The sequence below is a fragment of the Desulfonatronospira sp. MSAO_Bac3 genome (genome assembly GCF_003838035.1).
GTDB lineage: Bacteria > Desulfobacterota > Desulfovibrionia > Desulfovibrionales > Desulfonatronovibrionaceae > Desulfonatronospira > Desulfonatronospira thiodismutans.
Genome location: NZ_QYZY01000291.1, coordinates 1 through 46286, shown reverse-complemented (window position 1 = coordinate 46286; position 46286 = coordinate 1). Strand labels below are relative to the sequence as shown.

At 52.5% G+C, this 46286-nt stretch carries 50 protein-coding genes and 1 pseudogene; 17 read left to right on the top strand and 34 right to left on the bottom strand.

The features are described 5' to 3' along the window. The first annotated feature begins 201 nt into the window (after positions 1-201). The 5 genes from ftsZ (at position 202) to D5S03_RS09865 (ending at position 5744) form a co-directional block, all read left to right on the top strand. The gene (gene ftsZ, locus D5S03_RS09885) at positions 202-1440 is read left to right on the top strand and encodes a cell division protein FtsZ (RefSeq protein ID WP_008871659.1); all 1239 of its coding nucleotides are present in this window, start codon (positions 202-204) and stop codon (positions 1438-1440) included. A gap of 37 nt (positions 1441-1477) precedes the next feature. Next, positions 1478-3133: a radical SAM protein gene (locus D5S03_RS09880; protein ID WP_050775246.1), complete on the top strand. Its 1656-nt coding sequence runs from the start codon at positions 1478-1480 to the stop codon at positions 3131-3133. A gap of 285 nt (positions 3134-3418) precedes the next feature. Continuing rightward, entirely contained in the window at positions 3419-3673 is a 255-nt protein-coding gene (locus D5S03_RS09875) for a DUF6899 family protein (RefSeq protein WP_008871661.1), read from the top strand. 31 nt (positions 3674-3704) lie between these two features. Continuing rightward, positions 3705-5192, top strand: a complete 1488-nt coding sequence (locus D5S03_RS09870) for a M23 family metallopeptidase (RefSeq protein WP_008871662.1) — start codon at positions 3705-3707, stop codon at positions 5190-5192. A gap of 6 nt (positions 5193-5198) precedes the next feature. After that, on the top strand, positions 5199-5744 hold the full coding sequence (locus D5S03_RS09865; protein ID WP_008871663.1) for a methyltransferase domain-containing protein: 546 nt from the start codon (positions 5199-5201) through the stop codon (positions 5742-5744). Positions 5745-5787: 43 nt separating this feature from the next. Here D5S03_RS09865 and D5S03_RS09860 read toward each other — a convergent pair whose 3' ends face one another. Together D5S03_RS09860 and D5S03_RS09855 are read right to left on the bottom strand one after the other, a co-directional pair. Next, the gene (locus tag D5S03_RS09860) at positions 5788-6903 is read right to left on the bottom strand and encodes an oxidoreductase (protein WP_008871664.1); all 1116 of its coding nucleotides are present in this window, start codon (positions 6901-6903) and stop codon (positions 5788-5790) included. Positions 6904-6966: 63 nt separating this feature from the next. Next, positions 6967-7839 (bottom strand): DUF6268 family outer membrane beta-barrel protein, encoded by an 873-nt coding sequence (locus D5S03_RS09855; RefSeq protein WP_008871665.1) that lies wholly within the window; start codon positions 7837-7839, stop codon positions 6967-6969. Positions 7840-8201: 362 nt separating this feature from the next. Here D5S03_RS09855 and D5S03_RS09850 point away from each other — a divergent pair, with 362 nt between their 5' ends. The 12 genes from D5S03_RS09850 to D5S03_RS09795 all read left to right on the top strand — a co-directional run bounded on the left by D5S03_RS09850 (position 8202) and on the right by D5S03_RS09795 (position 29292). Further along, positions 8202-10340: a methyl-accepting chemotaxis protein gene (locus D5S03_RS09850; protein ID WP_008871666.1), complete on the top strand. Its 2139-nt coding sequence runs from the start codon at positions 8202-8204 to the stop codon at positions 10338-10340. A gap of 225 nt (positions 10341-10565) precedes the next feature. Continuing rightward, positions 10566-10973, top strand: coding sequence for a hypothetical protein (locus tag D5S03_RS09845; protein WP_008871667.1), 408 nt, complete (start codon positions 10566-10568; stop codon positions 10971-10973). An 18-nt stretch (positions 10974-10991) separates the two neighbouring features. Beyond that, a complete protein-coding gene (locus D5S03_RS09840) occupies positions 10992-11645 on the top strand; it encodes a lactate utilization protein (protein ID WP_008871668.1) in 654 nt (217 codons plus the stop codon). Between the two features lie 136 nt (positions 11646-11781). Continuing rightward, complete coding sequence (gene dnaE, locus D5S03_RS09835) at positions 11782-15252, top strand: DNA polymerase III subunit alpha (protein ID WP_287043750.1); 3471 nt, start codon at positions 11782-11784, stop codon at positions 15250-15252. 30 nt (positions 15253-15282) lie between these two features. Next, positions 15283-18522: a PAS domain-containing hybrid sensor histidine kinase/response regulator gene (locus tag D5S03_RS09830; protein ID WP_287043748.1), complete on the top strand. Its 3240-nt coding sequence runs from the start codon at positions 15283-15285 to the stop codon at positions 18520-18522. Between the two features lie 35 nt (positions 18523-18557). Further along, positions 18558-20543 (top strand): ABC-F family ATP-binding cassette domain-containing protein, encoded by a 1986-nt coding sequence (locus tag D5S03_RS09825; protein ID WP_287043746.1) that lies wholly within the window; start codon positions 18558-18560, stop codon positions 20541-20543. Positions 20544-21197: 654 nt separating this feature from the next. Then, a complete protein-coding gene (locus D5S03_RS09820; protein ID WP_287043744.1) occupies positions 21198-24584 on the top strand; it encodes a chemotaxis protein CheB in 3387 nt (1128 codons plus the stop codon). Further along, positions 24581-25894, top strand: a complete 1314-nt coding sequence (locus D5S03_RS09815) for a PAS domain-containing sensor histidine kinase (protein ID WP_287043742.1) — start codon at positions 24581-24583, stop codon at positions 25892-25894. Before D5S03_RS09820 ends, D5S03_RS09815 begins: the two co-directional genes overlap by 4 nt. A gap of 547 nt (positions 25895-26441) precedes the next feature. After that, positions 26442-27512, top strand: coding sequence for a sulfate respiration complex iron-sulfur protein HmcB (hmcB, locus tag D5S03_RS09810; protein ID WP_008871674.1), 1071 nt, complete (start codon positions 26442-26444; stop codon positions 27510-27512). 2 nt (positions 27513-27514) lie between these two features. Then, entirely contained in the window at positions 27515-28693 is a 1179-nt protein-coding gene (gene hmcC, locus D5S03_RS09805) for a sulfate respiration complex protein HmcC (RefSeq protein WP_008871675.1), read from the top strand. A 42-nt stretch (positions 28694-28735) separates the two neighbouring features. Next, positions 28736-28861, top strand: coding sequence for a sulfate respiration complex protein HmcD (gene hmcD / locus D5S03_RS09800; RefSeq protein ID WP_008871676.1), 126 nt, complete (start codon positions 28736-28738; stop codon positions 28859-28861). Positions 28862-28935: 74 nt separating this feature from the next. Beyond that, on the top strand, positions 28936-29292 hold the full coding sequence (locus D5S03_RS09795; protein WP_008871677.1) for a superinfection immunity protein: 357 nt from the start codon (positions 28936-28938) through the stop codon (positions 29290-29292). Between the two features lie 88 nt (positions 29293-29380). Here D5S03_RS09795 and D5S03_RS09790 read toward each other — a convergent pair whose 3' ends face one another. The 32 genes and pseudogenes from D5S03_RS09790 to D5S03_RS09635 all read right to left on the bottom strand — a co-directional run. Beyond that, positions 29381-30448, bottom strand: a complete 1068-nt coding sequence (locus D5S03_RS09790; RefSeq protein ID WP_008871678.1) for a lipid II:glycine glycyltransferase FemX — start codon at positions 30446-30448, stop codon at positions 29381-29383. A gap of 25 nt (positions 30449-30473) precedes the next feature. After that, positions 30474-31382 (bottom strand): selenium metabolism-associated LysR family transcriptional regulator, encoded by a 909-nt coding sequence (locus tag D5S03_RS09785; RefSeq protein ID WP_008871679.1) that lies wholly within the window; start codon positions 31380-31382, stop codon positions 30474-30476. Positions 31383-31780: 398 nt separating this feature from the next. Next, positions 31781-32131 (bottom strand): annotated as a pseudogene (gene rplQ, locus D5S03_RS09780) (50S ribosomal protein L17); the annotation flags it as partial. Continuing rightward, complete coding sequence (locus D5S03_RS09775; RefSeq protein WP_008871681.1) at positions 32121-33164, bottom strand: DNA-directed RNA polymerase subunit alpha; 1044 nt, start codon at positions 33162-33164, stop codon at positions 32121-32123. The gene D5S03_RS09775 and the pseudogene rplQ, both read right to left, overlap by 11 nt. Positions 33165-33231: 67 nt before the next feature. Then, positions 33232-33858 (bottom strand): 30S ribosomal protein S4, encoded by a 627-nt coding sequence (gene rpsD, locus D5S03_RS09770; protein ID WP_008871682.1) that lies wholly within the window; start codon positions 33856-33858, stop codon positions 33232-33234. Between the two features lie 17 nt (positions 33859-33875). Next, positions 33876-34265, bottom strand: a complete 390-nt coding sequence (rpsK, locus tag D5S03_RS09765; RefSeq protein ID WP_008871683.1) for a 30S ribosomal protein S11 — start codon at positions 34263-34265, stop codon at positions 33876-33878. A 14-nt stretch (positions 34266-34279) separates the two neighbouring features. Further along, positions 34280-34648, bottom strand: coding sequence for a 30S ribosomal protein S13 (gene rpsM / locus D5S03_RS09760; RefSeq protein WP_008871684.1), 369 nt, complete (start codon positions 34646-34648; stop codon positions 34280-34282). A 13-nt stretch (positions 34649-34661) separates the two neighbouring features. Beyond that, a complete protein-coding gene (rpmJ, locus tag D5S03_RS09755) occupies positions 34662-34775 on the bottom strand; it encodes a 50S ribosomal protein L36 (protein ID WP_083804051.1) in 114 nt (37 codons plus the stop codon). Positions 34776-34790: 15 nt separating this feature from the next. Then, positions 34791-35561 (bottom strand): type I methionyl aminopeptidase, encoded by a 771-nt coding sequence (map, locus tag D5S03_RS09750; RefSeq protein ID WP_287043736.1) that lies wholly within the window; start codon positions 35559-35561, stop codon positions 34791-34793. A 2-nt stretch (positions 35562-35563) separates the two neighbouring features. After that, a complete protein-coding gene (secY, locus tag D5S03_RS09745; protein ID WP_008871686.1) occupies positions 35564-36877 on the bottom strand; it encodes a preprotein translocase subunit SecY in 1314 nt (437 codons plus the stop codon). 4 nt (positions 36878-36881) lie between these two features. After that, positions 36882-37328 (bottom strand): 50S ribosomal protein L15, encoded by a 447-nt coding sequence (gene rplO, locus D5S03_RS09740; RefSeq protein ID WP_008871687.1) that lies wholly within the window; start codon positions 37326-37328, stop codon positions 36882-36884. Then, positions 37328-37495 carry a 50S ribosomal protein L30 gene (gene rpmD, locus D5S03_RS09735; protein ID WP_008871688.1) on the bottom strand — a complete coding sequence of 56 codons (168 nt, stop codon included), beginning with the start codon at positions 37493-37495 and terminating at the stop codon, positions 37328-37330. The genes rplO and rpmD overlap by 1 nt, the downstream gene beginning before the upstream one ends. A 31-nt stretch (positions 37496-37526) precedes the next feature. After that, positions 37527-38021 carry a 30S ribosomal protein S5 gene (gene rpsE, locus D5S03_RS09730; RefSeq protein WP_008871689.1) on the bottom strand — a complete coding sequence of 165 codons (495 nt, stop codon included), beginning with the start codon at positions 38019-38021 and terminating at the stop codon, positions 37527-37529. 13 nt (positions 38022-38034) lie between these two features. Then, the gene (rplR, locus tag D5S03_RS09725; protein WP_008871690.1) at positions 38035-38385 is read right to left on the bottom strand and encodes a 50S ribosomal protein L18; all 351 of its coding nucleotides are present in this window, start codon (positions 38383-38385) and stop codon (positions 38035-38037) included. 11 nt (positions 38386-38396) lie between these two features. After that, entirely contained in the window at positions 38397-38933 is a 537-nt protein-coding gene (gene rplF / locus D5S03_RS09720) for a 50S ribosomal protein L6 (protein WP_008871691.1), read from the bottom strand. Positions 38934-39137: 204 nt separating this feature from the next. After that, on the bottom strand, positions 39138-39518 hold the full coding sequence (gene rpsH, locus D5S03_RS09715) for a 30S ribosomal protein S8 (protein WP_008871692.1): 381 nt from the start codon (positions 39516-39518) through the stop codon (positions 39138-39140). Between the two features lie 18 nt (positions 39519-39536). After that, positions 39537-39722, bottom strand: a complete 186-nt coding sequence (locus tag D5S03_RS09710) for a type Z 30S ribosomal protein S14 (protein WP_008871693.1) — start codon at positions 39720-39722, stop codon at positions 39537-39539. Positions 39723-39734: 12 nt separating this feature from the next. Next, a complete protein-coding gene (gene rplE, locus D5S03_RS09705) occupies positions 39735-40274 on the bottom strand; it encodes a 50S ribosomal protein L5 (protein ID WP_008871694.1) in 540 nt (179 codons plus the stop codon). Positions 40275-40282: 8 nt separating this feature from the next. Next, positions 40283-40603, bottom strand: coding sequence for a 50S ribosomal protein L24 (gene rplX / locus D5S03_RS09700; protein WP_008871695.1), 321 nt, complete (start codon positions 40601-40603; stop codon positions 40283-40285). A gap of 1 nt (position 40604) precedes the next feature. Next, positions 40605-40973 carry a 50S ribosomal protein L14 gene (rplN, locus tag D5S03_RS09695; RefSeq protein ID WP_008871696.1) on the bottom strand — a complete coding sequence of 123 codons (369 nt, stop codon included), beginning with the start codon at positions 40971-40973 and terminating at the stop codon, positions 40605-40607. A 130-nt stretch (positions 40974-41103) separates the two neighbouring features. Next, the gene (gene rpsQ, locus D5S03_RS09690; RefSeq protein ID WP_008871697.1) at positions 41104-41373 is read right to left on the bottom strand and encodes a 30S ribosomal protein S17; all 270 of its coding nucleotides are present in this window, start codon (positions 41371-41373) and stop codon (positions 41104-41106) included. Further along, positions 41363-41569, bottom strand: a complete 207-nt coding sequence (rpmC, locus tag D5S03_RS09685) for a 50S ribosomal protein L29 (protein ID WP_008871698.1) — start codon at positions 41567-41569, stop codon at positions 41363-41365. The genes rpsQ and rpmC overlap by 11 nt, the downstream gene beginning before the upstream one ends. Positions 41570-41574: 5 nt before the next feature. Further along, the gene (gene rplP, locus D5S03_RS09680; RefSeq protein WP_008871699.1) at positions 41575-41988 is read right to left on the bottom strand and encodes a 50S ribosomal protein L16; all 414 of its coding nucleotides are present in this window, start codon (positions 41986-41988) and stop codon (positions 41575-41577) included. Between the two features lie 2 nt (positions 41989-41990). Then, a complete protein-coding gene (rpsC, locus tag D5S03_RS09675; RefSeq protein WP_008871700.1) occupies positions 41991-42626 on the bottom strand; it encodes a 30S ribosomal protein S3 in 636 nt (211 codons plus the stop codon). 12 nt (positions 42627-42638) lie between these two features. Then, on the bottom strand, positions 42639-42971 hold the full coding sequence (gene rplV, locus D5S03_RS09670) for a 50S ribosomal protein L22 (protein WP_008871701.1): 333 nt from the start codon (positions 42969-42971) through the stop codon (positions 42639-42641). Between the two features lie 17 nt (positions 42972-42988). Beyond that, entirely contained in the window at positions 42989-43273 is a 285-nt protein-coding gene (rpsS, locus tag D5S03_RS09665; protein ID WP_008871702.1) for a 30S ribosomal protein S19, read from the bottom strand. A gap of 11 nt (positions 43274-43284) precedes the next feature. Further along, entirely contained in the window at positions 43285-44112 is an 828-nt protein-coding gene (gene rplB / locus D5S03_RS09660) for a 50S ribosomal protein L2 (protein ID WP_008871703.1), read from the bottom strand. Between the two features lie 4 nt (positions 44113-44116). Then, positions 44117-44407 (bottom strand): 50S ribosomal protein L23, encoded by a 291-nt coding sequence (gene rplW / locus D5S03_RS09655; protein WP_008871704.1) that lies wholly within the window; start codon positions 44405-44407, stop codon positions 44117-44119. Positions 44408-44409: 2 nt separating this feature from the next. Then, positions 44410-45030 (bottom strand): 50S ribosomal protein L4, encoded by a 621-nt coding sequence (gene rplD / locus D5S03_RS09650; RefSeq protein WP_008871705.1) that lies wholly within the window; start codon positions 45028-45030, stop codon positions 44410-44412. 9 nt (positions 45031-45039) lie between these two features. Beyond that, positions 45040-45672, bottom strand: a complete 633-nt coding sequence (gene rplC, locus D5S03_RS09645; protein WP_008871706.1) for a 50S ribosomal protein L3 — start codon at positions 45670-45672, stop codon at positions 45040-45042. Positions 45673-45680: 8 nt separating this feature from the next. Then, the gene (rpsJ, locus tag D5S03_RS09640) at positions 45681-45998 is read right to left on the bottom strand and encodes a 30S ribosomal protein S10 (protein ID WP_008871707.1); all 318 of its coding nucleotides are present in this window, start codon (positions 45996-45998) and stop codon (positions 45681-45683) included. A 4-nt stretch (positions 45999-46002) separates the two neighbouring features. Continuing rightward, positions 46003-46286 (bottom strand): EF-Tu C-terminal domain-related protein (locus D5S03_RS09635; protein WP_502697119.1); only part of this gene is annotated, 284 nt, incomplete at its 5' end.

Genomic DNA, 46286 nt, shown 5'->3' with positions numbered 1-46286 from the left:
GGACAGGCACTCCGGGACCCACTTGAGCATCATTTTGTGCTTAAAATATCTCATTTTTTGGGACAAGTGGGTCCCGGAAGAGCCAGTCCCCATGCCACATGCAAAGCGCTAAACAGATACGTAACAACAATTACAAACTACAAAACAACTAACTAGATGCAGGCAAAATATTTTCTCAGCTAAACGGGTAAGGAGGAAGCTATGGAATACCAGGAAATCCAGATGGACGGCAACGCCAGGATAAAGGTGGTCGGCGTCGGCGGCGGCGGAAGCAACGCCGTCAACAACATGATCTGCTCGGCCATGAAGGGGGTTACCTTCATTGTGGCCAACACAGACCTGCAGGCCCTGAAGCACTCCCAGGCGGAATATAAGGTCCAGCTGGGGGAAAACCTGACCAAGGGCCTCGGCGCCGGCGCAGACCCACAGGTGGGCAAAGAGGCGGCTGAAGAAAGTATCGATCACATCCGGGAGGTCCTGGACGGCTGCGACATGGTCTTTGTAACCGCCGGAATGGGAGGTGGAACCGGAACCGGAGCCGCCCCGGTCATCGCCAGGGTGGCCAAGGAAATGGGCGCTTTGACCGTCGCAGTAGTGACCAAGCCCTTCTATTTTGAGGGCAAGCGCAGGCGCGGACAGGGAGAAAGCGGGATCTCAGAACTCAAGGACGTGGTGGACAGCATCATCACCATCCCCAATGACCGCCTGCTTTCCCTGGCTTCCAAGAAGGCCTCCTTTCTGGAGATGCTCAAGAAGGCCGACGAGGTCCTTTACTACGGCGTAAAAGGCATATCCGACCTGATCATGGTCCCGGGGCTCATCAACCTGGACTTTGCCGACGTCAAGGCGGTCATGTCCGAGATGGGTCTGGCCATGATGGGCACAGGCATAGCCACTGGAGAAGGCCGGGCCAGGGAAGCGGCCATGAAGGCCATAACCAGCCCGCTTCTGGAAGATGTTTCCATTGACGGGGCCAAGGGCGTACTGATGAATGTCACCTGCGGCATGGACCTGGCCATTGACGAGGTCAGCGAAGCAGCGGAAATCATACATGAGTCCGCTGACGAAGACGCCCAGATCTATTTTGGAACGGTGTTCGACGAAAACATCGAGGACGAGATCCGCATTACAGTCATAGCCACCGGAATCGAGGATGAACATTCCTCATCTGAGCGCACCTCGTCCAAGGTCACTGATCTCTCCAAGGTGCAGAAGGGTCAAAACAATGCCAGGCAAAGGCCCAGGAACATGTCTGTGGATCCCGATGGCAAGGACAACCTGAATATCCCGGCCTACATCCGGCGCAGCAGGAACAATCAGGACCAGGCACCCATTGAAAGTGTAAAGCAGAACAAGACCAGGCAGAAAAAGGGAGAGGAATTCATATTCGACGAGGATGAATTCGAAATCCCCTCCTTTATACGCAGACAGGCGGATTAACACCAGGGCGGGAAATACCTGCAAACCGGATCAGAATTTGCTTCAGGTTCCAAGGGAAGATTCAATCTCAGGGCCTTCCAGGTCCAAAAGCCGGGAATGGGGAGGCAGGCTTCCCGTTGCCCTGGTATTTCCTGAAGAAAGGTCTCTGGCCCTGTCCACCCTGGGGTGGCAGGCAGTGTATATGCAGCTGGAAGAGGAAGGGACCTTTCATGTCCAGCGCTTTTTCTGGGATCGCAGGCAAGGCAGGGCTGTAAACCAGGACTCGGATAAAACATTGTCCGATTTTCCCCTTATCTGCTTCAGCCTGAACTTTGAGGGTGATTACCTGAACCTGGTGCAGAGCCTGCAGGCTGAAGGAATTGAGGTTTACTCCGGCAACAGGGAAAAGTGGCCCCTGGTCATGGCCGGAGGGCCGGTCACCTTTATAAATCCCTTTCCGGTCATGCCCAGCCTGGACTTTATCTATGTGGGGGAGTCGGAAGACACTTTTATTTGTATAGCCGGTGCACTTAAAAACTGCTTTTTACAGGGAAAAGACAGACACAAGACCCTGGAGACCATCGCCGGATTACCCGGAATTTATGTATCCGGGCGGACAAGCAGGGCACACAGGCAGGTGGCTGAGTCAGACTCACGCCGGCTTGAAACTCCGGCGCACTCGGCCTTTGTCTCGGGGCAAAGCGTGTTCAGGGACAGTTTTCTGGTGGAGATAAACCGGGGATGCCCCCACGGATGCCGCTTCTGTGCAGCAGGCTTCGTGTACAGGCCCCCGCGTACAGCTGACATAAATAAGCTCAAGGAGCTGATATCCGGGATACGTCCCAGGAAGGTGGGCTTAGTGGGCACTGCCCTGACGGACTGGCCTGACCTGCAGGAATTTCTTCAGTGGCTTAAAGCACAAAAAATAAAATTTTCCCTGTCCTCAATGCGCTCTGATGGCCTGACCAGCAGTTTTCTTGAATTTCTGCGCCGCAGCGGCACCCGGAGTATAACCCTGGCTGTGGAAGGTATTAGCCGGGATCTGCGTACGGCTGTAAACAAGCGCTTTGACCACAAAAAATTTTTCCAGGCCGTGGAAGAGATAAGCAGGCTGCAGTTCAACACCCTGAAACTCTATTTCATCCTTGGACTGCCCGGGGAATCCGGCAAAGATTTTCAGGAACTGGAGAACTTTCTGGAAGAAATGCAGCAGGCCCGGTTCAAAGGGATGGGCAACAGGAAAAAAGGCATCGGACTGATACAGATAAGCGCCTCCATGTTTGTGCCCAAGCCCTGGACCCCGCTGCAGTGGGCAGCCATGATCTCCAGGCAGGAGTTTGAATCCGGATGCAGGCGGTTTAAAAAACTCTGTTCCAGGCACAAGGCAGTTAAGTTCACCTCTGAAAACCCTTTTCAGGCCCGTATTCAAGGACTTCTGGCCCGGGGGGACGAAAAAGTGCACGAACTATTGCTCCTGGCGGCTGAGCACCAGGGCAGCTGGAAAAAAGCCCTGGCGAACTGGTCCAGGGACATGGAGCGTTACACTGACAGGCAGATCCCCCTGGAGGAAAACCTTCCATGGGACAGGCTGGACATCGGGGTGAAAAAGGAATACCTCAAGCGCGAATGGCGGAAATACTGGCAGGGAAGGCTCACCTCGCCCTGCCCTGATACAGAATGCAGCAACTGCCTTAGATGCGGAATGCAGGCATAGAGGACAGAATTTAGAGATCAGAGGTCAGAGGAACCCGGGGACAGTCCCCGGCTTCTTTATCGCTCCCACGCTCTGCGTGGGAGCGTAGCCTGACCGCTCCTGCGGGCATTGTGGACGCGGAGCGTCCGGGGATTGTTCCCACGCAGAGCGTGGGAACAATAAGAAACTTGAGTGAATGATTTTGCCCTACGGGGCGTAGGCCCCTCTGGGCCGGAGGCCGAGCTTGGCAAGATTGGCAGCTCAGGTGGAGTGCTGGATCGCTTAAGTCGCTTAAAGGGAGCTTTTATGCCTTATATTCCTGAAAAACGCAGACAAGTCTTTGACCCCCTCCTGGAAGAGCTGTCCCGGGAAGTCCATACCCAGGGGGAGCTCAACTACTGCATTTACAAGCTTTCCAGGCTGATAGCCCAGCGCATGGGTGACAGTTACGACAATCTGAGCATGTGTTCCAGTGCCATGGAACACGCCAAGCTCGAATGGTACCGCAAAGTCCTGGCCCCATACGAGGACGAAAAAATCCGTGAACACGGAGACATTTAAAACAGACGCCCGGTTCACAGGAGGTAAAAGCATGGATTATTATATACCATCCTACGGCAAGTCGCGCATCAGGTACAAACGCAGAAGAAACAGAAAATATCTTTTCCTGGCTGCTGCCTGCGTTGTCCTTGCCCTGACGTTCGTGTTTTCTGGCTTTGATTTCATCGAAACCAGAAAACACGAACAGTCCGGCCAGGAAAATTTCAAAGGCCTGACCATTGAACAATCCATCCCTGAAGCTTCCGGCTTGCAGACTGCAGGCGACAGCAGCTCTTCAGCTGATACAGCATCTCCTGAAATTGTTCCCGGCAACACCGGTGACGCCCTTGCACAAGAAGCCCAGGCCCCCGGCACAGGCGATATTTTGGATGCCGGGGACCAAAAAGAGGTCCGGGCCAAATTATCAGAAAAAAACATCAGGGTCTCTTCCGGAGACACCCTTATGGGACTTTTAAACGGGGAGGGGCTGCCCAGGACACAGGCCCATGAAATCATTGAAGAACTTTCAGAAGTATATAATCCCCGGCGTATCCGGCAGGGACAGGAAATCACCCTGGTCTTCCGGGAAGAGGATGATCAGGAGCCCATCTTTGAGGCCATGAACCTGAAGCTGGATGTGGACCGGGACGTGAGGGTGGAAAAATGCCCTGAAAACGGTCTGGTGGCCACTGAAGAAAAGCGTGAACTGGATACCAGGACGGTCGTGGCCCAGGCCGAGATAACTTCCAGCCTGTACAACGCTGCAGTAGCCTCGGATATGCCCCTGCGGGTACTTATGCAGATGATCCGCGCCTATTCCTTCGATGTAGACTTTCAGCGCGATATCCGCCCCGGGGACTCCTTTGAAGTCATGTTCAAAGAAAAACTGGACCAGGACGGAAATTTTGTCCGGGGAGGATCAGTCCTATACGCCACACTGAAAACCAGGGGCCGTGATCTTCCTATTTACCGCTACGAAACAACCGACGGGGAAGTGGACTTCTTCAACCCGGACGGAGAATCTGTGCGCAAGACCCTCATGGTCACCCCCATTGACGGGGCCAGGCTGACTTCCGGATACGGCAAACGTCGTCATCCCATACTTGGCTACAGCCGGATGCATCAGGGCCTGGACTTTGCAGCCCCCACCGGCACCCCCATCATGGCCGCCGGGGACGGGGTGGTGGAGTACGCCGGGCGTAAGGGCAACTACGGCAACTACATCCGTATCAGGCACCCCAATGAATACCACACCGTCTATGCCCATTTAAGCCGCTTCGGATCCGGAGTACGTCGCGGAGCCAGGGTCGAGCAGGGGCAGACCATCGGTTACGTGGGCTCAACAGGTATGTCCACGGGACCGCACCTGCACTACGAAGTCCATCACCGGGGCAGTCACGTCAATCCCTCCACGGTGGATACTCCTCCGGGACGCACCCTGGAAGGAGAAGAACTGCAGCGTTTCAAGGCGGCCAGGGAAGACCTGGAAACCCTGTTTGCCTCGTTGAAGGATGAGGACACAATGGCCAGGCTGGACTAAATTATTATGCAGCAACACAACGCCTCTGAACCAGCAGGAATTTTAAAAAAGCATCTGCATCTTTTTACTGCTTCACCTCTGCCGGGGCCGGTACTGGACCTGGCCTGCGGCTCCGGGAGAAACGGCCTTTTTCTGGCGGAACAGGGGCTGGAGGTTTATTTCTGGGACAGGGATCAATCAGGACTGCAGAAGATCCATGACCTGGCCCTGGAAAAAAAGCTGAAGGTACACACTAAGGAAGTTGACCTGGAGGCAGAGTCTGAGAGCACCCTGCCCCCAAGCTTCTTCGGGGCGGTGCTTGTTTTCAGGTACCTGCACCGCCCCCTGCTGCCGGACATAAAAAACACCCTGAAACCCGGCGGCATAATCGTCTATGAAACCTTTACATCCAGCCAGGCCCTGCTGGGACGGCCCACCAACCCGGATTTTCTTCTCCGGGACCGGGAACTATACTCCTGGTTTCAGGACTGGGAAATCCTGCATTATTTTGAGGGCAAAACCGAAGCTCCCCAGGAATACCTGGCCGGCCTTATCGCCCGCAAACCTTCGTAATACCTGGCCTGACCCGTAACATAACCCCCGGACAGGTATCTTATTACTCGTACAGGTCTTTGAGCCGCCTGGATTTTTGCGGACTCCAATTCGGACAGAAGGCCGGTTTTCCCTGCATAACCAGCTGCATGCACACGTCCCTGCAGCCGGGATCGCATATCACCAGGTCATCCTCCCTGTCCTGTCGCACCTTCTCAGGCCACTCGGGATCTGCCCAGAGTACCCGGGCCAGGCCCACCAGGTCGGCCCTGCCCGAGGAAAGAACCTCCTCGGCAACATGCCCCAGGGCAATACGGCCTGCAGCAATGACCGGCACCCTGACCTGATCCCGGATTTCACCCGCCAGGTCGGCCATGTACCCAGGCTTCTTGGTGGCCTTGATCACCTCGGGCATGGAAAAAGACTCATAAGTCCCGCCCATAACCGAGAGGTATGCAGCGCCGGCATCCGACAGCCTTGACGCCAAAGGTCCGGACTCTTCCAGGGTCAGCCCGTCAGGGAGCCATTCATCGGCCAGAAAGCGGTACCCCACAGGCTTATTGCCCGCAGCTTCCCTGACCGCCTGCATTACTTCCAGGGGAAAGCGCATCCTCTTTTCCAGGGAACCGCCGTAATAGTCTTTTCTCTTGTTGGTTCTCGGGGATGCGAACTGGGCCAGGAGATAACCGGTGCCGCCATGAAGTTCCACCATGTCGAAACCGGCCTTGAAGGCCCTTTGGGCGGCCCGGACAAAGCTGTTCCTGATCTCTTCAATCTCCTCCAGGGTCAAGGCCCTGGGAGTCCTGCCGAAAGTATTTACCTCCGATGGAGCCACCGCTTCCTGCGCACCTGCAAATCTTCCGGCATGATTGATCTGCAGGCAGGCCAGGGCCCCTTCATTCTTTATCGTTGCGGCCAGTTTTTCCAGGCCGGGCAGATTTTCGTCGGTATCCGCCCTGATGGTCCGGTTGGAACCACTGCCTGCAGGATGATCCACAGTTGCGTTCTCCACGGTTATCATGGACACCCCGCCGGAGGCCATCAAGCGGTAATGCTCCAGCAAAAGAGGCGACACAGTGCCTCCCTCCCCGGCATAGCCCAAGTATAACGGAGCCATGGTTATACGGTTCTTAAGCGTTTTGCCTGCGATTTCCAGTGGTGAGAACAGGGTAGTATACATTTTTAACCTCCTGTCTGTGCTTAAAACTTTAATAACTGCTGAATTTAAAATGCCCGATCTGCATCAGAACCTCCATGTAAGGCCTGCCTGGAGTCCCGGGGCACTGTCGAGGTCCCATGTGCCGATACGGCTGTCATGGCGGTCGTAGAACTGCCACTTTCTGGACAGCACATAATACGGGCCGAACTCAAGAGTCATCTCTTCAAGGGGACTCCACTCCGCCTGCATGCTCAGCCTGATATCGCGCTTGCGGAAATACCCTCTTTCAACTGCTGAACTGTTGTTCTCGAGGCGATATATCCTGGAAGAATAATCCGCTCCTGCCTGCATGGCAAAATCCTCGCTGAACCCGTATCTGACCATTGTCCTGGGCATGCCTATCCTGGCGGTCCATCCCTCCTGGCCGGGCAGTCCGTAAGCAAACCCTGCAGCAGGAATCCAGATACTGCGCACCGGGTGATATCCTCCCACGGCCCCGACTCCAACCATCCAGCCGCTGTCAAAGACCCTGAGAAGAACAGCCCTGGCCGAAGTTCCCAGGGACCGGGACATCTCTTTTTCAAAGGAAGTGTTCACGCCCGCGGCCAGATTCAGGTACCAGTCATCCTTCACGGGAAATATAACGTCAGCAGTCAGATATACATTGTGCAGCGATTCAAAGGGTTCTTTGCCGTCATCTGTAATATCTGAATCACCCGGTTTGTCCCAGGAGTATCTGCTGTGGTCATAGCCCAGGGTCAGAAAAGACCAGGATGCCTCTACACCATATGTGGTCCGGGATACTTCCGTATCCGAGCCCTTTACCCCGGATTTGAAGGTATGCTCCACCCCGGCCCCGGACTCCAGGCCCCCGTAGTACATGCCCTGGTCCCCGGCAAAGGATGCGGAAGCAGGGATAAACAGCAGACAGAAGATCAAGAAAAAGCATTTTTTCATTGTTTTCCTCTTCTAAAAAAGATTGCAGCTTTTTGCCAGTAAAGAATATTCCCCGGACAACCGATACTTAATACAGGGTGTTTGCCTTGAGATTTTTGCTGCGTCAACTGCTGCCTGGCAAAAAACAAAAACTTTTGGCGCCCGAGTCAGGAAAATCCCCGGATAAGCAACCTGCACCCCGGGGCTGTTCCTTCACACACAAGGTAAAACGACTTCAATCTGCTGTTTTTTCATTTGCTTCTAACAGCACTTAAATGTATTGTGTCCCAAAAAAGACGATCTCCGGTATCAAAAACTCCAGAATCGCTGGTTATATACAGTCTGCTTCTGCATTGCTTTTTAAATCCCACAGGAGAGCATTTATGAACAATATTGCAATTGGAGTCAAACTTGTAGCCGGTTTTGTCGCTGTGGCCCTCATTGTCGTTGTCGTCGGCCTGGTGGGCTGGCGCAGCGCAAACAATCTATCCGGGCACATCGACGAGGTGGGGCGGGTGAATATGCCGGCAGTGAACAACCTGCGCATCATAGAGGCCGAGTTTGAAACCGTTGTGCGCTCCCTGCGCGCCCTGGTCAACCCGGCCCTGGGCATGGAAGCAAGGCAGGAGCAGTACCAGGAGATTGAGTCCGCCCGGGAGAACTACGAAAAAGCATGGGAAAACTACGAGGCCCTGCCCCGGACCGAAGATGAAACCCGGCTCTGGGCCAGTTTTGAAGACGCCATACAGGACTGGGCCGAGGTCAACAACCAGTTTCTTGAACTTTCCAGGGAACTGGAGGAAATCGGCATTTTGAACACCGAGGAATTTCTGGGCCATCTGCAGCAGTTCCGCGGGGATCATTACCAGGTCATGGAAGATGTGCGGGGGTATGTGGATTTCGGAATCGACTTTGAAGGCGGCGATGATCCGGAAGCCTGCAATTTTGGAGTCTGGCTGCAGGATTTTGATACGGACAACCAGGAACTGCTGGATATCTTAAGACGTCTGCAGGGACCTCATGACAACTTCCACGGCGTGGTAGAGCCCATAAGAGAACTGGCTGACGCCGGACAGGAACAGCAGGCCCGGGAAATGCTGCGCGATGATATGGGCAGATATGCCGACCACGTATTCATGCTCTTTGATGAACTCATCGACTTCGCCAGGGAGGCCAATGACCTGTATACGGAAATGAACCGGCTCATAATGGTGGACTCAGTGGAGATGCAGGACCGGGGACAGGGTCTGCTGCAGGAACTCATCGAGCTCAATGAACGTCAGGCTGACAGGGCTGTGGGTCTTGCAGAACGCGATGCAGCCCGGGGAGTAACCATCTCCCTGGCCGGGCTGGCCATCGGAGTCATTCTGGCCCTGGGCCTGGGGCTGTTTCTCACTGCGGTCATTACCAGGCCCCTCAGGAAAACCGTGGATTTCGCCGAAAAAGTGGCTCAAGGCAGCCTGGACGAAGAACTTGAAGTGACCGGCAAAAATGAACTGGGCATCCTGGCCGGCTCCCTGCGCAACATGGTCAGCAACCTCAAGACCAAAATCAGGGAAGCCGAAACCAAGAGTGCCGAGGCCGAAGAGCAGGCCCAGAAGGCCCGGCAGGCCATGCAGGAAGCCAACCAGGCCAAGGAGCAGGCCGAGCAGGCCAAAAGCCAAGGTATGCTCCAGGCGGCCTCCAGCATCGAAGGCGTGGTGGAGCGCATGACCTCGGCTTCAGAAGAGCTTTCAGCCCAGGTGGAACAGGCCAGCCGTGGCGCTGACGAGCAAAGCTCCCGGGCCGGTGAAGCTGCCACATCCATGGAAGAGATGAACGCCACAGTACTGGAGGTGGCCCAGAATGCCTCCAAAGCAGCTGAAGGATCGGACCAGGCCCGAAGCAAGGCCCAGGAAGGCTCGGATGTGGTCAGCAGATCCGTGACCGCCATCAACCGGGTCCAGGAGCAGTCTTCCCAGCTCAAGTCCAACATGAGCCAGCTTGGACAACAGGCTGAACAGATAGGCAAAATCATGAATGTCATTGAAGACATTGCCGACCAGACCAACCTACTCGCCCTGAACGCGGCCATAGAGGCGGCCAGGGCCGGGGATGCCGGACGCGGCTTCGCCGTGGTGGCCGATGAGGTGCGCAAGCTGGCGGAAAAGACCATGAACGCAACCAAGGAGGTCGGCCAGGCCATAACCTCCATCCAGCAGGGAACAGAGAACAATATCCAGAGCATGGACCAGGCTGCCGGGCTTATTGATGAGGCCACTACCCTGGTAAACCGGTCCGGGGATGTGCTCCAGGAAATCGTCAGGCTGGTGCAGTCAGCTGCTGACCAGGTCCAGGCCATTGCCACGGCCACAGAGGAGCAGTCCACCGCCAGCGAGGAAATAAACAAAAACATCGAGGAAGTAAGCCGCATATCCAAAGAGACCAGCGAGGTCATGACCCAGTCAGCCCAGGCCATTGGAGAACTCTCCCAGCAGGCCCAGGAGCTGCAGAACCTGGTAAACCAGCTCAAGCAGGGCTGATTTCTTCACCCTGTCATCTAAAAAAACCAAAGGGCGAATTGCACAATTCGCCCTTTTTTTGTCCCTCGAAATATCCCGGCTGTCCCTGAGAAAGGTCAGGTTGCCCCCTTTCAGGGGATTGATTTGAGTGCGGCTGTCTATTAGGATACTCTGGTTGTTTTAAAAGGACTCGCCTGAAACCCGCCTGGCTGATGCTTCGGTCAAGGAACAATATACTCTTCAAACATGCTTTATAGAAATATATACTGTGCCACTCAGAAAAAGATAAGCGGCAGCTACTACACCACTCCCATCAGGTGCGTACGTTACTGCCGGTATTTTCCCTGTTCTTTTTTTACCCAGGACGATATAGAAGGATATATATCCCGGGAGCTTATAGCCCGTGAATTCACAGGATTCAAAATCAGGAGGACAAAGATGTACCTTTTCAAAAAAAATGACGGCAGCCTCGTGGAGGCTCCGGAAGACTTCGATCCCAAGGAACCGGACTGGAACAGCATGCAGGAGGTGGAGGAAGTGCTGGTGATCAGCAAGATACTGGTTCCGCAGATGAAGCTGGTGCCCAAGACCCAGGGCAGCGCGGAAAAAAACTCCTCCGGGACAGCGGCCAAACCACCCAAAACAGATAAATGAGCAGAAAAGGAAGTATATATGGGCAACGAAATAAAAGACTACTGGGACATGAGGCTTTTGCGGGTCCAGGAAAACCTGCGGGCCAACAATTTCGACTGCCGCCTGGCTGAAAACCCGGGCCGGGCAAAAAGCCTGGTCCTGGAAGAAATAATCCCTGAAGCCCGGCCTGCATCCATATCCTGGGGCGGCTCCGCCACCTTCAAGGAAACCGGACTTTATGACACGCTGAAAGACAGAACCGACATGCAGGTCATGGATACCTTTGACAAGAGCCGCGGCCCTGAAGCAAACCTGGAGCTGAGGCGTCAGGCTCTGCTGGCGGACATGTTCATTACCGGGACCAATGCAGTCACCGAGCAGGGATACCTGGTCAACCTGGACATGATCGGCAACCGTGTGGGTGCCCTGGTCTTCGGCCCCAGAAAAGTAATCATCCTGTGCGGACGCAACAAAATAGTCGGTGATACAGACCAGGCCATGGAGCGCATAAAGTCCTACAGCGCACCGGCCAATGCCCTGCGACTGCAGAAAAAAACACCATGCATAAAGACCGCCTGCTGTCACGACTGCGAAAGCCCGGAGCGCATCTGCAACGTGTGGAGCATCACCGAGAAGTCTTTCCCCAAGAATCGCATCTGCGTTATACTGATTAACGAAGATATGGGTCTTTGATGGCTTGGGGCGCGGAGCATGGAGCATGGAGAAGATGGGGCGAGAGAGCGACAAAGGCATGGTGTTTTGAGCTTTCAGCTTAGAACTTTGAGCTTTGACCATAAACTGACAATAATCACCATAACCCGAGAGATCAATGTCCGACTTTACCCATTTACACTGTCATACCGAATACAGCCTTCTGGACGGGGCCATCAGGATAACTGATCTGTGCGCCCGGGCCGTGGACCTGGGTATGCCTGCCGCGGCCATCACTGATCACGGCAACATGTTCGGGTCGCTGAACTTCTATCTGGAAGCCAAAAAATACGGCATCAAGCCCATCATCGGCTGTGAGGTGTATTTGGCTCAGAATCACCAGGTCAAGGATCAGCTGCGCTACCACCTGGTTCTGCTGGCCATGGACAAGGAGGGTTATCACAACTTAGTGAAAATAGTTACCAGGGGCTGGCTGGACGGCTTCTACTACAAGCCCCGGGTGGACAAGGACATATTAAAGGCCCACAACCAGGGGATTATCTGCCTGTCCGCCTGCCTGCAGGGCGAGGTGCAGCACGTCCTGCGCCGTCAGGGCTTTAAGCAGGCCAGGGAGACCGCCCTGCAGTACGCGGATATATTTCCCGGACGCTTTTACCTGGAAATGGAGGCCAACGGCATCCCGGAGCAAATGGAGGTCAATGATCAACTGCTGGAAATGTCCAGGGAGACTCAGCTGCCTGTAGTGGCCACCAACGACTGCCACTATCTGGGTCCGGACGACGTCCAGGCCCACGATATACTTTTGTGCATCCAGACCAATTCCAAGGTCCAGGACAGCTCCAGGATGCGCTTTGACACAGACCAGCTCTACTACAAATCAGTGGAGGAGATGGAGAAGGAATTCTCCCACTGCCCCCAGGCCCTGGAAAACGTCCAGGAGATAATCAAGCGCTGCAACCTGGAAATAGAAACGGACACCTTTCATTTCCCCCGGTACACTCCATCCAGGGAAAACACCCTGGACGAAGAATTCATAAGCCTTTCCAGGGAAGGACTCGAGCAAAGATTCCAGGAACTGCCCTACAGCGTAGACCAAAAACATTACCGGGAGCGCCTGGAGGAAGAACTGGAGATAATCTGCTCCATGGGTTTTCCCGGTTATTTTCTCATTGTCCAGGACTTCATCAACTGGGCCAAGTCTCAGGGCATACCAGTAGGTCCCGGACGGGGTTCTGCCGCAGGCAGCCTTGTGGCCTATGCCCTGCGTATCACCAACCTGGACCCCATCCGATACAATCTGCTGTTCGAGCGCTTCCTGAACAAGGAACGGGCCAGCATGCCGGATATTGACGTGGATTTCTGCTACGATCAGCGCGAAAAGGTAATCCGCTACGTGGCGGAAAAGTACGGCCGGGACAGCGTGGCCCAGATCACCACCTTCGGGACCATGAAGGCCCGGGCCGTGGTCCGGGACGTGGGCCGGGCCCTGGGCATGAAGCTGTCTTTGACGGACAAGATAGCCAAACTCATTCCTGAAGAACTCAAGATGACCATTGACAAAGCCATGCAGCAGGAGCCCGACCTGCGCAAAATGGTGGACGAAGATGAAGACGTGGCCAGACTAATGGATATCTGCCGCCGCCTGGAAGGCATGGTGCGCCACGCCTCCACCCACGCCGCAGGCATCGTCATCTCCGACAGGGCCATGCAGGAGCATCTGCCCCTTTACCGCGGAAAAAAAGACGAAGTGGTCACCCAGTTCGACATGAAGAGGGTGGAAAAAGTAGGGCTCATCAAGTTTGATTTTCTGGGTCTCAAGACCCTTACCGTACTCAAGGACACCCTGGCCATGGCCTCCAGAAACGGCCAGGAAACCCCGGACCTGGACAGCCTGCCCCTGGAGGACCCGGAAACCTTCAAGCTCCTGGGCCGGGGGCTCACCGACGGGGTATTCCAGCTGGAAAGCTCTGGAATGCGCAATGTCCTGGTGGACTTAAAGCCCACCTGCTTTGAAGACATCATCGCCCTTCTGGCCCTTTACCGTCCAGGGCCCCTGGAAAGCGGCATGGTCACGGACTTCATCAAGCGCAAGCACGGCCTGGTCCCTGTTGAATACCCCCACCCGGAACTGGAACCGGTACTAAAGGAAACCTACGGGGTTATCCTGTACCAGGAACAGGTCATGAAAATCGCCCAGGTCCTGGCCGGGTATTCCCTGGGGGACGGCGATATCCTGCGCCGGGCCATGGGCAAGAAAGAAGCCTCGGTCATGGCCAGGCAGAGAAGCAAATTTTTGCAGGGTGCCAAAGAACATGGGGTCAAACAGGAGACAGCGGAATATATTTTCGACCTGGTGGAAAAATTCGCCGGATACGGCTTCAACAAATCCCACAGTGCGGCTTACGCCCTGATTTCCTATCAGACCGCCTACCTCAAGGCCCATTTTCCCAGCGAATTCATGGCCGCGCTCATCACCTCCGAGGTAAACAACACAGACAAGGTCATAGCCCATGTCAACGCCTGCAGGGATATGGAAATCACCGTACTGCCCCCCTGCATCAATTCCAGCCTGAACGAGTTCAGCGTGGAGAACAACCAGGTGCGCTTCGGGCTCTCGGGCATAAAAAACGTAGGCAGAAGCGCCATAGAGGCCATCATCCGGGAGAGAAAAAAGAACGGCCCCTTTGAAAACCTCCTGGATTTCTGCGAAAGAGTAGGTTCGCGCAAGGCGGGCAAACGGGTCCTGGAAATGCTCATCAAAAGCGGGGCCATGGACACTCTGGGCTGCTCCCGCCGGGCTCTTCTGGACGGGATGGACATGGTTGCGGCCAGGGCTCAGAGATCAGCCAAAAACAAGGTCAAGGGACAGCTGTCCATGCTCAGCCTCCTGGGGGAGGAAACCTGCCAGGTCAAGGGCCTGGGTCTGGATTGTCCCGAGAATGAGCTGGAAGAATTCCAGGAGGACGAAAAGCTCAAGCTGGAAAAAGAGGCCCTGGGCTTTTACCTGAGCGGGCACCCCCTGCTGCCCTTCAGGCGCGATATTCAGCGCCTGAAGCTGAGTACCATCCAGGAATGCCTGGAACTAAGACCCGGCACCCAGGTGGAACTTCCTGTAATCATAGTAGGCAAAAAAGAACACGTCAGCAAAAAGGGAGACAAGATGGCCTTCTGCCAGATAGAGGACCTGACTGGAACCGCTGAAGTCACCATATTCGGGGATCTTTATTCCACCTGCAGGGAAGTGGTTCAAAGCGAACAGCCCCTGCTTTTAAAGGCCAGGATAAGCAGTTATCAGGGGAGCGGCGGTTCTTCCGGAGAAGAAGACAGCGAGACCCCAAGACAGGTTAAATTTACAGCCGAAAGCATCTCCTATCTGAGTCAGGCCATAGACAGCGGGGATCAGCCGGTGGAAATAGAAGCAGACCTTCAGGGCGTGCCCGGGGATCAATGGATCAAGGACCTGAAAAACCTTCTGGCCCGATACCCGGGACGCATCCCGGTATGCCTGAACCTGCGCCTGGAAGACCATACACGCTGCAGGCTCATGCTGGGCCCCAACTACTGCGTAACCCCCGGCCAGGAGTTCTGGTCCCGGCTGGAAAAGCTGGGAGACATCTGCAGGCATTAGTGCCGGGCACAGCTGAACGAGGAGGATATTTTGGAGTTCTTGAAAGAAGCAGATTCAGAAGGCCGGTTATGGCAGTTTACCTTTGATGCAGTTCCAGATCTCATCGCCATACTGGACGCCGGGCACAATGTGGTCAGGATTAACCGATCCATGGCTGACGCCCTGGGAGTTGAGCCCTGGCAGGCCCAGGGCCGCAAATGCTATGAACTGGTTCACGGCATGAGCCGGCCCCCGGATTTCTGCCCCCACGCGAAATTGCTCTGCAGCGGAAATGCAGAGCAGGCGGAATCCTGGATTGACAATCTAAACGGACATTTCCATGTCAGCACCAATCCCCTGCATGACAGTACAGGCCGCCTCAGGGGCTGCGTGCACATAGCCAGGGACATATCCCATCACAAAAAAATACAGGAGGAACTGCAGGACAGAACCGAGCGTATGCAGGCGGTTATGAACAGCATGGACAGCCTGGTTTACGTTGCGGATATGCAGACCCACGAGATCCTTTTTATAAATGATTACGGCCGGAAGAACCTGGGATACGTAACCGGCATGAAATGCTGGGAAATAATGCAGAAAGGCGCTTCCGGGCCATGTCCGGACTGCGGCAACCACCTGCTCCTGGATGGACAGGGCAGGCCCACAGGTACGCGTGTCCGGGAACATTACAACTCCGGCGAAGACAGGTGGTATATCCTGCGGGATAAAGCCATCCCCTGGAAAGACGGCCGCCTGGTGCGCCTGCAGATAGCCACGGACATCACCCAGGAAAAAAAAGACCGGGAAAAACAGGAAAGATTCAAGGCCGCTCTGGACAGCAGTGCAGACAGCTTTTTCATCATCGACTGCGAAAGCATGAAATTTCTGGACGTCAATCTCATGGCCTGCCAGTCACTGGGCTACTCCCGGGAAGAACTACTGAACATGGGTCCCCACGACCTCAAGCCTGAATTCACATTTCAGGATATGCAGGAGATCTGTGACTCAGTCAACGAGGACAGAGAACAGGCAGGGTTGATAAAGACTCTACACCGGACTAAAGACGGCCGGGATTTTCCTGTTGAAGTAAGCCTCAGGACCTTCAGGCAGAGAGAAAGGGATCTGATTATAGCCGTGGCCAGGGACATCACCGAATTCAAGAAGGCAGAAGACGCCCTGAGGTATCGCATGAAGATGCACAGGCTTCTGGTGGATATGTCCATGGTCTTTCTTACCGCACCCATAGATTACCTGGAAAAGGCAGTAAGTGAAGCGCTTATGCAGGTAGCCAGGTTTACCAGGACCGACCGGACCTACGTTTTCGCCTATGACTTCCACAACCAGACCATGACTAACACCCATGAATGGTGCGCCGCAGGAGTCGATCCCCAGCAGCACAGGCTGCAGAATGTTCCCTTTGATATGGCCTGGGAACCCGTGAGGCTGCACAGTCAGGGCAGTCCGTATTACATTGGGGATATTGAGGAAATGCCTGACTGGGATCCCTTGAAAACCCATCTGCAAAAGCAGGACACTAAGGCGCTGCTTAGCGTGCCCCTGAAAGATCATTTTCACTGCTACGGGTTCCTGGGTGTGGACTGCGTCCGGGAAACCAGGGAATGGACCCGGGCTGAGATAGACCTGTTCGTGCTCCTGGCCGAGCTTCTGGTCAATGCCAGGCACAGAAAAAGCCGCGAAGAGGAGCTGAATCAGGCCAGGCTGCAGGCTGAACATGCCACCCGGGCCAAAAGCGAGTTTCTGGCCAATATGAGCCACGAGATACGCACCCCCCTGAACGGAGTCATCGGCATGAGCGGGCTCCTCCTGGACACGGAACTGGACTCCCAGCAGCGAAGCTTTGCCGAAACATTAAAAACAAGCGCCCAGACCCTGCTCAACCTGATAAATGACATCCTGGATCTTTCCAAAATAGAGGCTGACAGGCTGCAACTGGAAACCAAGGGCTTTAACCTGGAAACAACAGTAAAAGACAGCGCCGGCATACTCAATTACCAGGCCATGGAAAAAGGTCTGAAGCTCGGTTATGTCATCCATCCAGGAGTACATCACTGTCTGCTGGGCGATGAAGGACGTCTGAGCCAGGTTCTGGTCAACCTCCTGGGCAATGCCATCAAGTTTACCTCCCAGGGACAGGTTGATCTGGAGGTGTCCCCGGTTCAGGAAGAAGCAGACCATGTCCGCCTGCTTTTTGAGGTGCACGACACCGGCATAGGCATCCCTGAGGAAAAGCAGGACCAGCTTTTTACCCCCTTTCATCAGTTAAACACCTCGGTAACCCGCAGTTTTGGAGGTACCGGGCTGGGGCTGGCCATCTGCAAAAGCCTGGTGCAGATGATGGGTGGAGAAATAGGAGTGAAAAGTTCCAAGGGCCGGGGATCGACCTTCTGGTTTACCGCAGGCTTTGAAAAGGACCCTGCACCCCTTGATAAGGAAGCACAGGAAAAAATTTCTGATCCGGGGCAGGCGTCTTGCAGACCGCACCTGGACAGCCGCATACTCATAGTTGAGGACAACCCCACCAACCAGATGGTTGCCCGGGCCGTACTGAAAAAACTGGGCCTTACGAACTCGACAGTAGCCAACAACGGCAGGGAAGCCCTGGACATCCTGGCCCGGGAAAACTTTGACCTGGTGCTCATGGACTGCCGCATGCCGGAAATGGACGGATTTGAGGCCACCCGGCGCATACGCGCAGGAGAGAATAGCGTGCAGAATCCACAGGTGCCCATAGTGGCCATGACCGCCCATGCCATGAAAGGAGACAGGGAAAAATGCATCCAGGCCGGGATGAGCGACTACCTTTCCAAGCCGGTACAGCCCCAGGAACTGGAAGAAATTATCAACAGGCAACTCCGCCCTGCACAAGGCGGCTTAAAAAACGCCCGGCAAGAAGACACTCCCGGCCTGGATGCTTCATCTGTGCATGACCAGGGACATTTTGTGGAGGCTGAACTTGCAGAAAGGGTCATGCATGATGAGGAACTGCTGCAGGAAATCCTGCAGCAGTTCATCCAAGAGGCCCCTAAACGCATGCAGAACCTTGAAAAAAGCCTGCACAGTAAAAACCCGGAACAGGCCAGAAGTTATGCCCACGCCCTCAAGGGTATTTCGGCCAATATATCAGCCAGAAACCTGAGTGAAAAAGCCTGGGCCATGGAAAAGGCCGCAGGTGCAGAAGACATGGAAGAAATGCACAGACTGCTGCCGGAAATGGAAAGAGAACTGGAAAACCTTATTACAGTGCTTAAAGAGCGTATCACTCAGAGTTAGACTGTGTCCCGGAAAATGTTACTTGACAGAAAATATTGCAGCTGCATTATTCTGCTTTCCCGGTCATGAAAATAACCGCCAACAATATATCCAGAAGTTACAGCGGCCAGGAACTCTTCAGCAGGGTCTCTTTTGAGCTGGAACCCGGCAGACGTCTGGCAGTGACCGGTCCCAACGGCTGCGGCAAGTCCACCCTTCTAAGCATGCTGGCCGGGTTGACCCACCCTGACAGCGGAAGCATAAACCGTCCCCAGGGCCTGAGAACCGGATTTGTGGCCCAGGACCTGGATGATTCCGACCTAAAGATCCCCCTGCTGGAGTTTGTGCTCAGTGTTTTGCCTGACTGGAGCCAGTTCTGGAGGCAGTGGAAAAAAGCCGTGGCTGAAGACGACAGACAGGGCCTGGAAAAACTCTCCCGTAGACAGGCCGAGATGGAGCAATCCTGCGGATACAACCCCGAGTACAGGGCTGAAAAGATCCTCACCGGGCTTGGCTTTGAAAAGTCCAGGTTCCACCTGCCCCTGGAGCATTTCTCCGGAGGCTGGAGAGAGCGGGCCAGGCTTTCCAGGGTCCTTTTGCAGGGAGCCGATCTTCTCATCCTGGACGAACCTACCAACCATCTGGACATGGAAGCTGTGCTGTGGTTGGAGAACTACCTGCTGGATTTTTCCGGCATACTGGTACTGGTGGCCCATGACCGTTTTTTCCTGGACCGGGTGGCTACGCATGTTCTGCACCTGGGTTTTGACAGGCCCTATTTCCGCCCCGGCAACTACTCCTCTTTTGAGAAATGGCACCAGGAAACTCAGATTCTGCGGGAAAAGGAAAGAGAAAAGATATCCAGTGAGATAAAACATCTCAAAAGCTTTGTGGACCGTTTCCGCTACAAGGCCTCCAAGGCCAGGCAGGCCCAGGCCAGGCTGGCCAGGATGGACAGCCTGGAATCCAGGAAAAAGGAACTGCAGTCAGACAGAGCCGGCAAGCGCCTGAATTTCTCCTGGCCTGCCCCGGCCAGAGCCAGCCGGGTGGCTGTTACCTGTTCCGAGCTTTTCTTCAGGCATCCTCAAGGCCCTGAACTTTTAAACAATGTAAACTTTCAACTCTTTGACGGCCACAAAATCGCCCTCATGGGACAAAACGGCAGCGGAAAGTCCACCCTGTTCAAGCTCATAACCGGCCGGGCTGCCCCCGACTCCGGAACTATAAAACTTGGACACAACACCAGGCCGGCCTATTTCACCCAGCACCAGACCGAGACCCTGGCAGCTGAAAATACGGTCCTGGCAGAGATCAAAAGGCTTTCATCCCGGGATCTCACCGAGGAGGAAGTCCGCTCCGTGCTGGGGCTCTTTCTTCTGGACGAAACCTTCTGGGACAGAAAAGTACAAAGCTTAAGCGGCGGTGAAAAATCCAGGCTTATCCTTTCCTCCCTGTTTCTTACCCGGGCCAACCTTTTGTTGCTGGACGAGCCCACCAACCACCTGGACATGGAAAGCCGCGAGGCGCTTATAGCCGCCCTGCAAGATTTCCCGGGGGCAGTTTTCATGATCGCCCACGACCGTTTTCTGCTTTCCCGGGTAGCCGGTGAAGTGTGGACCCTGGAAAACGGACACACTGTGGAACACGGCATGGGCTTTGACGAGTATTACCAGAGAGTTGTCCTGAAGGACCAGGCCGGCCCTGAGCTTTCCCGGGAAACCGGGCCCGGCGGTTCAGGCAGAAACAACAGCCCGCACAAAGAGAAAAAAAGACAGGAAGCAAGCCTTCGAAACCGGATTTACCGGGAACTTCAGCCCCTTAAAAAAGAATACTCTGAAAAGGAACACAGCCTGGAGCAGTCTCTGCTGCGCCAGGAAGAACTGGAAAATGCCATGTCTCTGCCCGAGACCTGTCAGGATCCAGACAGGCTCAGAGAACTAAGCAGGGAGTACCGGGAGGTATGCGCCCAAAACGACAGTCTTATGCACCGCCTGGAGGAACTGGAACAGCAGATAACACAGCTGGAAACCGCAAAACCATGATCATGCGGCGTAACTCAGCTGGATGCCCCGCAGGTCCCAGAAAAATACCAGGCTTGTACAGCCCTGAAATTCAATCCAGGGTTGCATTCAATACTTAACCGTACTACAATAGTAAATAATTCAGCAAGGTATTGTCACTACAGGAAAAGTTTGAGTTTGTTCAAAGGAGAGCGCCTCTCCTGGTAACCATTCAGGGGGTCCTCGGTGTTGATTACTGGCACAAGGCCTGGGGACTGTCCCTCGCTGTGTAGGTCTGTGCAGGATCACGGAATTTTGCGCTTGTAATTTTGGTGATCGTGAAGGCAAGGTGTCGCGGGGACTGTCCCCAGGCCGATTCCGGCACCCCCCTGAATGGTTACCTTTCCTGGATGACTGAAACTGTAAGACTCAGTATCTGTTCAGCGCTTTAACTTCATGATCTTCATGCCCTTCATGGTAAGTATCTGCGCTTTTAAGGAAAGAAAAGTTTTCCTTTAGGACTATTTTTTCAGGATTTTTGACAACAACCATTTTTGTTCGAGGCACCAGGCCGCCTCCAGCAATCCAGGATGCCTTAATCCCCCTGAATGCAGGCTTTGAACCGGCTGCTTGCGCGCTTATCCGCGATTAATTCACCGGTTATTTTAATCCCCACAATATACAGCAGGAGCTGCAATGCCCCAGGAACTTAACGATACTCAAAACCAGAATACCCAGGAAAAATCCCCCGGCACCCCCGGGCTGTATGTTGCTGTTGGTGCCTCTGCAGGAGGCCTGGAGGCCATTGAGGCCTTTTTTGCCGACATGAACTCCAGCAGCGGCTTGGCCTTCATCGTCATCCAGCACCTCTCCCCGGATTACAAAAGCCTCATGAAGGAGATCCTGTCCAAGAAGACCAGCATGCACGTGCACAGGATAGAAGAAGGCATGGAAGTGCTTCCGGACAACATCTACCTCATTCCCCCCAAGAAAAATTTGACTATTTTCCACGGCCGGCTCTTTTTAAGCGAACAGGAGCACACCAAGGGCCTCATAAACCTGCCCATAGACATTTTTCTGCGCTCCCTGGCCGAAGACCAGGGTGAAAAGGCGGTTTCCATCATCCTGTCCGGTTCCGGAAGCGACGGCATGCGCGGAGTAAGAGCCATAAAAGAGCATGGCGGCATGGTCATGGTCCAGAGCGAAGACTCGGCAAAGTTCGACAGCATGCCCAGGTCGGCAATTTCCACGGGACTGGTGGATTTTGTGCTGCCCCCTGAGGAGATGCCCGGACAGCTCGTTTCGTATGCCAAACACCCTTACGTGGCCAAGGCCGAGAAAAGCGACCGGGTCATCAGCGATGATGACGCCATGACCAAGATATTCGCCATCTTGAGGGACAAGTACAAGGTGGATTTCACCCACTACAAGCCAAGCACCCTTACCAGGCGTATCCAGAGACGCATGACCATAAACCATATCTCGGATATACACGATTATGTCTCCTACATGCAGAGCTATCCCAACGAAGCCGCCACCCTGTTCAGGGAGTTTCTCATAGGGGTGACCCGGTTTTTCAGAGACCGGGAGGCTTTTGAAGCCCTCAAGGACAACTGGCTCCAGGAAGTTTTGTCAACCAGGCAAAATAACGAGATGAGATTCTGGATTCCAGGATGCTCTACCGGGGAAGAGGCGTATACCCTGGCCATTCTGGCCAGGGAGTGCATGGAGCAGACAGGCAGAATGCGCGACATAAAGATATTTGCCACGGATATCGACCGCAATGCCCTGCAGGTGGCCGGAGCCGGCAGTTATCCCGAGAGTATCGCTGCAGACGTGCCCCCGGACCTGCTGGCCAAGTATTTCTACAAAAAGAAGGACAGTTTCCAGATAGCCCGCAACATCCGGGAAATGGTTGTTTTCGCCCAGCACAACCTGATTAAGGATCCACCCTTTACCAATATTGATCTAATAAGCTGCCGCAACCTCCTTATCTACCTGCAGACGGATTTGCAGCGCAAGGTTCTGGAATTTTTCAACTTTTCCTTAAACATGCGGGGTATACTCTTTCTTGGCACCAGCGAAACCACCGGGGAAATGGGGGACTACTTCGAGAGCCTGGACCACAAGCACAAGATTTACCGCACCAGGGGCAGAGTCAAGAACACCCTGGGCGCGAGGGAGACTCTTAGAAGCTCTGATAATGTGTACCACATGAACAGGGAAAGAAATGCCCTGCCCGGCAGGAACCTGCGCGGCCGGGAGGATCTTATTCTGGAGCGTTTCCTGAATGTCCTGGAGGAAGAGCACATCCATCTCGCTGTCATTGTCAATGATCACATGGAAGTGCTGCATGTCATCGGCAACAGTGAAGGCTATTTCAAACTGCCTTCGGGAAAGCAGTCCATGGATATTTCCAAAATGGCCGCCAATGACCTGGCCATACCCATTTCCACCGGCATCCAGAAGGTACTGCGCCAGAATGAACCCCTGCACTTCTCCAATATCCGGGTTCGCTACCAGGGCGATCACAGGATGGTGGACATGCGCATCAAGCCCCTGCCCCAGAAAAAGGGACAGGATCCCCTTGTGGCTGTATTTCTGGACGAATCAAAAAAGCAGCAGGACAAGCTCGCCTGTCAGGATGTCGATCAAACCTACGACATCTCCCGGGAGGCAGAACAGCGCATCCACGACCTGGAGCAGGAACTGCAGTTCACCAGGGAAAATCTGCAGGCCACCATTGAGGAGCTTGAAACAGCCAACGAGGAACTGCAGGCCACCAACGAGGAACTTCTGGCCAGCAACGAAGAACTGCAGTCCACAAATGAAGAACTGCAGTCCACCAACCAGGAGCTGTATTCGGTCAACTCCGAATACCAGAACAAGATCATAGAGCTTACCGAACTGCACAACGACGTGGACAACCTCCTGAGCGCCACCCAGATCGGCAAACTCCTGCTGGACGAAAACATGGAAATCCGGCGCTTTTCCCCCAAGGTGACCAATATATTCAAGCTCCTGGACAGCGATGTGGGCCGGCCCATTTCTCATATCGCCCACTACCTGCAGGGCCTGGACCCCATCGAGGTCATTGAAAACGTGCATAAAAGCGGGGAAATGAGTGAAAAAGAGGCCCGGACCAGGGAGGGACGCTGGTACCTTATGCGGGTGGTCCCCTATGAAGTAGCTCCGGAGGTATTTTCCGGAACAGTCACATCTTTTGTGGATATTACCAGGATCAAAGAAACCGAGGCGGCCCTCAAAACCAAGGAGGCCCTCCTGGAGCAGACCCAGAGGCTGTCCAGAGTGGGCGGATGGGAAATGGACGCGGCCACAGGCAGCATCACCTGGACCGACGAGGTCTACAATATCTACGGGGTATCAAAGGATTACAACCCAAGCGATGTGGAAAAGGACATGCAGTTCTATACACCTGAAGGCAGGGACCGCCTGCAGGAGGCTTTCAAACTCGCCCTGGAGCGGGGCAGTCCCTATGACCTGGAACTGCCCTTTACCAAAGCCGACGGCACCAGGATCTGGGTTCGCACATCGGGATTGCCTGAGAAAAAAGATGGTAAAGTCGTGCGGATCCTGGGCAATATCATGGACATCACCCAGATGAAGGAAATCCAGCAGGCCCTGCGGGAAAGCGAAAAATACTACCGCAATCTTTTCAGCCAGATGCCTAATGCCTTTGCCCTGCACGAAATCGTCCTGGACCATGATGAACAGCCCTGCGACTACACTTTTCTGGAAGTAAATCCCGCCTTTGAAGAGATGACCGGATTAAAGGCCAGAGACATCCTGGGCAGAAGGGTCCTGGAAGTCCTGCCGGAGACCGAGGAGTCCTGGATACAGCGCTACGCACGTGTAGCTCTGGGCGGACCCCCTGAGGATATCCAGGACTACAGCCTGGAACTTCAGAAATACTTCAAGGTCCGGGTCTTTTCACCGGAATACAAAAAATTCGCAGTAATTTTCGATGAAATAAGAGATACCTCTGATATAAGCCGGGCCCTCAGGGACTGCGAAGAAAAGCTGAAAAAACTGCAGGAAAATTCATCTCCTGGAGGTAAATGATCTTGGATAATTCAGACGGGCCGCACAAGGATCCCCTGCGCAGAAAGGCCGAGGAACAGCTGCAGGACAACCCCCCGGATATAGACGAGGCTGGTCTGCCCCCGGAGAAAATCCGGAACATGCTGCACGATCTGCGGGTGCATCAGCTGGAGCTGGAAATGCAGAATGAAGAACTTCGAAGCACCCAGCTGGAACTGCAGACTGCCAGAGACAAGTTCGTACGCCTGTACAATCAGGCCCCGGCGGGATACCTGAGCTTAGACAAGCACGGCCTCATCCGGCAATTCAACCAGACCTTTATGGACATGACCGGTTTTACAGAAACCGAGATAAACGGCGTTCCACTGGCCGACCTGATGGACCACACAGGCCGGGAGACCTTTCTGGCCCGCTACAGGGCTTTATTCAAAGATCCCCGGAATAAAAACATGGAAGTCAATCTTCGCACCCCCAGCAGAAAATACCTGCCCGTTAGACTTGCCGGTCGTATAGAAGAACATGACCTGCAGGGGGATGGTAAAGATCAGGATCGTTATCTCTTGCTCATTGTAAGCGATATAACCGAACAAAAGCAGGCCAGGGAAGAAATTCAGCGAAAAAAAGAGCAGCTTGAAAAGACCCTTGCAGAGAAAGACCGCTTTTTTTCCATACTGGCCCATGATCTCAAATCTCCCTTATCCGGTTTCCTCAGCTCCACCAGAATCATGGCGGAAGATATCAACAGCTTCAGCCTGGCCGAATTACAGAATGTTTCCGCCAACATGCAAAGATCTGCGGAAAACCTTTACAGCCTGCTGGAAAACCTTTTGACCTGGGCCAGAATGCAGAAAGGCGACACAGACTTTGAACCGGATGTTATAAACCTTCATGACCTGGTCAGGCAAAACATGGAACTGTCCAGGTCCGTTTTCCAGCACAAGGAGATCATCTTCGAATCCAGGATATCCCCGGAACTGCAGATTTATGCAGACTCCAACATGATAGGTACAGTGCTTAGAAATCTGCTGTCCAACGCCGGAAAATATACACATGACAAGGGACGGGTCGTAGCCGGGGCAGAGAAAAAAAACGGCGGCATCACTGTGTACATCCAGGACTCCGGCTCAGGCATGGATCAAAAAACCCTGCAGGGCCTTTTTCAGATGAACAGCAAGGCCACCCAGCCCGGGACCCGCGGGGAATCCGGGACCGGGCTTGGACTTTTGCTGTGCCGGGAAATGATTCACCGGCACCAGGGTGAAATATGGGCCAGGAGTGCACCCGGCAAAGGAACCACGTTTTTTTTCACCCTGCCGGGTCATGAAACCTGATATTCATCTTTTTGTCTCTTTGGGTCCAGACAAAAAAACCAGTACTGCAGCAAAACTTTGCCTGCAGCCCAGATGATCTGTTTTCAGCAAAAAAACATTTAACCATGAAGGACATGGAGATCATCAGCAGCTGCAAAACGGTTATGGAACAAGCAGGCTCACATGCTGAAAACTTTCTTGTGAGTTTTTGCACGAATGTCTTGACAGATCAAGCCAGGAATGCTCTTTATGGAAACAGCTTATTGCTGCCTTGGTGGGACTGTCCCTTGACAGCCATTTGATGCAGGAAAGGTGACCATTCAGGGGGTTCCGCGGTGATGATTGCTTGCACCAGGCCGATTGAGGCATCCCCTGAATGGTTACCAGAAAACTCCCGGAGGTGATAAAAAGCGTACAGTTTGTGAAAGTTTATGCCCAGTGCCTTAGTTATGCTCAGCACACAGGCATACCTCCGTCTGCCTTGCTTTGATGGCTTTTCAGGGGACTTGGGAGCTTGAAACAGAGCTGATTGCTGCCAACATTGTTTTTTAAAGGAGGTGCGTATTTTATGAACCGGAGAAAATTTTTAGGTGCCATGGGTGTCGCCGGTTTAGGCGTGGCAGGGGCCGGAAAGGTCCTGGCCGCGGATGATGGTGTCACAGGTGCCGCGGTCAAGGACGTCGAAGGCTTACCGGACAGCTATGCAGTCCTTTTCGATGTCACCCGGTGCATCGGCTGCAGGCAGTGTGAAGATGCCTGCAATTATGAACAGAGACTGCCGGAACCTGATGCAGAATTTCATGATACTCAGGTCTTTGAGGAAACCCGCAGGACGGACTGGAAAACCTACACAGTGGTCAACCAGTACGACGATAAGCCCCCGGGAGCCGGGGATCTTTACCGCAAAATCCAGTGCATGCACTGCCTGGAACCGGCCTGCGCTCATTCCTGCTTTGTCAAGGCATTTGCCAAGCGCCCGGACGGGGCTGTTACATACGACCCCAAGGTCTGTGTCGGCTGCCGGTACTGCATGATGGCCTGCCCCTTCAATATTCCGGCATATGAGTACCACATAGCCCTTGATCCCCTGGTGACCAAGTGCACTTTCTGCGAACACCGGCTCAAGGAAGACAGAGAGCCTGCCTGTGTGGAGATCTGTCCCACCAGGGCCATGTATTTCAGCACCCGCGAGGAGGTACTCAAGGAAGCCCGCAAAAGAATAGTCAACAACCCCGACAAGTACCAGTCGCATATCTACGGGGAACACGAAATGGGCGGCACCAACTGGATCTACATATCCGGTGAACCCTTTGAAGACGTCGGAATGCGCATGGACCTCGGAAACAAAGCCGCTGGAGAATATACCTCAGGTGCTCTGGGCGGTGTCCCTCTCATTGCTTCATTCTGGCCGGTTCTTCTGGTGGGTGCCTACGCCATATCCAAACGCAGAGAAAAGGTAGCCAAGGAAGAAAGGGACAGTTTTGTCTCCCAGGTTATTGCCGAGGCAGGACCCGAAGCCGGTCGAAGACTGGCGGAAAGACTTTCCAGATCCGAAACCCTGGACAAGGCCGCCATCGAGGAGGAAGTAAAAAAGGCTTTGAATGAGGCCGCTGCCAAAACCGAGAGGGAGGATCATTAATCATGAGTACCCAACACCACCCTGATACTGGCCAGTCATCCTGGTTCACCCCCTTTAATGTAATAGCCGGGCTGATCGTCCTCGTGGGTATCTATCTGACCTATCTGCGGTTCACTGGAGGACTGGCTGCGGTCACCAATCTGGATGATTACTATCCCTGGGGAATCTGGATCAGTTTTGACCTGCTCTGCGGAGTGGCTCTGGCCGCCGGCGGATATACAACAGCTGCGGCCTGTTATATATTTGGAATCAAAAAATACCACGCAGCTGTCAGGCCTGCAGTGCTCACTGCATTTCTTGGCTATGCCCTTGTGGTCTTTGCCCTGCATTACGACGTCGGACAGCCCTGGAGGCTTGCTTATCCGATTTTCGTGCAGCAGGGAACGACCTCGGTGCTGTTTGAAGTAGGTCTGTGCGTCTTCTTATATCTGACAGTCCTTTTCCTGGAATGGCTGCCGGCCCCCCTGGAATGGCTGAGGCTCAAAAGAGTCAGAAATATTGTGATCAAGCTCACCCTGGTACTGACAATCTTCGGAGTCATTCTCTCCACTATGCACCAGTCTTCCCTGGGCGCTCTGTACCTGATTCTGCCAAGCAAGATGCACCCCTTGTGGTATTCATCACATCTGCCCATCTACTTCTTTGTATCCAGCATGTTTGCAGGTCTCTCAATGGTCATTTTTGAAAGCACCCTGTCGCATCGCTATTACCACAACAAGATGGACAAGGAGCACCTGGAGGGTACCCCCCATGTGACTTTCGGATTTGCCAAGGCTGCAGCCTGGATCATGGCCGGATACTTTTTCATCAAGCTCTTCGGCGTGGTCCTCAATGACAACTGGAGCTACCTGCCCACATTCTACGGCTTCATGTTCAGCCTGGAAATGCTCGGCTTCGTTGCCCTGCCTGCCTTTCTGTACGCCAAAGGGGTCCGGGACAAAAATGTCAGGCTCATTAAATGGACCGCTGTGGTGGCTGTCTTCGGAATCATCTTCAACCGGTTCAATGTTTCCCTGGTGGCCTACAACTATCACCTGCCCTCAGAACTGAAGTACTTTCCCGCTCTGGCGGAAATCGGTGTAACCATATTCGTGGTTACCGTGGGACTGATTCTGTTCAAGTTCATCTCCACAAGGATGCCCATCTTTTACGAGCATCCGGAGTTCAAGGGCTCTCACTAAAAAAAACGCCCTGACTTAAGGGCTATCAAACTGGGAGGAACCATGGAATTCTATACAATGCTTGAATTTGATATATTCACCAAGAACTGGGCTTATATCTTTATGGGTGTTGCAGTGGTCACCATGCTTGGTTGGTGGCTGTTTTTAACCGGCAAGGATGAAGATTAGTGTCCCTTAGGCAGCGGATCAAAACGCGGCCTATTCCTGGGATCTGCATAAGACTTCAAAACAGGAGAAAAGATATGAAACCAATAAAAATTGCCGGACTGGGCGTGATCCTGGTTCTTTTGTCGGTGTCTCTTGCTTACGCTGATGGCCGGCCAGACCCCATTGTAGGCATTGAAGGAGATCTGTCCCACGTCATAAGCAGTGCCATGTGGTTCGTCCAAAACATGGTCCTGTTCGGAATCGGGGCTGCAATCTACCTTGCTCCAACAATCATCGCCATGATAAGAAGCCACAACAAGCTGCCCCAGATAGCCGCTTTGAATGTTTTTCTGGGAATTATTGTTGTGGGCTGGATAGGGGCGCTGATATGGAGCTTCACCGGTAATGTCCACCCCCAGAACTTCCTGGACCGCTTCGGCAGTACAGCCTGATAAAAAAAGACAAAACAACGTAAAAAAATAAAAAAAAGGCCGGGCGGATGATGCCCGGCCTTTTTCTTTCTGAAAAAAACTACTGCTTTTAACCCCGGACCAGGTTGTCCGTATTGATAAAGGCCTGGTATTTCTCCTCGTCAATGGGAAAATCCCAGGATCCGCTGCGCATTTCCAGCCTGCCGCCGAATCCGCTCTTGAACCGGTAAAGACCGTAAAATGGATGATCCGGGTCAGCACCCGGTGAGACAGCCCCCATGTCGTATCTCAGGCACCCGCGCAGCCTGGACTGTCGCATGGCCTCCCAGTGTACAGCATAGGATCCCATGAGGTGCCTCCTGGTATTGGAGGAAGCCCCATACAGAAAATGCGCGGTCTGCCCGGATATGGCCACTATTCCCCCGGCCAGCAGCTCCTGGTCGCAGGCGGCTAGAAGAAAAAGCACCTCGGAGTTGCAGGGGTCGAATATATGCGCGTTGAAAATGGCTGAAAAGTGTTCATATGCGCACGTGGCAAATCCGTTTCGCGCAGCAGTCTGCAGGTACAGATCATAAAAGGCAGGCAAATGCTCCATGGAACCGGTCTGCACCTCCACACCCCTGCGGCCTGCCAGGCCGATGTTGTACCTGGTCTTGGATTTCATACGGCCCAGGATGTCCTTTTCCGCCGGATCAAGGTCCACTACCAGGGTGCTGGCCACGGTCATATCCATTGATGATTTTCTAAGATTCCAGGACTCTGTTCCCATGTTCATGCGCATTTCCCTAAGCCTGGGCTCAGGAAAGCCGTACCAGTGGCCCTGCTGCATCTCCCGGGCGTACTGGGACTCCCAGGGCAGATCATACCTTATAAATGCCGTATCCGGTCCCAGGTGATGCATGAGTTCATAGGACAGGGATTCCAGAAAAGGGCCGTATTCTTCCTTGGGCGGTAAAAACTCAGGTCCCTGGGGAACCAGAGCTGACTTCATCTCCGGACCATACCTCTGCAGAAGCACCAGCACATCCCCGGCGGGAGAAAAAAGGTCCGGCTGGATGTCGAAAGCCATTACCCGGCATCCCAGTCTGGATTTAACCCTGGCCCAGTAAAGGGTCTGGAAAAGTATGTCCGTGGGTAGAAGCTCTTGAGGCTCTTTGGGCTTGAGCTGTAAATCCATAAAAAAACCTTTGCAGATTCCTGGGTTAACTACCTGCGTTGTGGCTCAGTTGGCTGAGAATATGCTGCATAAGCATTGATGCACAGAGATAAAGAGTGCGCCTTCTGTGCTTGATGAGATAAAACCTCCTGCGTATATTCAAGTCGGATACTTCCAGTCTTGCCAGTTGACCGGAGCTTAGAAATTCATCCACCGCCAGCCTGGATGTTACACCTGCTCCAAGGCCCGAGAGAACGCAGCGCACCATGGCTTCAGTAGATTGCACCAGTGCTTTTGCCGGCAGAGAGCTTATATCCATTTTGTGTTTATGCAGTGCTTCTTCCATGGCCTGCCGGGTCCCTGAGCCCTTCTCACGCATCACCCAGGGAAGATCCGGTAACTGCTGCGGTGTAATAACCTGCGGATACTTAGAGGCAATATCCGGCGCTGCAACCACCATGAGCTCGTCGGTGAAAAGCAGGTGATTCTCCAAGTCTAAGTGCTCAGCATAACCTCCCACAAGGCCGAAATCAAGTCTGCCCTCGAGTACGTCATGGCTTATCTTGATGGAGTCTGCAGTGCGCAGGTCTACGCATACGTCGGAGTAAATCCGCCTGAAAGAGGAAAGCACCCCCGGCAGAAGGTAGTTGGCCGGTATGGTACTGCCCCCCATGATGACCATGCCGGAAACCTGGCTGGTCAGTTCCTGTATATTGGACCTGGCTTCATCCAGAATTCTGAACATATCCTGAACTGCCTGGTAAAGTATCTCGCCTGCCTGAGTGGGAATTACCTTTCTGCCGATGCGGTCGAAAAGAGAAACCCGCAGATCCTGCTCCAGGCTGATGATATGGGTGCTTATAGTTGGCTGGGACAAAAAGAGATCCCTGGCTGCCAGGGAAAAACTCTGCAGTTCGTAGACTCTAACAAAGGCCTGCAATTTTCTGAATTCCATGAAAGGAGCCTGTATTCACAATGCAAACAAACCATATTGCGCAAACCTATACTGACTGTCCAAAAAAAAGGGTCATGAACTGACCCTTTTTTGCCTGCAATTTATTTTTTTTGTTCTGGATCTTCCCCTGGATCATCATGGGGCCTGGACTCTTCTGACTTATCTTCCTGAGACTGCTCATCTGCCTCTCTATCTGCTGCAGTGGAGTCTTCAGCCTCGGGAAATTGAGCTTCCGGCTCAACCTGCTTTTGGTCTTCGGGCGTAATAGAAGAGTCTTTTTCAGGCACAGGCTCAGAAGCTGCTGGTCCGGCAGGTGCTGCTGCAGGTGCACCTTTAGTCTGTGCTTTGTCTTTGGGGAGTCCGGCTTTTGTGACCTCAGGACCCTCGGAAGTCTTATAGGTGAATTCGATTAGTGCCAGAGATGCGCTGTCCCCCACCCGGGGCTTTGCATATTTGACCACACGGGTATAGCCGCCGCTGTGCTTTTCAAACCTGGGTGCGATTTCGTCAAACAGCCTCTTGACCAGCTTATGGTTGCCCAGCACCTTGTACGCCTGCCTTTTGGCGCTCAGATCTCCCCGCAGAGCCAGGGTTACCAGACGATCCGCCACTCTGGACAGCTCCTTGGCCTTGGGCAGTGTAGTCTTGATCTTTTCATGGGTTACCAGCGATTTGGCCATGTTTCTGAACATGGCCTTGCGATGCTCCCAGTTTCTGCTCAGGGATCTTCCGGATTTTCTATGCCTCATCGTCTTCTTTCCTTTTAAGCCATTCCTGGTATTTTTGATCGAAGTTGTCTATCTGGGTGTTGAAATCGTAGCCCATCTGCTCAATTACGCGCCGGATATCTTCGAGAGATTTGCGCCCGAAGTTCTTTGTCCTCAACAGATCATTTTCTGACTGCTGAATTAGTTCTCCAACAAGACGTATGCCGGCGTTTCGCAGGCAGTTGCCTGCCCGGACAGGCAGTTCAAGTTCCTCTATGGTCTTGAACAGCTTGGGATCAAGGCCTTCATCCGAGTTGGTATCTATGACATTAATATCCGTCTGGCTCTCATCGAAATTGATAAAAACAGACAGTTGATCTTTTAGAATCTTGGCACTGTAGGCAAGGGCGTCTTCTGGCAGTACAGATCCGTCGGTGTGTATCTCCAGAATCAGCTTGTCATAGTTGGTCATCTGTCCTACCCTGGCCTGTTCTACAGTGTATGAGACCTTGCGGATGGGGGAAAAGGTGGCGTCCATGGGTATAAGCCCGATTTCCTCATCAAGGTCCTCATGCTGTTCCGAGGGTACATACCCTTTGCCCATACGCACCTCTATGTTGATCACCAGGTCGATGTCCTGAGAAAGGGTCGCTATGTGCTGATCCGGGTTGAGTACCGCTATGTTCTGGTTGGTCTGTATAGCTTTTGCCGTGACCTGACCTTTTTCGTTGGCCACCAGCTTCAGCTTCTGGGGTTCATCCCTGCTCATCTTGAAGCGCACCTGCTTCAGGTTCAAAACTATATCAGTGACATCCTCCACCACACCCGTGATGGTGGCGAATTCATGCGGTGCGTTGTCTATCTTGATGGCGACAATGGCTGCTCCCTGCAGAGATGAAAGAAGTATCCTGCGCAGAGCATTGCCGAAAGTATTGCCGAAGCCTCTTTCCAGGGGTTCGCAGGAGAACTTCCCGTACTGTTCTGTAGACTTTTCATCCCGTTGAACCTGATCCGGCTTAACTAAGCTGGACCAGTTCCTGGTATTGATGAGCTTGTCATTAGTCTGAATTATCATTGCAGCCCCTGTGCTCGAACTATTGGAAATTCAGGCCGCATTGCGGTCCGAATCCTGTATAACATGTTTATTTTGAATAGAGCTCTACTATAAGCTGTTCATTAATGGGGAAGGTGATATCTTCCCTTGCCGGCAGGGTCTTTACTGTTCCCTTGAACTCCTGGTCGTTGATTTCCAGCCAGTCCGGTGAACCTCTGCGGGCCAGGACATCCCTTGCGTCCTGAATGACAGGCATTTTCCTGCTCTTTTCGATTACCCCGATGACGTCTCCTTCTTTCAGAAGAATTGAAGGGACATTCACCCTCGTGCCGTTTATGTGAAAGTGGCCATGCCTCACCAGCTGCCTGGCCTGGGACCTGGAGTTGGCAAAGCCCATGCGGTATACGACATTGTCCAGCCTTCTCTCCAGCATCACCAGCAGGTTGGTGCCTGTAGCGCCTTTTCTGGAGTCGGCGATTTCAAAATATCTCTTGAACTGGCCTTCCAGAAGGCCGTACATGCGGCGTACCTTCTGCTTTTCACGAAGCTGCAGAGCGTAGTCGCTGGACTTTTTCCTGGCCCTGCCATGTTCTCCCGGGGGGTACGCGCGACGTTCATAAGCGCACTTGTCTGTATAGCACCTGTCGCCTTTGAGCAGGAGCTTGGTGCCTTCCCTGCGGCACAACCTGCACTTGGAATCTGTATACCTGGCCAACTCTTAAAACCTCCTGATTATACTCGACGCCTTTTGGGTGGGCGGCATCCATTATGTGGTATGGGGGTAATATCTCGAATATACGTAACCTTGAAGCCCGATGTGTTGATGGCCCGCATGGCGGACTCTCGCCCCGCTCCGGGACCCTTGACCAGTATCCCCACGGTACGCATGCCGTTTTCATGGGCGAGCCTGGCAGCAGTTTCCGCAGCTTTTTGTGAAGCAAAGGGGGTACCCTTTCTGGAACCCTTGAAGCCCACCATCCCTGAACTGGACCAGGAAACTACGTTGCCGGTCTGATCAGTTATAGTTACCGTAGTATTATTGAATGAGGCATTGATATGAACAATCCCCGTAGGTATGTTCTTTTTCTCTTTTCTCTTTTTTGTTTTCCTGGGCTTTGCCATCTACAAGTCTCCGGTTATTTCTTTTTCTTTATAGTGGTTTTCTTGGGGCCCTTACGAATGCGTGCATTGGTATGGGTACGCTGACCGCGTACGGGCATGGATCGGCGATGTCTGAGGCCTCGGTAGCACCCGATATCCATGAGACGTTTGATATCAGCGCTTTTTTCCCTTCTCAGGTCACCTTCGACTTTGTAATTATTTTCCAGTTCACCGCGGATTACGTTGACTTCATCAGAAGTCAGCTCCTCGGTCTTTCTGGTCCAGTCCACCCCTGAAGCATCAAGAATCTTCAGGGCAGTAGTCCGGCCTATCCCATAGATATAGGTCAGCGAAATACCGATTTTTTTTCTTTTGGGCAAATCCACCCCTGCTATACGAGCCATTTTTCCCCCGCTTCTATCCTTGTCTTTGTTTGTGACGTGGGTTGCTGCACAAAATCCTGAGGACCCGCTTGCGTCTGACCACTTTACACCTGGCACACATCTTTTTGACAGATGGTCTGACTTTCATTGTATTACTCCCCGACTAATTATCCAAGGTGCTTAGTATCTCCGGGCCATCCTTGGTTATGGCCACGGTATGCTCAAAATGAGCCGCTAAACTTCTGTCCGCTGTCCTGGCGGTCCAATTGTCCGGCATGATTTCCACCTGTTCCGAGCCCAGTGAAAACATGGGTTCTATGGCCAGCACCATACCTTTCTTCAAAGGCACTCCAAGCATTCTCGAAGGTACAAAATTGGGCAGTTCAGGTTTTTCATGCAGGCTTGCCCCTATTCCATGGCCGACAAATCTTTTGATTATGGAACAGGCGTTTTTTTTTGCATGCATTTCAATGGCAGCGGAAATATCATACAGATCGTTGCCTGCACGGGCCTGCTGAATACCTTTGTGCAGGGCATCCATAGTGACCTGCATGAGCCTGCCTGCTTCACTGCTTATATCCCCTACAGCGAAAGTCCTCGCGGAATCACCGAAAAAACCCCGGTATTGAACTCCCATGTCAATACTCAGGATATCACCAGATTTAAGTTCATCAAGTGTCGGGAATCCATGTACTATCACATCGTTGAGCGAGCAGCAAAGAGTGTATGGAAATCCCTGATATCCCTTGAAAGCTGGCTTTACCTGGTATTGAGCACACAGTTCGTTGGCCCTTTCCTCCAGATCCATGGTTGTAATTCCAGGCCTGATGCGGGATTCGATATCATCAAGGATTCGGGCTACTATCTGATTGGCTTCTCTTAAAAGTGATATTTCATGGTCATTTTTCAGAAAAATGCCTCGAAATTTTTTCAATCCTAGCGCCTTCCCTTGATCCTGGTTTTGGTCATAAGCCCTTCGTAATGCCTGGATATAAGATGCGATTGAAACTGGGACATGGTGTCCATGGCCACTACTACCACAATCAGCAGGGCTGTACCTCCATAGTAAAATGGTACGTTGAATTCCCTGATCATGAATACAGGCAGAACGCATACCAGTGAAAGATATATGGACCCGCTGAATGTCAGTCTGGACAGTACAGCATCAATGTATTCCTTGGTTCTGAGTCCCGGTCTGATTCCAGGGATGAATCCTCCCTGTTTCTTCAGGTTTTCTGCAATATCCTTGGGATCGAAGATGATCGCGGTATAGAAAAAGCAGAAGAATATTATCAGCGCAACAAAAATCAGGTTGTATACCAGAGATTCAGGCTGAAGATGATTGGCTACAGCTTCTAAAAAACCTGCCTGGGAAAAACTGGCGATAGTTGCCGGAAACATCAGGATGGAGGAAGCAAAAATTGCCGGGATGACTCCTGATGTATTCAACTTCAAGGGCAGGTGACTGGTCTGTCCTCCATACATCTTCCTTCCCATCATGCGCTTGGCGTAATGAATGGGCAACCGGCGCTGTCCCCTTTCTACGAAGACTATAAAGAGCAGAACTCCAACAACAATGGCCAGGACAAAAATTCCCATGAACAAAGTCAGTTCACCTGCGGTGAAGAGCTGGTATACATTGGCCAGGGCCCCTGGAAAGCCGGCTACGATACCTGCAAATATAATCAGTGATATTCCGTTGCCAAGACCTCTTGCAGTTATGCGCTCTCCCAGCCACATGATAAATATGGTTCCTGCGGTAAGCGTAAAAACTGTTGTCAGCCTGAAGGCCCAGCCACCCTCTATAACTACCGAAGCGCCGTCAGGACTGGTCATCTGTTCCAGGCCGACTGATATGCCCATCCCCTGAACCAGGGTAATCATCACTGTCCCGTACCTGGTCCACTGGGTGATCTTTTTTCTGCCTGCTTCACCCTCGTCTTTTTTCCATCTGGACAGCGTAGGACTTACGACTGTAAGTAGCTGCATGATGATCGATGCAGATATATAGGGCATTATGCCCAGGGCGAAGATGGAAAAATTCTTCAGCCCGCCACCGGCGAACATGTCAAAGAGTCCGAAAAGTGTATGCTCTGCACCGGCGAAAAATTCAGACAAAGCCTGTCCGTCAATTCCGGGCAGAGGCACGTGAACACCTATGCGGTACACTCCCAGTATAAAAAAGGTAAAAAGGACCTTGTTGCGCAGGTCCTTTAATCCTGATCCTCCAGTAGATGCTGGCTGTTTCAAGCTGTTATCCTTCCAGGGATTTTACCTGCCCACCGGCATTTACTATTTTTTCTGCTGCTGTTTTGCTGAACTTGTGGGCGGTAACTTGTGCTGCAAAGTTTATTTCTCCATCGCCCAGAATTTTTACCGGGTAGTTCTTTCGAGCAAGTTTTTTGCTGTATATGTCTTCCAAGTTAATTTCTGAAGTACTGGGAAAATGATCAGCAAGCTGCTTGAGATTAACTGAGCAGTACTCCTGACGGAACCTGTTCTTAAAACCTCTTTTGGGCAGTCTCCTGGACAAAGGCATCTGCCCGCCTTCGAAATGAGCGGGTATACTTGCGCCTGCCCGGCACTTCTGTCCCTTGTGTCCTTTGCCGCTGGTCTTTCCCTTTCCGCTGGAATTGCCCCGTCCAAGGCGCTTGGGGGCTTTCTGATCTTCAGGAAAGGGGTAAATTTCATGCAGGTTCATTATTTAATTACCTCGACAAAGCTTTGCACATGTTTAATCATGCCCTTGATACTCGGATTGTCCTGTACTTCCAGCACCTGATTGGGCCGCTTGAACCCAAGGGCCTGCAGGGTTCTTCTCTGTACCGGCTTCATCCCGATAAAACTTCTCTTCAGCTTGATCTTCATTCTTTTCTCTCCCAAAAAGCCCGTAAGGGCCCTACCTTACACTTGCATACTCCACACTCTGTCCGCGCAGGCCTGACACATGTTCAGGGCTGGTCATCTGACTGAGCCCTTCCACGGTAGCCTTGACCACGTTATGCGGGTTGTTGGTGCCAATGGCCTTTGTAAGTATGTTTTTGACTCCAGCGGCTTCCATGGCGGCTCTCACTGGACCGCCGGCAATTATCCCGGTACCTTCGCTGGCCGGCTTGAGCAGGACCCTGGCCGCACCGTACCGGCCGGTGACCTGAAAGGGTATTGTTGATCCGCTCAAAACCATTCTGACCATGGACTTCTTGGCCTTTTCCGTGGCCTTTCTAATGGCTTCGGGTACCTGATTGGCTTTACCCAGGCCGTAGCCTACAGTTCCCTGTCCATCGCCCACTACAACTAAGGCACTGAACCTGAACCTGCGTCCGCCCTTGACCACCTTGGCCACACGGTTCAGATAGACTATCTTTTCTATGAGTTCCAAATCGTTTTGCTGCATGAAATCGTTCCCCTTAGAACTTGAGGCCGCCAGCACGTGCTGCGTCAGCCAGAGCTTTTATCCTTCCGTGATAATAATAGCCGTTGCGATCGAAAACTACAGTTGATATATTTTTGCTGGTTGCCTGTTCCGCCAGCTTGCTTCCAACGCTCTGGGCTGCAGTGGCATTCAGGCCTGAATGCTCATCAAGGTTGTGAGTGGAACATGCAGCCAGTGTACGCGCATCTGCATCGTCTACAATCTGGGCATAAATGTGTTTGTTGGATCTGAAAACCACAAGCCTCGGCTTTTCTGCAGTGCCCCTGATTTTTTTGCGTATACGGTATTTGCGCTTGATGCGTCTTTGATTTTTGGACAGCTTCATGTGTCTACCCGCTATTTTTTACCGGACTTGCCGGCTTTTTGTTTCACTTCTTCGTTTTCGTACCTGATCCCCTTGCCCTTATAAGGTTCCGGGGGTCTGACGCGTCTTATCTTAGCCGCTGTCTCTCCTACAAGCTGCTTATCAATACCTGACAGTGTAATCCTGTTTTTCTCTACACTGCCCTCGACTCCCCCGGGAAGTTCAATGTGTACAGGATGCGAATACCCGACGTTCAGCACCAGGGTATTACCCTGCAGATCAACCTTGTAACCTACTCCTATGACGTCCAGGGACTTTTTGAAGCCCTGATGCACTCCCTGGACAGCATTGTTGATCAGCGTCCTCCTAAGTCCCCACTGCTCCCTGGCCTTGATGCTGTCATCGGCCTTTTGTACCTGCAGTGTCTGTCCCTCGATATTGATGCTGATCCTGGGGTCAAGATCTACACTGAGCTGACCTTTGGGGCCCTTGACATCAATCATAGAAGAATGTTGTGTAATCTCGACGCCCTGTGGTATTTTAATGGGCTCTATTCCTATTCTTGACATGATTACCTTTCCTACCGGAATTTGACTGTATAAATTCTACAAGCAGGTTCTTTTGCTGATTTATTCAGTTTGAATATGGAGTTAACCGGACCTTTGACTGCTTATCTGCTAATAACATTCCGGATTGAGTTCTATAAATCTGTCCCGTGAGTCCGGGTACTGCAAGCAGTGCCGTGCCGGCTGATTTTGCTGGACTGATCGGGCTTACCATACCTCGCAGATAAGCTCTCCGCCGACATTTTGTTTCCGGGCCTCCATACCGTCCATTACCCCCCGTGAGGTGGACACTATGCAGATTCCAAGCCCGTTTCTCACTAAGGGTATCTCTGCAGCCTGTGAATACACTTTGCGTCCCGGTTTGCTTATCTTGTTCAGTCCCTTGATCACAGGCCTGCTGCCGTAATATTTAAGCCTTACCTGGATGGTTCTGCCATCAGATTTGAAATCCTGGATAAAGCCCTTATCTGCCATGATCTCAAGAATTGCTTTTTTGGCCTTGCTTGATGGCATCTTTACTTCTCGATGCAGTGCTGTATGAGCATTTCTTATGCGGGTCAGCATATCTGCAATGGGGTCAACGGACATGATTGCTCCTCTCTCCATCTACCAGCTTGATTTTCTGACGCCTGGCAGCTCTCCTGCCAGGGACATGTTTCTGAAACATATGCGGCAGATCCCGAAATGCCGCATATAAGCACGGGCTCTACCGCAAAGGGGACAGCGGTTATAGCGTCTGGAGGAAAACTTGGTCTTCCTGTGCGCTTTTACCATCAGAGCTTTCCTTGTCAAAACCAGCCCTCCTTATTTTTTAAAAGGCATACCAAGCAGGGTCAGCAGAGACTTGCCTTCCTTGTCGGTATTAGCTGAAGTTACCACAGTAATGTTCATACCCTTGTTCCGGTCCACCTTATCCAGATTGATTTCCGGAAAAATGGTATGTTCCTTTATTCCCAGGGTGTAGTTGCCACGTCCATCCATGCCTCTGTCAGGAAGGCCGCGGAAATCGCGCACCCTGGGCAGTGCGATGTTCAGCAGCTTATCCAGAAAGGCCCACATGCGGGCGCGTCTTAGTGTCACTGTACATCCAACAGGCATGCCTTCCCTGAGCTTGAAGGCGGCAATGGATTTTTTGGCCCTGGTAACAACGGCCTTTTGCCCGGCAATCCTGGAGAGCTCTTCCACAGCGTCCTGGATAAGCTTGTTGTTCTGGCTGCCTTCTCCAAGCCCCATGTTCAGTGTGACTTTCTTTACACTGGGAATCTGCATTGGCGACTTGTAGTTGAACTCTTTGTGCAGCTTGGGGCTTATTTCATCTTTAAAGTACTTTTCCAGCCTGAGCATCATAACTCCTAAAAATTCTCGTCACATTTTTTACAGAAACGAACTTTTTCACCGTCACCGGTCAGTCTAAAGGCCGGTTTGGTGGGATTGGCACAAGCGTCGCAGACCACTCTTACGTTAGATATATGCACTGGAGCCTCGGCGTCCTTGATGCCTCCCTGTTCCTGCTTGTACGGATTGGGCTTGACGTGCTTCTTTATCTTGTTCAGGCCCTCTACAAGCACCTTGCCCTTATTGTGATATATCTTGAGCACCTTGCCTATCTTGGTCTTATCCTTGCCGGATATGATCATTACCTTGTCGTTCTGCTTGATCTTCGTCTTGTTCATTTTACAAAACCTCTGGCGCAAGAGAAACAATCTTCATGAAATTTCTGCCGCGCAGCTCCCTGGCCACAGGCCCGAATATCCGGGTCCCGATGGGCTCCATATTCTTGTTGAGCAGAACTGCTGAATTATTGTCAAAACGGATGTGCGAGCCGTCGTTACGCCCGACTTCCTTCTTGGTCCGGACAACCACGGCCTTGTAAATATCACCCTTTTTGACTTTGGCTCTGGGCATGGCGTCCTTGACCGACACAACTACTATATCACCTATGGATGCATACCTGCGCTTGCTGCCGCCCAGCACTTTTATGCAGGCCACGCTTTTTGCGCCTGAATTGTCGGCTACATCCAGTTTGGTCTGGACTTGAATCATTTTCTTCCACCTTATGTCTCGTTATTTATAAAGCAGCAGGTACATTGACTCAAAGTATCATCTGCCATGCAATTTTTTAATAACCGCTGGGCTGTCTTATCCCTTTGAGTATGACCTCCGGTTTTGCCTGCTATACTGATCTTTCCAGAACTTTGTTCAGGTGCCATTTTTTTCTGGCACTCAATGGACGGTGCTCAATGATCTGAACCTTGTCTCCGATCTTGGAATCATTTTCCGGGTCATGCGCCATGAACTTTTTTCTTCTGCGTATGTATTTCTTGAGCAGTGGATGCTTGATGAGGGTCTCTACACGGACGACAATAGTCTTGTCGTTTTTATCGCTTATTACAAACCCCACCATCCTGCGCTTGCTTCCGGAGGCTTTGGTTTTACTTGTCATGGGCTTTTCCTGCCTCTTTTTCCCTGAGAATTGTTAGTATCCTGGCAATATTTTTGCGAACCTGAGAAAGTCTCTGGGTGTTCTCAAGCTGTCCGGTGGAGTGCTGAAACCTCAAATTGAAAAGCTCCTGCCTGAACCCGCCGAGCTGCTCCTGCATGTCCGCCCTGGATAGTTTGCGAATTTCCTCTGGCTTCATAACTTCTACCACTCCTTCTCAACTATTACGGTCTTTACAGGCAGCTTGTAGGAAGCACGGCGCAGGGCTTCTCTGGCCAGTTCAGTGTTGGCTACACCGCGCAGCTCGTAGAGTATCCTGCCCGGTTTGACAGGAGCACACCAGCCGATGGGAGATCCCTTGCCCTTGCCTTGCCTGGTTTCAGCAGGCTTGGCCGTAATGGGTTTATCCGGAAAGATGCGGATAAACACTTTTCCGCCGCGTTTGATATGTCTCATCATGGCTATACGGGCGGATTCTATCTGCTGATTGGTGATCTTTCCTGATTCAACAGCCTTGAGACCTATCTCGCCGAAGTTGACGTTGGTTCCCCTGGAGGCCTTTCCCTTGATCTTTCCCTTCTGCCTCTTTCTGAACCTGACTTTTTTGGGACTGAGCATGACTATCTAACCTCGTTTAGTATATCGCCCTTGTATATCCATACTTTGACGCCGATTATTCCGTAAGTGGTCCTGGCCTGGGCAAAGCCATAGTCAATATCAGCTCTTAATGTATGCAATGGAACTCTGCCTTCTCTTAGCCATTCCGTTCTTGCGATTTCCGCCCCTCCCAGACGTCCTGCACAGGAAATCTTTATTCCCTGGGCTCCAAATTTCTGGGCCAGGCTTACAGACCTTTTCATGGCTCTTCTGAAGGCAACTCTTCGTTCCAGCTGTAAAGCGATATTTTCTGCCACCAGTTGCGCATCGGTTTCTGGCCTTCTGACTTCGTTGACCTCTATGGAAAATTCGTTCTGGAATTTTTTCTTGAGATCGCTTCGCAGGTTTTCAATTTCTGCACCCTTACGACCTATGACTATGCCCGGTCTGGATGTGTATATAATAATCCTGACCTTGTCGGCCGCCCGCTCCAGCTCGATTCTGGATATGCCTGCATGATAAAGCTTTGACTTCAGATAATTGCGCAGCTTTCTGTCTTCTATGATAAATTCCGGATAGCTGGTTTTGCTGTACCATCTGGATAACCAGTTCTTATTATAGCCGACTCTGAACCCATAAGGATGTACCTTTTGACCCAAGACAACTCCCTCCTATAACTCTTCAACTATTACTGTAATATGGCTTGTTCTCTTCAGGATACGGTTTGCCCTGCCCATGGCTCTGGGCTGTATCCTCTTGAGTGTGGGGCCTTCATCTACGCGGACCTGCTTTACATATAGATTATCTAAATCCAGGCTGTAGTTCTGCTCCGCATTGGCCAGGGCCGAGTCGAGCACCTTCTTTAAAAGCCTGGCAGCCTTTTTGGGGGTAAAGTTCAGAATGTTTACGGCATCCTCTACAGGAAGTCCGCGAACATTGTCCCCTACCAGGCGGGCTTTTTGAGGTGAAATCCTGATATATCTGGCTATTGCTCTGGTTTCCATCTTGTACCTGCTACCCGTTATTTGCGTTTGGCCTTGCTTTTGCGATCTGCTGCGTGACTGTAGAATGTCCTGGTGGGAGCGAATTCACCCATCTTGTGCCCCACCATGTTTTCGGTGGCGAATACGGGGATGAATTTTTTCCCGTTGTGTACAGCAAAGGTAAGTCCAACCATCTCCGGGGTGATGGTGGATCTTCTGGACCAGGTCTTTATGACCTTCTTGTCCCTAGTCTCCTTGGCTTTTTCCACCTTTTTCAGCAGGTGATCATCCACAAAAGGACCTTTTTTAATTGATCTGGGCATGATCTCTCCTGTTATTTCTTACGCTTGTTCACGATCAGTTTATCTGAGGGCTTGTTCTTGCGCCTGGTCTTATATCCCTTGGTAGGCCAGCCCCAGGGTGATACCGGATGCCTTCCGCCGGAACTTCTTCCTTCTCCGCCGCCCAGAGGATGATCAACGGGGTTCATGGCCACACCCCTTACGCTGGGCCTTTTGCCCCGCCACCTGTTGCGGCCGGCCTTGCCGATGGAGATATTTTCATGCTCCACATTGCCTACCTGACCGATGCTTGCCGTATTTGCAGCCAGCACCTTGCGCACTTCTCCGGAAGGCAGTTTGATAAGGGCGTACTTGTGTTCCTTGGCCACTAACTGGGCATATGTTCCTGCCGATCTGGCCATCTGGCCTCCCCGTCCCGGAGTAAGCTCAATATTGTGAATTATTGTGCCTACAGGAATCTGGGACATGGGCATGGCATTTCCTGGCTGGATATCCACCCCTTCACCTGCCTGAACCCAGGCTCCAGTCTTAAGTCCTGCCGGAGCGAGAATATAGCGCTTTTCACCGTCCCGGTATGACAGAAGTGCAATGCGGGCGCTTCGGTTTGGATCATATTCTATGGACACCACTCTGGCCGGGACATTGAACTTATTGCGCTTGAAATCGATAATCCTGTATTTGCGCTTGGTCCCGCCACCGCGTCTCCTGGACGTGATACGCCCGTAATTGTTGCGTCCGCTTTTTTTGGTCAGGCCTTCCAGAAGGGACTTTTCAGGCTCCACTCTATTTATTCCCTCAAAGCTGGAAACAGTCTGAAATCTTCTACCCGGTGAGGTCGGCTTTAACTTTTTGATGGCCATCTGACTATACCCCTTCGAAAAATTCTATCTTGTCGCCTGCGGCCAGGGTGATAAAGGCCTTTTTGTAACCCGGAATCTTGCCGCTGACCCGGCCGAACCTCTTTCGCTGCAGAGGCTGCCGGCGGATAATATTGACCTTGTCCACCTTGACGTTGAATATGCTTTCAACTGCGTTCTTGACCTGAAACTTGTTGGCCCCGGGATGGACCGCAAAGACCACCTTGTTCTGAACTTCCTTGAGATCGTTGGATTTTTCAGAAACCATAGGGCGTATGAGTACCTGGGTGCTGTGCATTTTTAGCCCAACCTTTCCTGCAGTTTTTCCACTGCCTGTTTGTCCATTACCAGTTCCTGGTGTTTAAGGACTTCATAAACATTGATGCTGTCCTGGGTTATAACCTCGACACCGGGAACGTTTCTGGCCGAAAGCTCAAGATTATTACTCTTTTCTGCGGTAACAATCAAGGGTTTTTTCAAACCGAGATTATTTTTTATGCTGACGAAGTCCTTTGTCCTGATACGGCTTAAGTCCAGATTATCCAAAATCTGCAGCTTGTCCTGAGCGTACTTGGTGCTTAGCGCCATCTTCAGGGCCAGCCTGCGGACCTTCTTGTTCAGCTTTATGGAATAATCCCTTGCTTTCGGACCGTGTATTACAGCGCCTCCCCGCCACAGGGGAGAGCGCCCAGTCCCGGCCCTTGCCCTTCCGGTGCCTTTCTGTCTCCAGGGTTTGCGCCCTCCACCGGATATCAGTGCCCTGTTCTTGACTCCGACAGTGCCCGAGCGGACCGCTGCGCGGTGAGCCCGGACAGCCTGGTGCATCAGTTCGGGCTTGACGCTCACGGAAAAAACATTTTCCTGGAGGTCGATTTCACCCACTTCCTGGTTATCTTGTGAATATACTTTGGCACTTAGCATGAAAACCTCTTAATCCTGCTTGTGAAGAACGACGTACCCATTTCTGGGTCCGGGAACCTGGCCCTTGACCAGTATCACATTGTCCTGTGTTCGAACTGAAATTATCTCGGCGTTTTTGTAGGAAACCGTCTTGTTGCCCATTCGGCCGGGCATCTTCTTGCCCTTGAACACCTTGCCTGGGTCAGCGCATTGTCCTATCGCACCGGGAGACCTGTGCACCTTTTCGTGGCCATGTGTCCTGGGCAGACCTCGGAAATTCCAGCGCTTCATGACTCCGGCAAAGCCTTTTCCCTTGGAGGTCCCTGTCAGCTTGATCCTGTCCCCGGGCTTGAATATTTCCACGTTTAGTTCCTGTCCTGGTTCAAATTCTTCCACGTTTTCCGGACTGAACTCGGTAAGCTTTCGGAAAAAGCCTTTCCCGGCTTTGGCCTGGTGGCCCCTGACCGGCTTGTTCAGCTTGTGTCCGGGCATGGAATCATAACCTATCTGTATCGCGGAATAACCGTCCTTATCCTGGTCTTTTTTCTGGATCACGGGACATGGGCCTGCCTGAATCACAGTCACCGGTATAAACTTGCCGTCGTCGCTGAAAACACTGGTCATGCCCAGTTTTTTACCTATTAATCCGATTGTGTGTTTCATTTTTTCACCTACAGCTTTATCTCGACATCAACGCCTGCTGGAAGATTGAGCTTGCCCAGGGCATCAACTGTCTGTTGTGTGGGCTCCATGATGTCCAGCAAACGTTTATGCACTCTCATTTCGAATTGTTCCCTGGACTTCTTGTCCACATGCACCGAGCGGTTCACCGTGTATTTGTGAATCCTGGTGGGCAGAGGAATGGGTCCGGCTACACCTGCCCCGGTATTTTTGGCGGAATCGACTATCTCCACAACCGCCTTGTCCAGGATGCGGTTGTCATATGCCCTTAGTTTGATTCTGATTCTGTCGCTGTTCATGGTTGCCATTTTTTTACTCCACGATTTCCGAGACCACGCCTGCGCCAACGGTGCGGCCGCCCTCGCGGATGGCGAACCTCAGGCCCGGATCCATGGCTATCGGTACTATAAGCTCAACATCAAAGGTCGTATTATCCCCGGGCATGACCATCTCAACTCCGTCCGGCAATGTCACCACACCGGTCACATCAGTGGTCCGGAAATAAAACTGCGGACGGTATCCGGAAAAAAACGGGGTATGACGACCACCCTCTTCCTTGTTCAATATATACACCTCAGCCTTGAAACGACGGTGAG

What these genes read in the sequence shown, in the direction of transcription:
- rplD (WP_008871705.1), bottom strand. Translation starts at nt 45,030, where the DNA reads ATGCTAAGTGCCAAAGTATATTCACAAGATAACCAGGAAGTGGGTGAA.
- rpsM (WP_008871684.1), bottom strand. Translation starts at nt 34,648, where the DNA reads ATGGCTCGTATAGCAGGGGTGGATTTGCCCAAAAGAAAAAAAATCGGT.
- rpmC (WP_008871698.1), bottom strand. Translation starts at nt 41,569, where the DNA reads ATGAAGCCAGAGGAAATTCGCAAACTATCCAGGGCGGACATGCAGGAG.
- D5S03_RS09870 (WP_008871662.1), top strand. Translation starts at nt 3,705, where the DNA reads ATGGATTATTATATACCATCCTACGGCAAGTCGCGCATCAGGTACAAA.
- rpsJ (WP_008871707.1), bottom strand. Translation starts at nt 45,998, where the DNA reads ATGGCAACCATGAACAGCGACAGAATCAGAATCAAACTAAGGGCATAT.
- D5S03_RS09860 (WP_008871664.1), bottom strand. Translation starts at nt 6,903, where the DNA reads ATGTATACTACCCTGTTCTCACCACTGGAAATCGCAGGCAAAACGCTT.
- D5S03_RS09795 (WP_008871677.1), top strand. Translation starts at nt 28,936, where the DNA reads ATGAAACCAATAAAAATTGCCGGACTGGGCGTGATCCTGGTTCTTTTG.
- rpsQ (WP_008871697.1), bottom strand. Translation starts at nt 41,373, where the DNA reads ATGACAAGTAAAACCAAAGCCTCCGGAAGCAAGCGCAGGATGGTGGGG.
- D5S03_RS09815 (WP_287043742.1), top strand. Translation starts at nt 24,581, where the DNA reads ATGATCTTGGATAATTCAGACGGGCCGCACAAGGATCCCCTGCGCAGA.
- dnaE (WP_287043750.1), top strand. Translation starts at nt 11,782, where the DNA reads ATGTCCGACTTTACCCATTTACACTGTCATACCGAATACAGCCTTCTG.
- rpsE (WP_008871689.1), bottom strand. Translation starts at nt 38,021, where the DNA reads ATGCAGCAAAACGATTTGGAACTCATAGAAAAGATAGTCTATCTGAAC.
- rpsK (WP_008871683.1), bottom strand. Translation starts at nt 34,265, where the DNA reads ATGGCAAAGCCCAGGAAAACAAAAAAGAGAAAAGAGAAAAAGAACATA.
- D5S03_RS09840 (WP_008871668.1), top strand. Translation starts at nt 10,992, where the DNA reads ATGGGCAACGAAATAAAAGACTACTGGGACATGAGGCTTTTGCGGGTC.
- D5S03_RS09790 (WP_008871678.1), bottom strand. Translation starts at nt 30,448, where the DNA reads ATGGATTTACAGCTCAAGCCCAAAGAGCCTCAAGAGCTTCTACCCACG.
- hmcC (WP_008871675.1), top strand. Translation starts at nt 27,515, where the DNA reads ATGAGTACCCAACACCACCCTGATACTGGCCAGTCATCCTGGTTCACC.
- rplP (WP_008871699.1), bottom strand. Translation starts at nt 41,988, where the DNA reads ATGCTCAGTCCCAAAAAAGTCAGGTTCAGAAAGAGGCAGAAGGGAAAG.
- D5S03_RS09865 (WP_008871663.1), top strand. Translation starts at nt 5,199, where the DNA reads ATGCAGCAACACAACGCCTCTGAACCAGCAGGAATTTTAAAAAAGCAT.
- D5S03_RS09850 (WP_008871666.1), top strand. Translation starts at nt 8,202, where the DNA reads ATGAACAATATTGCAATTGGAGTCAAACTTGTAGCCGGTTTTGTCGCT.
- rplC (WP_008871706.1), bottom strand. Translation starts at nt 45,672, where the DNA reads ATGAAACACACAATCGGATTAATAGGTAAAAAACTGGGCATGACCAGT.
- rplE (WP_008871694.1), bottom strand. Translation starts at nt 40,274, where the DNA reads ATGCTCAGGCTGGAAAAGTACTTTAAAGATGAAATAAGCCCCAAGCTG.
- rpsH (WP_008871692.1), bottom strand. Translation starts at nt 39,518, where the DNA reads ATGTCCGTTGACCCCATTGCAGATATGCTGACCCGCATAAGAAATGCT.
- D5S03_RS09845 (WP_008871667.1), top strand. Translation starts at nt 10,566, where the DNA reads ATGCTTTATAGAAATATATACTGTGCCACTCAGAAAAAGATAAGCGGC.
- rplN (WP_008871696.1), bottom strand. Translation starts at nt 40,973, where the DNA reads ATGATTCAAGTCCAGACCAAACTGGATGTAGCCGACAATTCAGGCGCA.
- rplX (WP_008871695.1), bottom strand. Translation starts at nt 40,603, where the DNA reads ATGAACAAGACGAAGATCAAGCAGAACGACAAGGTAATGATCATATCC.
- rplW (WP_008871704.1), bottom strand. Translation starts at nt 44,407, where the DNA reads ATGCACAGCACCCAGGTACTCATACGCCCTATGGTTTCTGAAAAATCC.
- rplB (WP_008871703.1), bottom strand. Translation starts at nt 44,112, where the DNA reads ATGGCCATCAAAAAGTTAAAGCCGACCTCACCGGGTAGAAGATTTCAG.
- ftsZ (WP_008871659.1), top strand. Translation starts at nt 202, where the DNA reads ATGGAATACCAGGAAATCCAGATGGACGGCAACGCCAGGATAAAGGTG.
- hmcB (WP_008871674.1), top strand. Translation starts at nt 26,442, where the DNA reads ATGAACCGGAGAAAATTTTTAGGTGCCATGGGTGTCGCCGGTTTAGGC.
- rpmD (WP_008871688.1), bottom strand. Translation starts at nt 37,495, where the DNA reads ATGAAGATCAAGCTGAAGAGAAGTTTTATCGGGATGAAGCCGGTACAG.
- rpsS (WP_008871702.1), bottom strand. Translation starts at nt 43,273, where the DNA reads ATGCCCAGATCAATTAAAAAAGGTCCTTTTGTGGATGATCACCTGCTG.
- D5S03_RS09785 (WP_008871679.1), bottom strand. Translation starts at nt 31,382, where the DNA reads ATGGAATTCAGAAAATTGCAGGCCTTTGTTAGAGTCTACGAACTGCAG.
- rplR (WP_008871690.1), bottom strand. Translation starts at nt 38,385, where the DNA reads ATGAAGCTGTCCAAAAATCAAAGACGCATCAAGCGCAAATACCGTATA.
- D5S03_RS09875 (WP_008871661.1), top strand. Translation starts at nt 3,419, where the DNA reads ATGCCTTATATTCCTGAAAAACGCAGACAAGTCTTTGACCCCCTCCTG.
- rplF (WP_008871691.1), bottom strand. Translation starts at nt 38,933, where the DNA reads ATGTCAAGAATAGGAATAGAGCCCATTAAAATACCACAGGGCGTCGAG.
- rplV (WP_008871701.1), bottom strand. Translation starts at nt 42,971, where the DNA reads ATGGAAACCAGAGCAATAGCCAGATATATCAGGATTTCACCTCAAAAA.
- rpmJ (WP_083804051.1), bottom strand. Translation starts at nt 34,775, where the DNA reads ATGAAAGTCAGACCATCTGTCAAAAAGATGTGTGCCAGGTGTAAAGTG.
- D5S03_RS09775 (WP_008871681.1), bottom strand. Translation starts at nt 33,164, where the DNA reads ATGATAATTCAGACTAATGACAAGCTCATCAATACCAGGAACTGGTCC.
- D5S03_RS09820 (WP_287043744.1), top strand. Translation starts at nt 21,198, where the DNA reads ATGCCCCAGGAACTTAACGATACTCAAAACCAGAATACCCAGGAAAAA.
- rplO (WP_008871687.1), bottom strand. Translation starts at nt 37,328, where the DNA reads ATGAACCTGCATGAAATTTACCCCTTTCCTGAAGATCAGAAAGCCCCC.
- D5S03_RS09855 (WP_008871665.1), bottom strand. Translation starts at nt 7,839, where the DNA reads ATGAAAAAATGCTTTTTCTTGATCTTCTGTCTGCTGTTTATCCCTGCT.
- hmcD (WP_008871676.1), top strand. Translation starts at nt 28,736, where the DNA reads ATGGAATTCTATACAATGCTTGAATTTGATATATTCACCAAGAACTGG.